Annotated in this window: 54 protein-coding genes and 3 tRNA genes (2 of these 57 cut by a window edge); 11 read left to right on the top strand and 46 right to left on the bottom strand. The window is 70.8% G+C overall.

Going from position 1 to position 56,357, the window contains the following annotated elements; translation table 11 throughout:
• Nucleotides 1-592, bottom strand: partial view of a sensor histidine kinase gene (locus DJ010_RS16065; RefSeq protein WP_158283031.1) — the 5' portion only. 476 nt of this gene lie to the left of the window's left edge; 592 of the gene's 1,068 nt are visible here — the first part of the coding sequence; it begins with the start codon at nucleotides 590-592; its stop codon lies beyond the left edge, outside the window.
• A 130-nt stretch (nucleotides 593-722) separates the two neighbouring features.
• On the opposite strand from DJ010_RS16065, the gene DJ010_RS16060 reads away from it, so the two are divergent.
• A complete protein-coding gene (locus DJ010_RS16060) occupies nucleotides 723-1,628 on the top strand; it encodes an ABC transporter ATP-binding protein (protein WP_109695699.1) in 906 nt (301 codons plus the stop codon).
• Nucleotides 1,625-2,488 (top strand): ABC transporter permease, encoded by an 864-nt coding sequence (locus DJ010_RS16055; protein WP_109695555.1) that lies wholly within the window; start codon nucleotides 1,625-1,627, stop codon nucleotides 2,486-2,488. The genes DJ010_RS16060 and DJ010_RS16055 overlap by 4 nt, the downstream gene beginning before the upstream one ends.
• A 34-nt stretch (nucleotides 2,489-2,522) precedes the next feature.
• Here DJ010_RS16055 and DJ010_RS16050 read toward each other — a convergent pair whose 3' ends face one another.
• Both DJ010_RS16050 and DJ010_RS16045 read right to left on the bottom strand, forming a co-directional pair.
• Nucleotides 2,523-2,960 (bottom strand): hypothetical protein, encoded by a 438-nt coding sequence (locus DJ010_RS16050; RefSeq protein WP_109695553.1) that lies wholly within the window; start codon nucleotides 2,958-2,960, stop codon nucleotides 2,523-2,525.
• A gap of 65 nt (nucleotides 2,961-3,025) precedes the next feature.
• A complete protein-coding gene (locus DJ010_RS16045; protein WP_109695551.1) occupies nucleotides 3,026-3,508 on the bottom strand; it encodes a GNAT family N-acetyltransferase in 483 nt (160 codons plus the stop codon).
• Nucleotides 3,509-3,614: 106 nt separating this feature from the next.
• Here DJ010_RS16045 and serC point away from each other — a divergent pair, with 106 nt between their 5' ends.
• Complete coding sequence (serC, locus tag DJ010_RS16040) at nucleotides 3,615-4,748, top strand: phosphoserine transaminase (protein ID WP_211318828.1); 1,134 nt, start codon at nucleotides 3,615-3,617, stop codon at nucleotides 4,746-4,748.
• Here serC and DJ010_RS16035 read toward each other — a convergent pair.
• The 26 genes from DJ010_RS16035 to rplJ all read right to left on the bottom strand — a co-directional run bounded on the left by DJ010_RS16035 (nucleotide 4,727) and on the right by rplJ (nucleotide 38,019).
• Nucleotides 4,727-5,737: a phosphatase PAP2 family protein gene (locus DJ010_RS16035; RefSeq protein ID WP_109695549.1), complete on the bottom strand. Its 1,011-nt coding sequence runs from the start codon at nucleotides 5,735-5,737 to the stop codon at nucleotides 4,727-4,729. The genes serC and DJ010_RS16035 overlap by 22 nt on opposite strands.
• Before the next feature lie 45 nt (nucleotides 5,738-5,782).
• Entirely contained in the window at nucleotides 5,783-6,274 is a 492-nt protein-coding gene (locus DJ010_RS16030; protein WP_109695547.1) for an O-acetyl-ADP-ribose deacetylase, read from the bottom strand.
• Nucleotides 6,275-6,291: 17 nt separating this feature from the next.
• On the bottom strand, nucleotides 6,292-7,293 hold the full coding sequence (locus DJ010_RS16025) for a DNA topoisomerase IB (protein WP_109695545.1): 1,002 nt from the start codon (nucleotides 7,291-7,293) through the stop codon (nucleotides 6,292-6,294).
• Between the two features lie 28 nt (nucleotides 7,294-7,321).
• The gene (locus tag DJ010_RS16020; RefSeq protein ID WP_245927617.1) at nucleotides 7,322-7,639 is read right to left on the bottom strand and encodes a DUF1905 domain-containing protein; all 318 of its coding nucleotides are present in this window, start codon (nucleotides 7,637-7,639) and stop codon (nucleotides 7,322-7,324) included.
• A gap of 37 nt (nucleotides 7,640-7,676) precedes the next feature.
• A complete protein-coding gene (locus DJ010_RS16015) occupies nucleotides 7,677-8,702 on the bottom strand; it encodes a hypothetical protein (protein ID WP_109695541.1) in 1,026 nt (341 codons plus the stop codon).
• Nucleotides 8,699-9,937, bottom strand: a complete 1,239-nt coding sequence (locus DJ010_RS16010; RefSeq protein ID WP_109695539.1) for an SAM-dependent methyltransferase — start codon at nucleotides 9,935-9,937, stop codon at nucleotides 8,699-8,701. Before DJ010_RS16010 ends, DJ010_RS16015 begins: the two co-directional genes overlap by 4 nt.
• Nucleotides 9,938-10,029: 92 nt before the next feature.
• Nucleotides 10,030-12,807, bottom strand: coding sequence for an FAD-binding and (Fe-S)-binding domain-containing protein (locus tag DJ010_RS16005; protein ID WP_109695537.1), 2,778 nt, complete (start codon nucleotides 12,805-12,807; stop codon nucleotides 10,030-10,032).
• A gap of 54 nt (nucleotides 12,808-12,861) precedes the next feature.
• The gene (locus tag DJ010_RS16000) at nucleotides 12,862-14,148 is read right to left on the bottom strand and encodes a hydroxyacid-oxoacid transhydrogenase (protein ID WP_109695534.1); all 1,287 of its coding nucleotides are present in this window, start codon (nucleotides 14,146-14,148) and stop codon (nucleotides 12,862-12,864) included.
• A 205-nt stretch (nucleotides 14,149-14,353) separates the two neighbouring features.
• Entirely contained in the window at nucleotides 14,354-15,229 is an 876-nt protein-coding gene (locus DJ010_RS15995) for an NUDIX hydrolase (RefSeq protein ID WP_109695532.1), read from the bottom strand.
• Nucleotides 15,230-15,270: 41 nt separating this feature from the next.
• Nucleotides 15,271-16,539 (bottom strand): geranylgeranyl reductase family protein, encoded by a 1,269-nt coding sequence (locus DJ010_RS15990; RefSeq protein WP_109695530.1) that lies wholly within the window; start codon nucleotides 16,537-16,539, stop codon nucleotides 15,271-15,273.
• 56 nt (nucleotides 16,540-16,595) lie between these two features.
• Entirely contained in the window at nucleotides 16,596-16,901 is a 306-nt protein-coding gene (locus DJ010_RS15985) for a hypothetical protein (RefSeq protein WP_146207371.1), read from the bottom strand.
• Nucleotides 16,902-17,304: 403 nt separating this feature from the next.
• Nucleotides 17,305-21,162 (bottom strand): DNA-directed RNA polymerase subunit beta', encoded by a 3,858-nt coding sequence (locus DJ010_RS15980; RefSeq protein ID WP_109695526.1) that lies wholly within the window; start codon nucleotides 21,160-21,162, stop codon nucleotides 17,305-17,307.
• Between the two features lie 79 nt (nucleotides 21,163-21,241).
• The gene (gene rpoB / locus DJ010_RS15975; protein WP_109695524.1) at nucleotides 21,242-24,724 is read right to left on the bottom strand and encodes a DNA-directed RNA polymerase subunit beta; all 3,483 of its coding nucleotides are present in this window, start codon (nucleotides 24,722-24,724) and stop codon (nucleotides 21,242-21,244) included.
• 381 nt (nucleotides 24,725-25,105) lie between these two features.
• Nucleotides 25,106-26,041, bottom strand: a complete 936-nt coding sequence (locus DJ010_RS15970) for a DnaJ domain-containing protein (protein ID WP_109695522.1) — start codon at nucleotides 26,039-26,041, stop codon at nucleotides 25,106-25,108.
• A complete protein-coding gene (locus DJ010_RS15965; protein ID WP_109695520.1) occupies nucleotides 26,038-26,814 on the bottom strand; it encodes a hypothetical protein in 777 nt (258 codons plus the stop codon). Before DJ010_RS15965 ends, DJ010_RS15970 begins: the two co-directional genes overlap by 4 nt.
• The gene (locus DJ010_RS15960; protein ID WP_109695518.1) at nucleotides 26,811-28,124 is read right to left on the bottom strand and encodes an MCE family protein; all 1,314 of its coding nucleotides are present in this window, start codon (nucleotides 28,122-28,124) and stop codon (nucleotides 26,811-26,813) included. The genes DJ010_RS15965 and DJ010_RS15960 overlap by 4 nt, the downstream gene beginning before the upstream one ends.
• Nucleotides 28,121-29,566, bottom strand: a complete 1,446-nt coding sequence (locus DJ010_RS15955; RefSeq protein WP_109695516.1) for an MCE family protein — start codon at nucleotides 29,564-29,566, stop codon at nucleotides 28,121-28,123. The genes DJ010_RS15960 and DJ010_RS15955 overlap by 4 nt, the downstream gene beginning before the upstream one ends.
• Nucleotides 29,563-30,726, bottom strand: a complete 1,164-nt coding sequence (locus DJ010_RS15950) for an MCE family protein (protein ID WP_109695514.1) — start codon at nucleotides 30,724-30,726, stop codon at nucleotides 29,563-29,565. Before DJ010_RS15950 ends, DJ010_RS15955 begins: the two co-directional genes overlap by 4 nt.
• Nucleotides 30,723-31,700, bottom strand: a complete 978-nt coding sequence (locus tag DJ010_RS15945; RefSeq protein ID WP_109695512.1) for an MCE family protein — start codon at nucleotides 31,698-31,700, stop codon at nucleotides 30,723-30,725. Before DJ010_RS15945 ends, DJ010_RS15950 begins: the two co-directional genes overlap by 4 nt.
• Complete coding sequence (locus DJ010_RS15940; RefSeq protein WP_109695510.1) at nucleotides 31,697-32,734, bottom strand: MCE family protein; 1,038 nt, start codon at nucleotides 32,732-32,734, stop codon at nucleotides 31,697-31,699. Before DJ010_RS15940 ends, DJ010_RS15945 begins: the two co-directional genes overlap by 4 nt.
• A complete protein-coding gene (locus DJ010_RS15935; protein WP_245927616.1) occupies nucleotides 32,734-34,011 on the bottom strand; it encodes an MCE family protein in 1,278 nt (425 codons plus the stop codon). Before DJ010_RS15935 ends, DJ010_RS15940 begins: the two co-directional genes overlap by 1 nt.
• 7 nt (nucleotides 34,012-34,018) lie before the next feature.
• Nucleotides 34,019-34,846 (bottom strand): MlaE family ABC transporter permease, encoded by an 828-nt coding sequence (locus tag DJ010_RS15930; protein WP_109695508.1) that lies wholly within the window; start codon nucleotides 34,844-34,846, stop codon nucleotides 34,019-34,021.
• A 4-nt stretch (nucleotides 34,847-34,850) separates the two neighbouring features.
• Nucleotides 34,851-35,633, bottom strand: coding sequence for an MlaE family ABC transporter permease (locus tag DJ010_RS15925; protein ID WP_109695506.1), 783 nt, complete (start codon nucleotides 35,631-35,633; stop codon nucleotides 34,851-34,853).
• Nucleotides 35,634-35,642: 9 nt separating this feature from the next.
• Nucleotides 35,643-36,611: an ABC transporter ATP-binding protein gene (locus DJ010_RS15920; protein WP_109695503.1), complete on the bottom strand. Its 969-nt coding sequence runs from the start codon at nucleotides 36,609-36,611 to the stop codon at nucleotides 35,643-35,645.
• A gap of 211 nt (nucleotides 36,612-36,822) precedes the next feature.
• The gene (gene rplL, locus DJ010_RS15915) at nucleotides 36,823-37,221 is read right to left on the bottom strand and encodes a 50S ribosomal protein L7/L12 (protein ID WP_109695501.1); all 399 of its coding nucleotides are present in this window, start codon (nucleotides 37,219-37,221) and stop codon (nucleotides 36,823-36,825) included.
• A 90-nt stretch (nucleotides 37,222-37,311) separates the two neighbouring features.
• Nucleotides 37,312-38,019 carry a 50S ribosomal protein L10 gene (gene rplJ, locus DJ010_RS15910; protein ID WP_109695499.1) on the bottom strand — a complete coding sequence of 236 codons (708 nt, stop codon included), beginning with the start codon at nucleotides 38,017-38,019 and terminating at the stop codon, nucleotides 37,312-37,314.
• 404 nt (nucleotides 38,020-38,423) lie between these two features.
• Between rplJ and DJ010_RS15905 the strand changes: the two genes are divergently transcribed.
• Complete coding sequence (locus DJ010_RS15905; RefSeq protein ID WP_109695497.1) at nucleotides 38,424-39,707, top strand: aspartate aminotransferase type Ic; 1,284 nt, start codon at nucleotides 38,424-38,426, stop codon at nucleotides 39,705-39,707.
• Nucleotides 39,708-39,787: 80 nt separating this feature from the next.
• Here the strand turns inward: DJ010_RS15905 and rplA are convergent, their stop codons facing one another.
• From rplA to DJ010_RS15880, 5 genes are all read right to left on the bottom strand, one after another.
• On the bottom strand, nucleotides 39,788-40,507 hold the full coding sequence (gene rplA, locus DJ010_RS15900; RefSeq protein WP_109695693.1) for a 50S ribosomal protein L1: 720 nt from the start codon (nucleotides 40,505-40,507) through the stop codon (nucleotides 39,788-39,790).
• Nucleotides 40,508-40,594: 87 nt separating this feature from the next.
• A complete protein-coding gene (gene rplK, locus DJ010_RS15895) occupies nucleotides 40,595-41,026 on the bottom strand; it encodes a 50S ribosomal protein L11 (protein ID WP_109695495.1) in 432 nt (143 codons plus the stop codon).
• A 235-nt stretch (nucleotides 41,027-41,261) separates the two neighbouring features.
• On the bottom strand, nucleotides 41,262-42,131 hold the full coding sequence (gene nusG, locus DJ010_RS15890; protein ID WP_439331696.1) for a transcription termination/antitermination protein NusG: 870 nt from the start codon (nucleotides 42,129-42,131) through the stop codon (nucleotides 41,262-41,264).
• A 58-nt stretch (nucleotides 42,132-42,189) separates the two neighbouring features.
• A complete protein-coding gene (gene secE / locus DJ010_RS15885) occupies nucleotides 42,190-42,459 on the bottom strand; it encodes a preprotein translocase subunit SecE (protein WP_109695491.1) in 270 nt (89 codons plus the stop codon).
• 35 nt (nucleotides 42,460-42,494) lie between these two features.
• Nucleotides 42,495-42,567 (bottom strand) — tRNA-Trp (locus DJ010_RS15880).
• A gap of 149 nt (nucleotides 42,568-42,716) precedes the next feature.
• Here DJ010_RS15880 and DJ010_RS15875 point away from each other — a divergent pair.
• Entirely contained in the window at nucleotides 42,717-43,745 is a 1,029-nt protein-coding gene (locus DJ010_RS15875; protein ID WP_109695489.1) for an adenosine deaminase, read from the top strand.
• A gap of 263 nt (nucleotides 43,746-44,008) precedes the next feature.
• Here DJ010_RS15875 and DJ010_RS15870 read toward each other — a convergent pair whose 3' ends face one another.
• Entirely contained in the window at nucleotides 44,009-44,389 is a 381-nt protein-coding gene (locus DJ010_RS15870) for a DUF4873 domain-containing protein (protein WP_146207370.1), read from the bottom strand.
• Nucleotides 44,386-45,303, bottom strand: a complete 918-nt coding sequence (locus tag DJ010_RS15865; RefSeq protein WP_109695485.1) for an AurF N-oxygenase family protein — start codon at nucleotides 45,301-45,303, stop codon at nucleotides 44,386-44,388. The genes DJ010_RS15870 and DJ010_RS15865 overlap by 4 nt, the downstream gene beginning before the upstream one ends.
• 87 nt (nucleotides 45,304-45,390) lie before the next feature.
• Between DJ010_RS15865 and DJ010_RS15860 the strand changes: the two genes are divergently transcribed.
• Both DJ010_RS15860 and DJ010_RS15855 read left to right on the top strand, forming a co-directional pair.
• Entirely contained in the window at nucleotides 45,391-46,029 is a 639-nt protein-coding gene (locus tag DJ010_RS15860) for a TetR/AcrR family transcriptional regulator (protein ID WP_109695483.1), read from the top strand.
• Complete coding sequence (locus DJ010_RS15855) at nucleotides 46,026-46,436, top strand: hypothetical protein (protein WP_109695482.1); 411 nt, start codon at nucleotides 46,026-46,028, stop codon at nucleotides 46,434-46,436. The genes DJ010_RS15860 and DJ010_RS15855 overlap by 4 nt, the downstream gene beginning before the upstream one ends.
• Before the next feature lie 6 nt (nucleotides 46,437-46,442).
• Here DJ010_RS15855 and DJ010_RS15850 read toward each other — a convergent pair whose 3' ends face one another.
• From DJ010_RS15850 to DJ010_RS15840, 3 genes are read right to left on the bottom strand one after another with little or no spacing between them, the layout of a single operon-like run.
• Entirely contained in the window at nucleotides 46,443-47,516 is a 1,074-nt protein-coding gene (locus DJ010_RS15850; RefSeq protein WP_109695480.1) for a UDP-N-acetylmuramate dehydrogenase, read from the bottom strand.
• Entirely contained in the window at nucleotides 47,509-47,910 is a 402-nt protein-coding gene (locus DJ010_RS15845; RefSeq protein ID WP_170124657.1) for a MaoC/PaaZ C-terminal domain-containing protein, read from the bottom strand. The genes DJ010_RS15850 and DJ010_RS15845 overlap by 8 nt, the downstream gene beginning before the upstream one ends.
• Nucleotides 47,910-48,299, bottom strand: coding sequence for an FAS1-like dehydratase domain-containing protein (locus DJ010_RS15840; protein ID WP_109695477.1), 390 nt, complete (start codon nucleotides 48,297-48,299; stop codon nucleotides 47,910-47,912). Before DJ010_RS15840 ends, DJ010_RS15845 begins: the two co-directional genes overlap by 1 nt.
• Nucleotides 48,300-48,339: 40 nt before the next feature.
• Between DJ010_RS15840 and DJ010_RS15835 the strand changes: the two genes are divergently transcribed.
• Nucleotides 48,340-49,335 (top strand): hypothetical protein, encoded by a 996-nt coding sequence (locus tag DJ010_RS15835; protein ID WP_109695475.1) that lies wholly within the window; start codon nucleotides 48,340-48,342, stop codon nucleotides 49,333-49,335.
• A gap of 67 nt (nucleotides 49,336-49,402) precedes the next feature.
• Here DJ010_RS15835 and rpmG read toward each other — a convergent pair whose 3' ends face one another.
• The 7 genes from rpmG to DJ010_RS15800 all read right to left on the bottom strand — a co-directional run bounded on the left by rpmG (nucleotide 49,403) and on the right by DJ010_RS15800 (nucleotide 53,680).
• On the bottom strand, nucleotides 49,403-49,573 hold the full coding sequence (gene rpmG, locus DJ010_RS15830) for a 50S ribosomal protein L33 (protein WP_109695473.1): 171 nt from the start codon (nucleotides 49,571-49,573) through the stop codon (nucleotides 49,403-49,405).
• A gap of 60 nt (nucleotides 49,574-49,633) precedes the next feature.
• Nucleotides 49,634-49,707, bottom strand: a tRNA-Met gene (locus tag DJ010_RS15825).
• A gap of 18 nt (nucleotides 49,708-49,725) precedes the next feature.
• Nucleotides 49,726-49,798, bottom strand: a tRNA-Thr gene (locus DJ010_RS15820).
• 73 nt (nucleotides 49,799-49,871) lie between these two features.
• Nucleotides 49,872-51,272, bottom strand: a complete 1,401-nt coding sequence (locus DJ010_RS15815; protein WP_109695471.1) for an amidase — start codon at nucleotides 51,270-51,272, stop codon at nucleotides 49,872-49,874.
• Nucleotides 51,273-51,316: 44 nt separating this feature from the next.
• On the bottom strand, nucleotides 51,317-51,880 hold the full coding sequence (locus DJ010_RS15810) for a DNA-3-methyladenine glycosylase I (RefSeq protein WP_109695469.1): 564 nt from the start codon (nucleotides 51,878-51,880) through the stop codon (nucleotides 51,317-51,319).
• Between the two features lie 215 nt (nucleotides 51,881-52,095).
• On the bottom strand, nucleotides 52,096-53,091 hold the full coding sequence (locus tag DJ010_RS15805) for a pirin family protein (protein WP_211318827.1): 996 nt from the start codon (nucleotides 53,089-53,091) through the stop codon (nucleotides 52,096-52,098).
• A 19-nt stretch (nucleotides 53,092-53,110) separates the two neighbouring features.
• The gene (locus DJ010_RS15800) at nucleotides 53,111-53,680 is read right to left on the bottom strand and encodes a hypothetical protein (RefSeq protein ID WP_109695467.1); all 570 of its coding nucleotides are present in this window, start codon (nucleotides 53,678-53,680) and stop codon (nucleotides 53,111-53,113) included.
• A gap of 171 nt (nucleotides 53,681-53,851) precedes the next feature.
• Between DJ010_RS15800 and DJ010_RS15795 the strand changes: the two genes are divergently transcribed.
• From DJ010_RS15795 to DJ010_RS15785, 3 genes are all read left to right on the top strand, one after another.
• Nucleotides 53,852-54,454, top strand: a complete 603-nt coding sequence (locus tag DJ010_RS15795; RefSeq protein WP_211318826.1) for an RDD family protein — start codon at nucleotides 53,852-53,854, stop codon at nucleotides 54,452-54,454.
• Between the two features lie 71 nt (nucleotides 54,455-54,525).
• Nucleotides 54,526-54,993 (top strand): nitroreductase family deazaflavin-dependent oxidoreductase, encoded by a 468-nt coding sequence (locus DJ010_RS15790; protein WP_109695463.1) that lies wholly within the window; start codon nucleotides 54,526-54,528, stop codon nucleotides 54,991-54,993.
• Between the two features lie 63 nt (nucleotides 54,994-55,056).
• On the top strand, nucleotides 55,057-56,357 hold the 5' portion of the coding sequence (locus DJ010_RS15785; RefSeq protein WP_109695461.1) for an AMP-binding protein. Its footprint extends 1,297 nt past the window's final position; only the first 1,301 of its 2,598 coding nucleotides appear in the window; the start codon lies at nucleotides 55,057-55,059; the stop codon falls past the right edge of the window.

Raw genomic sequence — 56,357 nt, 5'->3', positions numbered from 1 at the left:
CCCTGGCCGGGTCGCGGTCGAGGACGTGCAGGGCCGCTCCGGCCTGCATCGCGATCACCGCGAGACCGTGGCCGACGCCGTCGTGGAGGTCCTGGGCCATCCGCAGCCGTTCCTCGCTCACGGCGCGCTGCTGACGATCCGCCTGCGCCGCCCTGCGGGTTCGCGCACTGATCCCGACGGCGACCGCTGCGGCGATGAGGGCGCCCACGCCGAAGGACTGCCAGAAGCTGATGTCGACCTCGGACTCCCGGAGCCCTCGCAGGAGCAGCCCGGCCCACACCAGGACGCCGGAGGCCGCGACGGACAGCACGACCCGCCGCACGTCGTACGCCAGGGAGGCGAGGAGCGCGGCGACCGGGATCGTGAAGAAGACCGGTCCGTTGTCACCGCCCGCGGCGAAGTAGGAGCCCGCGACCAGCCCGTTGACGACCACCGCTCCCGGTGCCCGCTCGACGACGAACAGCGTCAGCGCGCTGAGGATGCCGAGGGCGATCGGCAACGGCTGGCCGAGGTTGGTCCCGATCGAGCCAGCGGTCACGACGAGGACCAGGGGCAGCAGCCACCAACGGCGCAGGAGCAAGGAGAGATCCATGACTCGAACGTAGGCGGACCCGTCGCCCGTGACGTACACCTGCAGGCGGCACTGTCGTACGCAGACCTGCGTAGCCCGGAGCCGCGCGACGGCGGACGCGTCCGGACCCCGCCGGCGGCACGGTGGACCCATGAACACGACCCACTCACCGGTGGTCGCCACCGAAGCGCTGACGAAGACGTACGGCGACCGCGTCGCCGTCGACCGCGTCAGCATGACCGTGCAGCGCGGCGAGGTGTACGGCTTCCTCGGCCCCAACGGGGCAGGGAAGACCACCACGCTGCGGATGTTGCTCGGCCTGGTCCGGCCCACCGCCGGCACGGCCAGCATCGACGTCGACCGCGTCGGCGCCCTCATCGAGGGCCCCGGCTTCCACCCCTACCTCTCCGGGCGCGACAACCTGCGCACGATGGCCCGCTACCGCGGCTTCCCCGACAGCGAGGTCGACCGCGTCCTCGAGCGGGTCGACCTCGCCGGCCGCGGGGCCGACAAGTACAAGGGCTACTCCCTCGGCATGAAGCAGCGCCTCGGGGTCGGGGCCGCGCTGATGGGCGACCCCGCGCTGATCGTGCTCGACGAGCCGACCAACGGGCTCGACCCGGCGGGCATGGCCGACATGCGCGCCCTGGTCGTCGACCTGGCCCGCGGCGGCCAGACCGTGCTGCTCTCCAGCCACCTGCTGGCCGAGGTGCAGGAGATCTGCGACCGGGTCGGCGTCATCGACCACGGCACCCTGCTGCTGGAGTCGACGGTCGCCGAGATGCGGGGCGGGTCGTCGCTGCACGTGCGGGCCACCCCGGAGCCAGCGGCCCTCACGGTGGCGATGCGGCTCGCCGGCGACGACGGCGTACGGCGTACGCACGACGGACTCTCGCTCGACCTGCCGGCCGACGCCGCTCCCCACGTCACCCGCGAGCTCGTGGCCGCCGGCATCGACGTCCACGAGATCACCCACACCGAGCGGAGCCTGGAGGAGGTCTTCTTCGAGATGACCGCCGGCGCCGCGACCCTCCCCGAGAAGGAGCCCCTGTCATGAGCACGCCCACTGCGACCATCGCCACGACCCGGGCCGAGCTGCTCCGGCTGCGCAAGTGGCCCGCCGTCTGGATCACTCTCGGCTCGTGGCTCGCGCTGAGCCTGATGTTCGGCTACCTCTTCACCTACCTGTCCTACGCGAGCGGCGACAACACGTTCGCCAGCGAGGGCGCGACCAAGGAGTCACTGCTCGCCGAGATGATGCCCGTCAACGTGCCCGACGTGTTCCTGCAGGGCATGCCGATGTTCGGCGGCGCGCTGATGATGGTGCTCGGCGCGATCGTGGCCGGCAACGGCTACGGGTGGGGCACCTGGAAGACGATCTTCTCGCTCGGCGCGCAGCGCACCGGGGCGGTGCTCGGCTCGATCGCCGCCCTGACCTGCTTCGTCGTGGCGACCCTGGCCGTCTCGCTCGGCTTCGACCTCGGGCTGTCGCTGCTCGTGGCGACGACCGAGTCGCAGGACGTCGTGCTGCCCGCGCTCGGCTCCACCCTGGAGTCCCTCGGCGTCGGCTTCCTGGTGCTGGAGATGTGGGCGCTGGTGGGCTACCTGCTCGGCACCGTGGCCCGCGGCCCGGCCCTCTCGGTCGGCCTCGGACTGGTCTGGTCGCTCGTCGTCGAGAACCTGCTGCGCGGCGTCGGCCAGCTCCTCGACTGGGTCGACGCCCTGACGATGGTGCTCCCCGGCACTGCCGCCGGCTCCCTCGTCGGCTCGCTGGTCGGCGTCCAGGAGGGCGGCGACGGCACGCCCGGCGTCCTCGACACCGTCGACGGCCCCCAGGCGGCCATCACCGTCGCGTGCTACATCGTGCTCGCGATCGTCGTCAGCGTGGTCGTCGTACGGCGGCGGGACGTGGCCTGAGCCGAGTCCGCGGTCCCGGTGGTTGTAGTAGCCCTCAGGCGCGGTGGGTCGGTCCGGTTCGCGTGGGGTCGGGCGACTGCTGGGCACCCGTCGGCCCCGTCGTGCCCGTGCTGTCGTGAGTGCCGTGGGTGCCGTGGGTGCCGTGTGCGTCCGGGTCGAGCCGGTCAGCCTCACGCAGCCGCTCGTCCATCGTCGCGCGCTCGGCCTGCACGTGCTGGCGCTGCTCCTCGGCGACCATGTCGAGCTGGTCGGCCTCGGCACGCAGCCGCTGGGCCTCTGCCTCGACGGTCTGGGCCTCGGCCTCGGCCTTCTTGACCTCGGGGGCGCGCTGCGCCGCCTCGGTGCGGAGCTCCGCGGCCCGCTTGCGGTGCACGTGCTGCTTGCGCTGCTTCGCCCTCATCGCGGCCATCACCACGAGGGCCAGCACGACCAGCACGGCGACGGCGATGACGATCCAGATCCAGGTGTCCATGTGATTCTCCCTTTCCCTCCGGGGAGGCCGGTGCCCAATCGCGCCGCGGACAAACCGGACACAGGTCAGAGCCGCTTGCCGTAGCAGCGGTTGAGCTCGCTCGCGGCGTAGTGGCCGAAGCCGGGGATCCGCGCGTAGCCGGACGACTCGTAGAGGGCGATCGCCTCGGGCTGGGCTAGCCCGGTCTCGAGCACGATCAGGTCGTAACCGCTGGCGGCGGCGGTCGCCTCGAGCTCGGCGAGGACCCGGCGGGCGAGGCCGTGCCCGCGCTGCTCCGGTACGACGTACATCCGCTTGATCTCGGCGGCCGACGACCCGCCGAGCTCGCGGACCGGAGAACGGCGCCAGGCTCCGGTGCCGACCGGCATCCCGTCGAGGTAGGCCACGAGGAACAGCCCGTGGGGTGGGTCGAACATGGCCGGGTCGAGCGGGGTCTCGTCGGGTCCGCCGTACCGCTGGACGTACTCCTCCTGGACCCGGGCGACGAGCGCGGTCGCGTCCGGGTCGCCGTACCCGACGACCCGCAGCTCGACCACCCCGTCGGTCATCTGTCCACCATGGACATCGATTTATCACCGCCGTGACGCGGCTGTCACACTGGTTGTCTCCTGACAGCGCCGTCAGCACCCGTCCCCTCGATGAGAAGGTTGACCAGTGACTGACGCCCAGACCACGGCCCTGCAGATCCCCGCAGACCTGAAGCCCGCCGACGGCCGGTTCGGAGCCGGGCCCTCGAAGATCCAGACCGGGCACCTCGACGCGCTCGCAGCGACCGGGGCCGAGCTGATGGGGACCTCGCACCGACAGGCGCCGGTGAGGAACGTCGTCGGCCGGGTGCGCGAGGGCCTCGCCGCGCTCTTCGACCTGCCCGACGGCTACGAGGTCGTGCTGGGCAACGGGGGCGCGACGGCGTTCTGGGACATCGCGACGTTCGGGCTCATCGAGGCCAAGAGTCAGCACCTGTCCTTCGGCGAGTTCTCCTCGAAGTTCGCCAAGGCCGCCGAGCAGGCGCCGTGGCTGGACGCCCCGTCGGTCATCAAGAGCGACCCGGGCAGCCGGCCCGAGGCGGTCGCCGAGGCCGGCGTTGACGTCTACGCGTGGGCGCACAACGAGACCTCGACGGCCGTGATGGCGCCGGTCGCGCGGCCCGAGGGTGCCGACACCGGCTCGTTGGTGCTGATCGACGCCACCTCGGGCGCCGGCGGGCTGCCCGTCGACCTAACCCAGGTCGACACCTACTACTTCGCGCCGCAGAAGTGCTTCGCCTCGGACGGCGGCCTCTGGATCGCGCTGATGTCGCCGGCCGCGCTCGAGCGGGCCGCGCGGATCGCAGCGAGCGACCGGCACGTCCCGGCGTTCTTCGACCTGCCGACCGCGATCGACAACTCGGCGAAGAACCAGACCTACAACACCCCGTCGGTCGCCACGCTGTTCCTGATGGCCGAGCAGCTGGACTGGATGAACAGCCAGGGCGGCCTCAAGGGCATGGTCGAGCGCACCACCGAGTCGAGCGGCCACCTCTACGGCTGGGCCGAGCGCACGTCGTACACCACGCCGTACGTCGCCGACCCGAGCCACCGTTCGCTGGTGATCGGCACCATCGACTTCGACGAGGCGATCGACGCCGCCGAGGTCGCGAAGGTGCTGCGCGCCAACGGGATCGTCGACACCGAGCCCTACCGCAAGCTGGGCCGCAACCAGCTGCGGATCGCGATGTACCCGGCGGTCGACCCGGCCGACGTCGAGGCGCTCACGCGGTGCATCGACTACGTCGTCGAGAACCTCTGACGGCGGCGGCGCTCCCACCACGCCCAGCACGGCAGCACGAGCGCGACGAGCAGCCCGCCGGCGATCTCGTCGACCACGTAGTGCTCGGCGTAGTAGACGAGTGAGAAGAGCATGCTCGCCGGGTAGAGCAGCACGGTCCACCGCCACGGGTTCGTGAACCGCGCGATCACCCACCAGGCGATGAAGATCGCCAGGGCGGAGTGGAGCGACGGCATCGCGGCGACCTGGTTGCCGATCGCCGAGACGTTCTGGTGGGCGGTGTCGGTGCTGCTCGCCGACGCCGTGAGGTCGAACCAGCCGCGACCGGTGATGCGGGCGACGTCGTCGGTGAGGTAGCCGTCGCGGGCCGCCATCCACGGCGGCGCCATCGGGTAGACCATGTAGCAGACGACCGACAGCGAGATGATCGTCAGGTAGCGCCGCATGTAGTAGACCCACTCGTCGCGGTTGCGCTTCCAGAGGAACGCGCCGATCGCCAGTGCCGCGAAGAAGTGGGAGTAGTAGACCGTGGTGAGCACGACGTCGTACCACGCCGGCGTCAGCGACTGCCGGCACGGCACCCCGCACAGGTGCTGCTGCAGGAACTCGGTCGGCAGCGTGCCGCCGAACAGCCAGCGGTCGGCCTCGATGGGCTCGGTGAAGTGGACGCTGAAGATGCCGAGGTCGTCGGAGATGCCGCGGCTGTAGAGGTAGACGAGCAGCACCAGGAACGGCGGCCACCAGTCACGGATGAACGCGAGGTGCTCCTGCACCGGCCGGCGGACGTCCCAGGCGACCGTGGCGAGCCAGAGGATGATGACGACCTGGTAGCCCTGCCGGGGCAGTCCGCCGAAGTACATGTACGCCGCCAGGCCGACCGCGTAGGTGAGGATGCCGAGGACGCGGACCGCGTCGAACCGCGCGGGCGTGACCGTGGCACCCGACTTCGCCGGTTGCGCCGACAGCGCCGACTGCGCGGCCTGTGCCTCCGGATCGGCTTCCAGGGTCATGCGTCACCTCCGGAGAGGAGGGTACTGACCCGGCCGGTGCTGCGCTCAGAGATACCCGCGGACCAGCTCGTACGTCGACCCGCCGAACGCCACGATCCGCGCCAGCTCGACCTCGGTCGGGGTCGCACGGAGGGTGTCGACGGCCGCTGCGACGGCATCCTCCTTCGGCCAGCCGTAGACGCCGGCGCTGATCAACGGGAACGCGACCGAGCGCGCGCCCACCTCGTCGGCGACCTCGAGCGCCCGCTTGTAGCAGGAGGTCAGCAACGAGCGGTCCCGCTCGCCGGCGTTGTGGTTGGGGCCGACCACGTGGATCACCCACTGCGCGGGCATCGCGCCCGCGGTCGTCCAACCGGCATCGCCGGTCGCGAGTCCGTTCGGGAACCGCCGGATGCAGTCCTCGAGGACGGCCGGACCGCCCGCGCGGTGGATCGCCCCGTCGACACCTCCCCCGCCCCGCATGCCGCGGTTGGCGGCGTTCACGACCGCGTCGACCTGCTGCTGGGTGATGTCTCCCTCGACGACCTCGAGCTCCATGGCGTCAGGTTGCCACGTCAGCCGATGAGCCGCAGGACCGCGCGCTCGAGCGCCGCCTGCCGCTCGTCCGGGCCGTCGTACTTCTTCCGCACGGCGTTGCGGATGGTGTCGCCCTCCTCGTAGGCGTCGATGACCCGAGGGTCGACGTAGGACGACCGCGCGAGCGTCGGCGTGTTGCCGAGGTACTCCGCGACCTCGCGCATCGCCGCCGTCACCGCCCGTTTCCTCGCGGTCTTGCTCGCCTCCGGACCCGGCGCCTCGGCCAGCGCCGCCGCGGCGAGGACGGTCGCGTGCCACGTGCGGAAGTCCTTGGCCGAGGCGTCCATCCCGGTGGCCTCGCGCAGGTAGTCGTTGACCAGGTCCGGCGTCAGCGAGCGCCACTTCCGGCCGACCTGGAAGCACAGCAGCGTCTGGTCGGTCGTCGACCGGCGGCGCCGCATCCTGTCCAGCAGGTCGATCACCAGCGGGTCGTCGACCTCGATCCGGTGCTCGACGCCGGACTTCCCGGTGAACTCGAAGACGAGCAGGTCCCGCTGTCGCCGTACGTGCCGGCGCTCGAGGGTCGTCAGCCCGAACGATCCGTTCTCCTCGGCGTAGACGTCGTTGCCGATGCGGAAGTAGCCGAGGTCGAGTAGGCGTACGGCGAGCGCGCACCCCACCCGGTCGCAGACGTTGCCGATCGCGAGGTCGGTGAGCACCTGCTCCCGGACCTTCGGCAGCCGCCGCCCGAACCGCAGCACCCGGTCGTACTTCTCCGCCGACCGCTGCTCGACCCACGCCGGGTGGTAGATGTACTGCCGCCGCCCGGCCTCGTCGGTACCCACCGCCTGCAGGTGGCCGCGCGGGTAGGGACTGATCCAGACGTCTCGCCACGCCGGCGGGATCACCAGCGCCTTGCAGCGTTCGGCGTCCTCCCCCGTCAGCCGGTTGCCGTCCTGGTCGAGGAAGACCCACCCCTTGCCGGCACGCCGACGGGACCAACCGGGCTGGTCAGGAGAGGTACGGCGCAGCACGGGCACGGCCCGAAGGTAACCGTTCGCGAGCGCCTCAGACGAGCGACAACGTCACACGCGCCGCGCTGCCCTCGTCGAGCCCCTCCGCCGCCCGTACCGCCTTCTTGACCGGCAGCACGTAGGTCTTCTGCTCGGTGCTCGGGAACACCGACGTCCGCCACGTCGTCGCACCGATCGTCACCTCGACCCGCACGCTCCCGAAGCCCGTCCCCGGCGCCGCCACCACCTCGATCTCGTCCGAGACCTCGAACGGCAGGCTGACGAAGAACCACGCACCCGACGTCGCCTCGTCCTTGGCCTCCCAGCGCCACAACGGCGCCGTGAAGTCGTAGGTCGGGCTCGGCGTGCTCACGCCCTGCATCGTGGCACCTGTCGCCGACACCGCGGGGCTAGCGCGGCCGGAGCGACCGGATCAGCACGACGAGCACCACGACCCCGACGATCCCGCCGACGGCCCAGGGCCAGAGGGGGCGGGCGACGTCGGAGGAGTCGTGGCCGGGGTCGCCGTCGAGGGTCTCGTCGGAGACGGGTCCGCCCTCGTCGGCAGGGTCATCACGGTCGGGACGGTCCCGGTCGGGCTTCTCCTCGGGCTCGGGGCCGGCCATCGCGTCCCGCACCTCGGCCGGCAGCCTGATGCGCAGCACCTCGCTGTTCGTGCCCTCGGAGCTGAGGTAGACGCTGCCGTCGTCGCCGACGGCGATGCCCTCGCCCTGCTCCTGGTCCGGCAGGTAGAACTCCTCGCCGACCTGGTCGAGGGACGGCCAGGTGTAGACAGCGGCCTTCACGTAGCCGCGGAGGACGAGGTGGTTGCCATCGGGGAAGAACGCGCCGTCGGTGGTGATCGGCAGCACCTCGTCGTCCAGCTCCTTCAGCCGGTTCGGACGGTCGGGGTCGAGGTCGAGCGGGGCGGCGTAGAGGCGGCCGATGAACTCCTTCGCCACGACCAGCACCTGCCCGGTCCCCGGGTGGATGAGCAGGGCCTCGCTGTCGTGGGTGCCGTCGGGGTAGGTCAGCTCGTACGTCGTCGGGTCGACCGCGCCGTCCTGGCCGAACGGCACCCGGTAGACCTCGACGGAGTCGCGGGGCGAGATGTTGCCGCCGGTGTCACCGACCAGGACGTCACCCTCCGGCGTCAGCGCCATCGACTCCACATCGGCCGGCGCGCCGTCCCAGGTCGTCTCGGCCACCGTCGCGCCGTCGGCGGGGTCGACGGTGAAGACGCGCCCCCCGTCGCCGGAGTCGTTGACGGTCGCGAAGAGCCCGTCGTGCGCGATCAGCCCGCTGGACTCGACGATGTCCGGGTCGGCGAACGCGAAGACGACCTCGCCCTCGACGGGGGCCGGACCGCTGGCGGAGAGCCCGAGGCCGAACGGCAGGACGGCCAGGGCTGCGAGCAGCTTCTCCAACCGGCTCACCCGGCTCCGAGCAGCACGTCGAGGCGCGGTGTGACCTGCCAGGCGGCGACGAGGTCGTCGTACTCCTGCCGCAGCGCGGGCTCCGGCGCCGCCCCCGTCCGCACCGCCCGCAGCAGCGTGTTGCGCGGGGTGTGCTTGCTCTCGACGAACTGCATGACGTCGACGCGGTAGCCGTGCAGCCGCAGCAACATCTCCCGCACGGCATCGGTCATCGTGTCGGCGAACCGCTCGCGGAGGATGCCGTGCCGGGTCAGGGAGGCGTACGGCGAGGGGGTCGGCGCCGTGCGCAGCTGGGCCGCGAGGTCGTGGTGGCAGCAGGGCGCGGCCAGCACCACCGGCGCCCGCCAGCCCACCGCCCGGGCGAGCGCCTCGTCGGTGGCCGTGTCGCACGCGTGCAGCGCGAGCACGACGTCCGGGCGCCGGTCCCGCTCGGGCAGCTCGGCGCCGTGGATGGTGCCGACGACGAAGTCGGCCTCGATCGAGAGGTCGGCCGCGAGCCGGCTGTTGTGCTCGGCGGACTGCTCCTTCACGTCGACGCCGACCAGTCGCACCGGTAGCCCGCGGTGCTCGGTGAGGTACCGGTGCGCGGCGAACGTCAGGTAGCCGTTGCCGCAGCCGAGGTCGACGATGCGCAGCGGGTCGTCGGCGGTCGGCCGCCGCAGCTGCTTGCCGATCGCGTCGGAGATCGTCGTGTCGAGGATCCGCACGAACTCCTCCACCTGGCGGTACTTCGCCTGCCGGCTCGGCTTGACCCGCCCCTCCGCGTCGGCGATCCCGAGCGCGGTCAGCACCGGGTCGTCGCTCGGCAACAGCCGCGCCTTCTCCCGGTCGTGGCTGCGGTCCACCCGGGCCGCACCTCCGCTGGTCGTCGAGCCTGCCGAGACCTTCGTGTGGGTGATCGCCTCGAGCTTCTTCGTGACCCGCAGCTGCAGCACCTCGCTCGTCGTCTCGACGTGCCAGTTGCCGAACGGCTCGGCCAGCAGCGCGTCGACGGCGGCCCCGGCCGCCTCGCCGGCGAGGTGGTTGGAGGTGTGAGCCTGGGTGGCGTCGTACCGCACGACCTGGAGGTGGGGTCCCGCCTTGAGGTCCACCCATCGCAGCTCGACCCGGCGCCACGGCGGCTGCGCGCCCTTCTGCCGGCCCGTCGCGAGCCCGCGCAGCAGCCCCTCGGCGTCGAGGAGGCGCTCCCGGACCCGGGCGAGGCCCTCGCCGAGCGACTCGGTCACCGACGCCATCTCAGCCCGTCATCCGAGGATCGCCGCGACGACGACGATGATGAGCAGCGCCGCCAACGCGACCGGGATCACGAGTCGGCGGTGGCGCGGGTTCACCCCTCCAGCCTAGAGGCGAGCAGCTCGGCGAGGTGGAGCGCCTGCACGCCGGCGAGGTCGTCGAGCTGGAGCGCGCAGGACATGCCGTCGGCGAGCACCACCGTCTGCGGGTCGACCTCCCGCGCGGTGCGGACGGCGGGCAGCAGGTGCGACTCGGCGATCGCCACCGAGGTCTCGTAGTGCCCCTTCTCGACGCCCCAGTTGCCGGCCAGCCCGCAGCACCCGGGCACCGCGGTCACCGTCGCCCCGGCTCGCTCGAGCAGGGTGCGGTCGGCGGCCCAGCCGAGCACCGAGGAGTGGTGGCAGTGCGGCTGCGCGACGACCGCGACGCCGCTCAGGTCGGGAAGCGGCAGGCCGAGCCGGGTCACCAGCTCGGCGAAGGTCAGCACGCCCGCGCCGACCCGCGCAGCCGTCGGGTCGTCGACCAGCTCGGCCGCGTCGGAGCGCAGCGCCGCTACGCACGAGGGCTCGAGGCCGAGGACGGGCACGCCCGAGTCGACGTACGGCGCCAGCGCGGTCACCGCCTTCCCGACGATCCGCTGTGCGGCATCGAGCTGGCCGGTCGTGATCCACGGCAGAGCGCAGCAGGCGCGGTCGCCGATCACCCGCACCCGCAGGCCGGACGCCTCGAGGAACTCGATCGCGGCCAGTCCTGGCGCGGTGCGGAAGTGGTCGGTGAACGAGTCGGCCCACACCCACACGTCGACGCCGCCGGCGCGGCCGCGCACCTGCTCGATCGTCGAGGTGGCCGCAAGCCTGCGCAGCCGCTTCGTGGCGAACGTCGGCAGCGACCGCCGCTGGTCGACCCCGGCCGCGGCCTTGGCCAGCGACGCGAGCGGGCCGACCCGCAGCGCCGCGTTGTTCACGCGGGCCACCGGTGCGCCGAGCCGCGCCCAGCGCGGGAGCCGCCCGAGCAGGTAGTGCGACCGCGGCCGTCGCTTCCCGGCGTAGGTCTGCTGCAGCACCTCGGACTTGTAGGTCGCCATGTCGACGCCGGTCGGGCAGTCCGAGGAGCAGCCCTTGCAGGACAGGCACAGGTCGAGCGCCTCGTGCACGGCAGGGTCTTCGACCCCGCCGGGCAGCGCTCCGGTCAGCGCCTCCTGCAGCACCCGGGCACGGCCGCGGGTGGAGTCCTTCTCGTCGCCGGTGGCGACGTACGACGGGCACATCACGCCCGCTGGCGACGGCGCTACGCACTTCCCGACCCCCGTGCACCGGTGCACCGCTGCGCCCAGCGAGCCGCCGTCGTGGGCGAGTGCCAGCACCGAGCCGACCGGCGTCACCGGGCGGGCCGGCCGCAGGTCGGCGTCGAGCGGCCGCGGCTCGACGAGCACGCCGGGGTTGAGCAGCCCCGCCGGATCGGCCGCGTGCTTGACCGCGGCGAACAGTCGGAGCGACGTCTCGTCGTACATCAGCGGCAGCAGCTCCGACCGGGCCCTGCCGTCGCCGTGCTCGCCCGACAGGGAGCCGCCGTGCTCGCGCAGACGCTCGGCGCACGCGACGAGGAACTCGCGGAACGCCGCCGGACCACCGGAGAAGTCGAAGTCGATGCGCACGTGCACGCAGCCGTCGCCGAAGTGGCCGTAGGGCACGCCGTCGAGCCGGTGCTCGCGGAGGAGCTCGTCGAAGTCGCGCAGCCAGGCGCCGAGCCGGGCGGGCGGCACGGCGGCGTCCTCCCAGCCGGAGTACGCCGGGCGCGACAGGCTGCGTGCGGCCAGGCCGGCGCCGTCCTCGCGGATCCGCCACAGCGCCGCCGCCTGGGTGGGCGAGCCGACGACGAACGAGTCGAGCGCGCCGGCCGACGTCTCGAGCGCGGCGAGCGCCGGCAGCCGCTCGGGTCCGGCCATCTCGACGAAGAGCCAGCCGCTCCCCTGCGGCAGGTCGGGCACCGAGCCCCCCCGGGCGCGCACCAGGTCGACGATCCGCGCGTCGAGGCCCTCGCACGCGACCATCCGGGCCTCGCCGGCGACCGCGCCGAGCAGGAACGGCACCGCGTCGGCCGCCTCGACCATCGACGGGTAGCCGAGCACGAGGAGGCTTCGCTCCTCCTCCGGCACCAGTGACACGGTGACCTCGCGCAGCAGCCCGAGGGTGCCCTCGGAGCCGGCGAAGAACTTCGGCACCGACAGCCGCTCGGGCAGCAGGTGCTCCAGGGAGTAGCCCGACACCTGCCGGGTGAACTGCCCGAACGACGTCCGCACGTGCCCGAGCTCCTCCGCGACGACCGAAGCCAGCCGGGCCTCGACCTCCGCCGCGCTCGCCGTCCGGTCGCCCCAGACCACGTCGGCGGCCACGACCGTGTCGGCCGACCGCCCGTAGCCCAACGCCCGCGAGCCGCAGGCGTTGTTGCCGACCATGCCGCCGATCGTGCAGCGGGTGTGCGTGGAGGGGTCTGGCCCGTAGCGCAGGCCGTACGGTGCTGCGGCCCGCTGCAGCACGGCGTGCACGATGCCCGGCTCGACCCGCGCGGTGCGGGCGTCCGGGTCGATCTCGAGCACCCGGTCCAGGCGACGGGTGTCGACGACGATTCCCTCGCCCACGGCGTTGCCCGCGATCGACGTACCGGACCCGCGCATGGTCACCGACGTCCCCGCCGCCGCGGCGACCTCGAGCACCGCCTCCAGCTGGTCGCGGTGACGTGGCCGGGCGACGGCGGCGGGCAGCACCCGGTAGATCGACGCGTCGGAGGAGTAGAGGGCGCGGGTCAGGGCGGAGTCGTCGGCCTCGACGCCCCGGCGGGCCAGCTCGGCCACCAGGCTCCGGGGGTCGCTCACCCGGTCAAATCTAGTCGGCCGGGAGCGCGCGCTCGCACCCGACCGCAGGCGTGGTCACCAGTGCTGCATCGACGACCCGATGATCCCCGCCAGGTCGTCGTCGGTGACCGGCTTCGGGGCGGTCGCGAGAAGTCGCTGCTGCTGGACGGCGCCCGCGACCAGGTCGTCGACGTCGGCCTCGCCGTAGCCGACCTCGCCCAGACCGTTGGGCAGCCCGATGTCGCGCATGAGGGTCGCCAGGGTGCGCGGCAGCACGTCGGGCCCGTCGCCCTCGGCGGCCGGGTCCAGCAGCCGGGCCGCCCGTAGGTGCCGCTCGGGTGCGGCGTCGAACGTGAACCGGAACGCCTCCGGCGCCGTCAGCGCGACCGCCATCCCGTGCGGCACGATCGGCTCGTCGCTGGGGTAGCCCGCAGGGCGGTAGTCCCGCACCCGCCCGGCGATCGGGTAGGCGTTGGCGTGCGGGATGTGCACGCCGGCGTTGCCGAACCCCAGCCCCGCGAACGTCGCCGCCATCGCCATCTGCTCGGCCACCTCCGGCGCCATCCCACCCTCGCGCACGGCGTCGCGGAAGGCACCGGCGAGCAGGCCGAGCGCCCGCTCCGACCACAGGTCGGCGATCGGGTTGGAGCCGCAGTAGGGCACCCGCTGCTCGGGCGTCTTCGCGTCGAAGTCGGCGTACCACCGGGCGGTGTAGCTCTCGAGCGCGTGGCACAGGATGTCCATCCCCGCCGCCGCGGTCACCCCCGCCGGCTGGGTGGCGCTGAGGTCCGGGTCGACGACGGCCAGCCGCGGCCGGAGCGCCGGGTGGCTGATGCCGGTCTTCACCTTGAGCGCCAGCACGTCCATCACGCAGATCGTGGTGCTCTCGCTGCCGGTGCCGGTCGTCGTCGGCACCGCGACCAGCGGCAGCAGTGGCTGCTCCGGCGCGCGCGCCTTCCCGACGGGCGCGTTGACGTAGTCCATCAGCTCGCCGGGGTTCGTCACCAGCAGCGCCACCGCCTTGGCGGTGTCGATCGACGACCCGCCCCCGACCGCCACCACCGCGTCGAACGGCCCCTCCGCCCGCGCGAACTCCGCCGCGTGCCTCAGCGACTCGTCGGTCGGCTCGACACGGGCGCCGTCGTACGTCGTGACGGACAGGCCGCGCTCGACCAGCGCCTCGGCCACCGCGGCCGGGTGCCCCGCCGCGGCGACGCCGGGATCGGTCACCAGCAGCACCCGTCGCACGCCCCACGTCGTCAGGTCGTACCCGAGCTCGCGCGACGCCCCCCGCCCGAACTTCAGCGCCGGTGCTGCATAGGTGAAGACACTTTCCCGATGATCGAGCCTGTCGAGATCCACGTCGCCCAACTTAGTGCGCGCCCGATCAATCAACGCGATCTCGCGGTCGAACCACCGACCCGTTGCTCGACCAGCTGGGGCAGCCGCGCCCGGTCGAGGAGCAGGGGACGACCCACCCCGCGAACGGGTCCGGGGCGGCCCGCTTCCGGCCGGAGCGGGAGGGCCGCCCCACACACGAATGCGAAGCCCCGCGCAGCGGACTCCTTCAATCCCCCGCAGCCGCAATCGCAGCGCGAACAAGACTGCTGTAGGACTCCTCGTCCGCGGAGACCTCCGCGATCGGCACCCACGCCACCGCGTCGGTCGTCCCGTCGACCTCGACGACCCGCGGCTCGGCGCCGTCCGGCACCGTGGCGCGGTAGACGATCCGGATGGCGTGGAAGTCCTCGCGGCGGCCGGTAGGGGCGGTGCCGGTGAAGTGGTGGTCGTCGACCGTCAGCAGCGCACCCAGCTCGCCGTCGAGCCCGCACTCCTCCTGCAGCTCGCGCAGCACGGTGGCGCCCGGGGACTCGCCGTGGTCGATGCCGCCGCCGGGCAGGGTCCAGACGCCGGGGTGCGGCCCGAGGGCGGAGTTGCGGGTCAGCAGCAGGGCGCCGTCCCGCTCGACGTAGGCGTAGGCGGCCACCCGCTGGCGCCGGTACGGCAGCAGCACGGCCAGCGCCTCGGTGACCAGGCCGACGGTCGGCAGGGTGCCGTCGAGCACGTCCGCGATCGGCTGCCAGGCAGCGTCGGCGGTCGAGCCGTCGATCTCCACGACCCGGGGGTCGGGGGCGTCGGAGGCCACCCAGCCGTCGTACACCATCCGCACGGAGTGCGCGTCCACGCGGCGGCCGCGGCGCCAGGTGTCGGAGAGGTGCATCGAGAAGACGTGGGCGGTCTCGCCGACCTCGGCGTGCAGCCCGGTCTCCTCGTAGATCTCACGGATGACGGCCGCTCGCGGGTCCTCGCCGTGGTCGACGCCGCCGCCCGGCAGCGTCCACAGCTCGTGCTTCGTGACCCGCTCGGCGAGCCGGCTGAGGAGGATGCGGTCGCCGCGGACGATGACGGCGTACGCCGCCAGCCGTTGCACCTGCTGCCCCATGGGTCCTCCCCGCCCCAGACTAGAGGCTGGCACCTTCGTGCCTAGGCGAAAGGAGGACGGGCGTCCCGGGCGATCGAGCGACGCCCGGCCCAGCGCCACACCCGCGCGGCCCGGTCGCGGTCCTCGTCGGTCACGAAGTTGCCCATCCAGCGCAGTGCCAGTGTCATCAGCAGGTCCGAGCGCATGCCGACCGGGCCGAGCGCCGGGAGCAGCCGCGGCACGGTCACCAGCCCGGCGAGCCGCCGGGCGATGGAGAAGGCCTCGCCGTAGTGCTCCCGCAGCACCGCCGGCCAGATGACGCCGAGGTCGGCCCCACCGGTGGTCGAGCCCGTCGAGACCATCAGCTCGGCGATGAGCCGACCGGTCTCGAGGCCGTAGTCGATGCCCTCGCCGTTGAGCGGGTTGACGCAGGCGGCGGCGTCGCCGATCAGCGCCCAGTTCGGACCCGCGACGTTGGAGACCGCGCCGCCCATCGGCAGCAGCGCGGACGTCGGCATCCGCAGCTCGTCGCCGAGCTCGAACTCCTCGCGCCGCTCGTCGGCGTAGAAGCCCATCAGCGGCTTGATCGCCACGTCGGCCGGCCGCTTCGCCGTCGCCAGCGTGCCGACGCCGAGGTTGACCCCGCCGGCGTCGGTGCCGAGCGGGAAGATCCAGCCGTAGCCGGAGAGCACCTCGCCATCCTGACCGCGCAGCTCCAGGTGCGAGCTGATCCACGGATCGTCCGGCTTCGTCGACGACACGTAGCAACGGCCGGCGACGCCGTACACCGTGTCGCGGTGCCACTCGCGGCCGAGCACCTTCCCGAGCGGGGACCGGACGCCGTCGGCGACCACCAGCCGCTCGCACTCGATCTCGAACCGCTCGCCGCCGCGGGACCCGCGTGCGAACACGACGGCCGCCACCTTGCCACCGTCCCAGCGCACGTCGACCGCCCGCGCGCCGTCGATCCCGGTCGCGCCCGCCTTGATCGCGGTCGTGCGGAGGTAGTCGTCGAGCTCGGTGCGCGCGATCGCACTGCCCCAGTCGGGCAGGTTGCCGCCCGGCCACGGCAGGTGCAGCGTCTGCCCGAACCCGTGGGCCCGCAGGCCCTGGTTGACGGTGTGCGCCCGCACCCAGTCGGTCAGGCCGAGCCGGTCGAGCTCACCGATGGCGCGGGGCGTCAGCCCGTCGCCGCACGTCTTGTCGCGGGGGAACACCGCGGCGTCCGCGAGCACGACGTCCGCACCCAGGCGCGCAGCCCATGCCGCGGCCGCGGAGCCCGCCGGGCCCGCGCCCACGACGAGCACGTCGGTGCGCTGCGGAGTGGTCACCCGGCCATCTTCTCAGCCCGGCCCGAGGACCGACGAATCAGTCCGGGCCGGGGGGCTCAGGTCTCGTCGTCGTCGTAGATCTTCGGAGCGTCCTCGTAGCCGGGCTGGTCGGTGAACATGCCCTTCTCGCTGTCGAACTCCCGGCCGGCGTTGGACACCTCGGAGTTCTCGGGCCGGTTGTCCGGGTCGAGCCGCTCCTTGCGGTCGGCGAGGATCTCCTCGACCGGCGACCCGTCGAACCCGACGGCGTCCGGCGGGTAGTCCTCGGCGGGGTCGTCCTCCGGCTCCGCGTCCTGCGCCTGCTCCAGCGCGTCCTCGACCGGAACCTCGTCGTTCTCCGGGAACGCAGCCTCGCTCGCCATGCCGCTCTCCTCTCGTCGGGCCTCGTCCATCGTCGTGCCGGTACCCCGTCGGTCGTCGAGTAGCCCGCGCCGCCCCGGCCGTCGGCCGTCCCCTCGGTCGTCCCCCGGTCGTCGAGTAGGAGCGAGCGCAGCGAGCGACGTATCGAGACGCCCCTTCGGTCGTCGAGTAGGAGCGAGCGCAGCGAGCGACGTATCGAGACGCCCCTTCGGTCGTCGAGTAGGAGCGAGCGCAGCGAGCGACGTATCGAGACGCCGCTTCGTACCCACCGCCGTCCCCACCGTCGGCGGGCACGTCACCGGGTCTCGATACACAGAAGGCACCCCCGAGCAAGCTCGGGGGTGCCTTCTGCTACTCGACCTGCGCGCCTGGTCCGCGGCTTCGCAAGCTCAGCCGCGGGGAGCTTCAGTTCTGATAGGAACCAAAGTCGAAGTCGTCCAGCGCGACGGCCTGGCCGCCGGTGCTGCCGAACTCGTAGTCGTAGGACTCGTAGCCGGTCACGGCGTAGGCCGCCTGGCGCGCCTCCTCGGTCGGCTCCACCCGGATGGCGCGGTAGCGCTCCAGGCCGGTGCCGGCGGGGATCAGCTTGCCGATGATCACGTTCTCCTTCAGACCGCGCAGCGAGTCCGAGCGGGCGTTGATCGCGGCGTCGGTGAGCACCCGGGTGGTCTCCTGGAAGGAGGCCGCCGAGAGCCACGACTCCGTGGCCAGCGAGGCCTTGGTGATGCCCATGAGCTCCGGACGACCAGAGGCCGGCTTGCCGCTCTCGGAGACGACCCGACGGTTCTCCTCCTCGAACTTCACCCGGTCCACCAGGTCGGACGGCAGCAGGTTGGTGTCGCCCGACTCCAGCACCGTGATCCGGCGCAGCATCTGCCGCACGATGATCTCGATGTGCTTGTCGTGGATCGACACGCCCTGGCTGCGGTACACCTCCTGGACCTCGTCGACGAGGTGCTGCTGGGTACGGCGCACGCCGAGGATCCGCAGCACCTCCTTCGGGTCCGGGGTGCCCTGCGTGAGCATCTGGCCGACCTCGATGTGGTCGCCGTCCGCCACGAGCAGCCGCGACCGGCGGGAGACGACGTACTCCTTCACGTCGCTGCCGTCGTCCGGGGTGACCAGGACCTTGCGGGCCTTGTCGGTCTCCTCGATCTGCACCCGGCCGGCGGCCTCGGAGATCGGGGAGACACCCTTCGGGGTGCGGGCCTCGAAGAGCTCGACGACGCGGGGCAGACCCTGCGTGATGTCGTCGGCCGACGCCACACCACCGGTGTGGAAGGTCCGCATCGTCAGCTGCGTGCCGGGCTCACCGATCGACTGGGCGGCGATGATGCCGACCGCCTCGCCGATGTCGACGAGCTTGCCGGTGGCCAGCGAGCGGCCGTAGCACTTCGCGCAGGTGCCGGTGCGGGCGTCGCAGGTCAGGACCGAGCGGACCACGACCTCCTCGATGCCGGCCTCGATGAGCTCGGCGATCTTGACGTCGCCGAGGTCGTCGCCGGCGGAGGCGAGCACCTCACCGGTCCCCGGGTGGGTGATGTCGACGGCCGCGGTGCGGGCGTACGCCGCGGTCTCGGCGTTCTCGTGCTTGACGACCGTGCCGTCCGCGTCGCGCTCGCCGATCCGCTTCGGCAGACCACGCTCGGTGCCGCAGTCGTCCTCGCGGATGATGACGTCCTGCGACACGTCGACCAGACGACGCGTGAGGTAGCCCGAGTCGGCCGTCCGCAGCGCGGTGTCGGCCAGACCCTTGCGGGCACCGTGGGTGGAGATGAAGTACTCCAGCACCGAGAGGCCCTCGCGGAAGTTCGCCTTGATCGGCCGCGGGATGATCTCGCCCTTCGGGTTGGCCACCAGACCGCGCATGGCACCGACCTGACGGATCTGGTTGAAGTTTCCGGAGGCGCCGGAGGTGACCTGCATGAAGATCGGGTTCGTCTTGTCGAACGCCTTCTCCATCGCGTCACCGACCTGCTTGCCGGCCTCGGTCCAGATCTCGATGAGCTCCTGACGACGCTCGTCGTCGGTGATCAGACCCCGCTCGAACTGCTGCTGGATCTTCGCGGCCTTGTCCTCGAAGCCCGAGAGCAGCTCGGCCTTGTTCGGCGGCGTGGTGACGTCGGCGATCGACACCGTCACACCGGACCGGGTGGCCCAGTAGAAGCCGGTGTCCTTCAGCGCGTCCAGCGATGCCGCGACCTCGACCTTGCCGTAGCGCTCGGCCAGGTCGTTGACGATCGCACCGAGCTGCTTCTTGCCGACCTCGTAGTTCACGAACGGGTAGTCCGCGGGCAGGGTGTCGTTGAACAGCGCCCGGCCGAGGGTCGTCTCGAGCAGCACCGGCTCGCCGACCACGGCGTCCTCGAGGACGGCGTCGTCGAAGCGGATCTTGACCCGGCTCTGCAGCGTGATCTCGTTGCGGTCGAAGGCCATGATGGCCTCGGCCGGCGAGGAGAACACCCGACCCTCGCCCACGGCGCCCTCGCGCTCGGAGGTGAGGAAGTACAGGCCGATGATCATGTCCTGGGTCGGCATGGTGACCGGCCGGCCGTCGGACGGCTTCAGGATGTTGTTGGTCGACAGCATCAGGATCCGCGCCTCGGCCTGGGCCTCGGCGGACAGCGGCAGGTGCACCGCCATCTGGTCACCGTCGAAGTCCGCGTTGAACGCGGTGCAGACGAGCGGGTGGATCTGGATCGCCTTGCCCTCGATCAGCTGCGGCTCGAAGGCCTGGATGCCGAGGCGGTGCAGCGTGGGCGCACGGTTGAGCAGCACGGGGTGCTCGGTGATGACCTCTTCGAGGACGTCCCACACGACCGGGCGGGCGCGCTCCACCATCCGCTTGGCGGACTTGATGTTCTGCGCGTGCGACAGGTCGACGAGGCGCTTCATCACGAACGGCTTGAACAGCTCGAGCGCCATCTGCTTCGGCAGACCGCACTGGTGCAGCTTCAGCTGGGGACCCGACACGATGACCGAACGGCCCGAGTAGTCCACGCGCTTGCCGAGCAGGTTCTGGCGGAACCGGCCCTGCTTGCCCTTGAGCATGTCCGACAGCGACTTCAGCGGGCGGTTGCCCGGGCCGGTGACCGGACGGCCACGGCGACCGTTGTCGAACAGCGAGTCGACGGCCTCCTGGAGCATCCGCTTCTCGTTGTTGACGATGATCTCCGGCGCACCGAGGTCGAGCAGTCGCTTGAGCCGGTTGTTCCGGTTGATCACGCGGCGGTAGAGGTCGTTGAGGTCCGAGGTGGCGAACCGGCCACCGTCGAGCTGCACCATCGGGCGCAGGTCCGGCGGGATGACCGGGACGGCGTCGAGCACCATGCCCTGCGGCTTGTTGCCGGTCTTGCGGAACGCGTCGACGACCTTGAGCCGCTTGAGGGCGCGGACCTTGCGCTGGCCCTTGCCCGTGGCGATCGTCTCGCGGAGCGCGTCGACCTCGGCCTCGATGTCGAAGCTCTCGAGCCGCTTCTGGATCGCCGTGGCGCCCATGTGGCCCTCGAAGTACTTGCCGAACCAGTTCTTCATCTCGCGGTAGAGGACCTCGTCACCCATGAGGTCCTGCACCTTGAGGCTCTTGAAGGTCTCCCAGACCTCCTCGAGGCGGGCGATCTCGGCCTCGGACCGCTTGCGGATCTGCGCCATCTCGCGCTCCGCGCCATCCTTGACCTTGCGCTTCTGGTCGGCCTTGGCGCCCTCGGCCTCCAGCGCGGCGAGGTCCTCCTCGAGCTTCTTGGCGCGGTCGTTGATCGCACCGTCGAGGCGGTCCTGCAGCATCTTGCGCTGCTGGCCGACCTTGGCCTCGAGCGAGGACAGGTCGCGGTGGCGGGCGTCCTCGTCGACGCTGGTGATCATGTAGGCGGCGAAGTAGATGACCTTCTCCAGGTCCTTCGGCGCCAGGTCGAGGAGGTAGCCGAGCCGGCTCGGGACACCCTTGAAGTACCAGATGTGGGTCACCGGAGCGGCGAGCTCGATGTGGCCCATCCGCTCGCGGCGGACCTTGGACCGGGTCACCTCGACGCCGCAGCGCTCGCAGATGATGCCCTTGAACCGAACCCGCTTGTACTTGCCGCAGTAGCACTCCCAGTCCCGGGTGGGACCGAAGATCTTCTCGCAGAAGAGGCCGTCACGCTCGGGCTTGAGCGTGCGGTAGTTGATGGTCTCCGGCTTCTTGACCTCGCCGTGGCTCCACGTGCGGATGTCGTCCGCGGTGGCCAGGCCGATCTGAAGCTGGTCGAAGAAGTTCACGTCGAGCACGATGGCTGCAACCCTTCGTTGGTTCTAAGAAGTAAAGATGAGTAGGGGGCGGAGGCGAGGCCCGCGAGGGCCCCGCACCTCACACCTCTTCGACCGAGCTGGGCTCGCGGCGGGACAGGTCGATGCCGAGCTCCTCGGCGGCGCGGAAGACGTCCTCCTCCGCGTCGCGCATCTCGATGGCCGTGCCGTCCTGCGACAGCACCTCCACGTTGAGGCAGAGCGACTGCATCTCCTTGACGAGGACCTTGAACGACTCGGGGATGCCGGAGTCGGGGATGTTCTCGCCCTTGACGATTGCCTCGTAGACCTTGACCCGGCCCGGGACGTCGTCGGACTTGATCGTCAACAGCTCCTGGAGGGCGTAGGCAGCGCCGTACGCCTCCATCGCCCAGACCTCCATCTCACCGAAGCGCTGGCCACCGAACTGGGCCTTACCGCCGAGCGGCTGCTGGGTGATCATCGAGTACGGGCCGGTCGAGCGCGCGTGGATCTTGTCGTCGACCAGGTGGTGGAGCTTGAGGATGTACATGTAGCCCACCGACACCGGGTCCTTGAACGGCTCGCCGGAGCGACCGTCGAACAGGCTCGCCTTGCCGTCCTCGCCGATCAGTCGCTCGCCGTCACGGTTGGGGAGCGTCACGCCGAGCAGGCCGGTGATCTCGTCCTCGCGGGCGCCGTCGAAGACCGGCGTCGCCAGCTTGGTGTCCGGCTCCGCCTTGTCCGCGCCGATCGCGGTGAGCCGCTTGGCCCACTCCTCGTCCTTGACGTCCGCGCCGATGTGCCAGCCCTGCTTGCCGAGCCAGCCGAGGTGCAGCTCGAGGATCTGGCCGATGTTCATGCGTCGCGGCACACCCAGCGGGTTGAGCACGACGTCGACGGGCGTGCCGTCCTCCATGAACGGCATGTCCTCGATCGGCAGGATCTTCGCGATGACGCCCTTGTTGCCGTGGCGGCCGGCGAGCTTGTCGCCCACCGAGATCTTCCGCTTCTGGGCCACGTAGACGCGCACCAGCTGGTTGACGCCCGGCGGGAGCTCGTCGCCCTCCTCGCGGTCGAAGACCCGGACGCCGATGACGGTGCCGGACTCGCCGTGCGGGACCTTCATCGAGGTGTCGCGGACCTCGCGCGCCTTCTCGCCGAAGATCGCGCGGAGCAGCCGCTCCTCCGGGGTCAGCTCGGTCTCGCCCTTCGGGGTGACCTTGCCGACCAGGATGTCGCCCGTCGTGACCTCGGCGCCGATCCGGATGATGCCGCGCTCGTCGAGGTCGGCGAGCATCTCCTCGCTGACGTTCGGGATGTCGCGGGTGATCTCCTCCGGACCCAGCTTGGTGTCGCGGGCGTCGACCTCGTGCTCCTCGATGTGGATCGAGGTGAGGACGTCCTCCTGGACCAGCCGCTGGCTGAGGATGATCGCGTCCTCATAGTTGTGGCCCTCCCACGGCATGAACGCCACGAGCAGGTTGGTGCCCAGCGCCATCTCGGCCTGGTCGGTGCACGGACCGTCGGCGATCGGCGAGCCGACCTCGAGGCGGTCACCGGCGGCCACGAGCGGCCGCTGGTTGATGCACGTGCCCTGGTTCGAGCGACGGAACTTGGCCAGCTTGTAGGTCTGGTAGGTGCCGTCGTCGTTCATGACGTCGACCAGCTCGGCCGACACGCCCTGCACCACACCGGCCTTCTCGGCCACGAGCACGTCGCCGGCGTCGACGGCGGCGCGGAACTCGATGCCGGTGCCGACGATCGGGCTGTCGCTCTTGATCAGCGGGACGGCCTGACGCTGCATGTTGGCGCCCATGAGCGCGCGGTTGGCGTCGTCGTGCTCGAGGAACGGGATCAGGGCCGTCGCGACCGACACCATCTGGCGCGGCGAGACGTCCATGTAGTCGACCTCGTCGGCCGGGACCTCGGCGACCTCGCCGTGGCGCTGGCGGACCAGCACCCGCTCGTCGACGAACTTGCCCTTGGCGTCGATGACGGCGTTGGCCTGCGCGATGACGTAGCGGTCCTCGTCGTCAGCGGTCAGGTAGTCGATCTTCTCGGTGACGCGGCCCTTCTCGACCTTGCGGTACGGCGTCTCGACGAAGCCGAACGGGTTGATCCGTCCGTACGACGCGAGCGAGCCGATCAGACCGATGTTCGGGCCTTCCGGCGTCTCGATCGGGCACATCCGGCCGTAGTGCGAGGAGTGGACGTCACGGACCTCCATGCCGGCGCGGTCGCGGGACAGACCACCCGGCCCGAGGGCCGAGAGCCGGCGCTTGTGGGTCAGACCGGCGATCGGGTTGGTCTGGTCCATGAACTGCGACAGCTGCGAGGTGCCGAAGAACTCCTTCAGCGCCGCCACGACCGGACGGATGTTGATCAGCGACTGCGGCGTGATGGCCTCGACGTCCTGGGTCGTCATCCGCTCGCGGACGACGCGCTCCATGCGGGCGAGACCGGTACGGAGCTGGTTCTGGATCAGCTCGCCGACCGTCCGCATCCGGCGGTTGCCGAAGTGGTCGATGTCGTCGGAGGAGATCTCGATGACGCCCTGCGGGGTCTCGAGCTCGGTGCGGCCGTCGTGCAGCGCCACGATGTAGCGGATCGTCGCGACCATGTCGGCGATCGTCATCGTCTGCTGGTCGAACGCCTGGTTCTCGCCGAGCTTCTTGTTGATCTTGTAGCGACCGACCTTGGCGAGGTCGTAGCGCTTCGGGTTGAAGTAGTAGTTGCGCAGCAGCGTCAGCGCAGCCTCGCGCGTCGGCGGCTCGCCGGGACGCAGCTTGCGGTAGATGTCGAGCAGCGCGTCGTCAGGACCCTGGGTGTTGTCCTTCTCCTCGGTCAGCTGGATCGACTCGAACTGACGGAGGTCGGCCATGACGGCCTCGTAGTCGTAGGCCTCGCCGGTGTCCTCGGCGATCGCCTGCAGGGCCTTGAGCAGAACCGTGACGTTCTGCTTGCGCTTGCGGTCGAGGCGGACGCCGACCAGGTCGCGCTTGTCGATCTCGAACTCGAGCCAGGCGCCGCGGCTCGGGATCAGCTTCGCGGTGTAGATGTCCTTGTCGGACGTCTTGTCGGCGGAACGCTCGAAGTAGACGCCGGGCGACCGGACGAGCTGGGAGACGACGACCCGCTCGGTGCCGTTGATGACGAAGGTGCCCTTGGGCGTCATGAGCGGGAAGTCGCCCATGAAGACCGTCTGGCCCTTGATCTCACCGGTCTCGTTGTTGGTGAACTCAGCGGAGACGTAGAGGGGTGCGGAGTAGGTGAGGTCCTTCTCCTTGCACTCGTCGACCGTGTACTTCGGGTCGTAGAAGACCGGGTTCTCGAACGAGAGAGACATGGTCTCGGAGAAGTCCTCGATCGGGGAGATCTCCTCGAAGATCTCGGTCAGCCCCGACTTCTCGGAGACGTCCTCGCCGGCGGCCTGACGGGCCTGGACCCGGGTCTGGTGCGCCTCGTTGCCGACCAGCCAGTCGAAGCTGTCGGTCTGGAGCGAGAGAAGCTTGGGGAGCTCGAGCGGTTCGGAGATCTTTGCGAAAGAGATGCGGGACTTACCGGGGGTGGTGCGCGCGGCCAAGAGGTGTCCTTCGACGGGTTCGCTCTTTGAGAAATCGCCTTTCCCACCACGTCATCAGCCACCGGGCAGGCCGAAGCGCATCTGAGGGCAGGCGCAAGGCGCCACGATACACGAAATCAGGGCGCAAACCAATACTGGCAACCACCCGGCTGACCGTCGTGTTCCGGTCAGGGACGAGCCCTCACGGGATCATGCTGTCTGGACCGCGCACAGGTCAAGCGTCTGGACCGACGCGGCGGCCACGGCGTACGGCGTCGTCCAGGCCGGCAGCGTGCGGGAACCCCGCCCCCGGCCGCTCCCGCAGCGATAGGGAGCGAGGAACGAGCGACCGGAGCGGCTGGAGCGGTCGTACTGCCGGCGCGGAGACACGCTCGGCCGAATTCAGCTGCAGTCGGTCTCGGTGCAGATGTCGTCGAGGAGCCAGTCGTCGCCGTCGGCGACCATGCTCAGCGTCGCCCACATCTTCAGCGAGCGCGGGGTCTGCTTGCCCTTCTGGCTGTCCTGGTTGACGTAGACGACGACGGTCGCCTGCTCACCGTCGCTGGACACCCGGGTCAGGCCGGTGGCCGCGACCGCCGCCTGGACGACGACCTTGTCCTTCACGACCTGTTCGCGCAGGGTCAGGCCGGACTCCGCCTGCTGGTCGAACAGCGCGGTGCGCTTCTCGGCGAACTCGTCGGTGAGGAGCTCCTCCGCCTCCGCGAAGTCCTGGTCGAGGGTGCGGTAGTCGTAGCCGAGGACCACCGGGATCGCCGAGTCGGCGGCGGCCCGGGCGGAGACGCCGGCCTCCTCGGCCGCCGCTGCTTGGTCCTCCTTCGCGGCGGGCGAGTCGCCGCCGAGGCTTCCGGGCCAGGACAGCACGACCACCAGCAGCGCGACCGACAGGACGGCCAGCGCGGTCGCCGCGGCGAGCGCCCAGGTCGGCGGGCCCTGCCGGTCGGGGGTCGGGGCGGCCGCGGCGGGCTTGCTCGTGGGAGCGGGCTCCTCGACCGGGTCGACCTCCGACGCCCGCCGTTCCTTCTTCGCCGGTTCGACGGTCGGCACCGGTGCCGGGCCGGCGTCGACAGGAGCGCCGGCGTCGACGGGAGCGTCAGCGGGAGCGTCGTCCGAGGGCTGCTCGTCCCGCTCGGCCGCCAGCTCGAGGTCGTAGGCCGCCCGCTTCTCCGGGTCGAGCAGCACGCCGGCGGCGTCGTTGTAGGCCCGGAACCGGCGGTCGGTCGGGTCGAGGTCCGCGATCGCTGCCTTCCAGGCCGCCCGGATCTCGGTGGCGGTCGCGTTCTCGGGGACGTCGAGGAGGTCGTAGAGGCTGACGCTCACTGGTCGCCCTCCTCGGTCTCCGGTTGCGAGGGCTCGGTCGACCCGGTGGTGGGCGCGCCGGAGGGCGACTCGGCCGGATCGGTCGACGGCGGTTGTCCCTGGGAGTCCTCGGGGATCGACGGCTGCGAGAACGGGGGGAGGCCGTCGTCGATGTCGTCGAGGTCGTCGACGAGCCAGTTGCCGTCGATCTTCACCAGCGAGACCTGGTAGCGGAAGCGCTGGGCTCCGCTGGAGATGCGGTCCTCGTCGGTCGCGGGGTCACCAGCGTCGTCACCGGCGTCGTCCCCCTCGCCCTGCTGGCCCTCCGGGAAGGGGTAAGACAGCTCGATGGTGCCCGCGACCAGCACCTCGGCGGAGTCGCCGTCGACCGAGTCGACGCCGACGGCGTAGACCGTGCCCTCGCTCGCGGCACCGGTCTGGGCCACGGTCGCCTCGGCGTAGCCGATGTTGTCGGAGAACACCTCGGCGAACTTCGGCGTCATCAGGTCGGCCACGTCGGCGTACTCGGGGAGCTTGCCGGCGTCGTCGAGCATCGAGGGGTCGTAGGTGTTGAAGCGGGTGGCGAACTGCCGCGAGAGCGTGAGCAGCTGCTCGCGGTCCTTGGCGTCGGTGGCGCCGGGGACGTCGTCGTCCTGGAGGGAGCTCAGCCGGTCACCGAGGCCGTCCCCGGCGCTGCGGGTCGTGACGACCAGCGCGATCGTGCCGAGGCAGGCGGCGATCACCAGGACCAGCACCGCGAGGATCGCGCGCCGGCGGGCAGGCGACCCGATCACTCCTGGGAGTCCAGCAGCGGTTCGAGGTAGAGCCACTTCCACGAGTCCTCTCCGAGCGGCGGCGGCGCCACGTTACCGCTCGGTGCCAAGGACTCCTGCCGGGAGGTCCCGTCGCCCGGCTCGAACTCGCCGGTCTCGGCGTCGAAGGTGCCGATGATCGGCTCGCCGGCGTCCGGGACGCCGTCGAGGTCAGGCTGGACGCGCGGGAGGTTCTGCGTGCCACGCGGGTTGCTCTTGGTCGGGGGCTCGGTGCACTTGGCGTCGAGGTTGAAGTCCCAGTCCTCGAGGTTGGACGGGCTGCGCGTCTGCGTGCCCTCGTAGCCGGCGTAGCAGGGGGTCGTGGTGTTGAGGATCAGCCCGACGTGGGTCTCGTAGTGACCGGTGGTGGCGTTCTTGGCGACGACGCCGAAGGAGCCCTCGAGCAGGATCGGGTAGGCGATGAACAGCGTGCGCAGGCCGTCGATGTTCTCGACCACCACCTGGCCGGTCTGGATGACGTTGTTGAGCAGGTCGGCGACCTCGGCCTCGTTCTGCTCCAGGAAGGTGCGCAGCTGGTTGGCCGTGAACGAGCCGCTGTCGATCACCTTGCGCAGGTCCTGGTCGGCGCCGCGCACGGCACTCGAGAACGTGCTGAGCTGGGACGCGAAGGTCCGCAACGAGCCGGCGGAGTCGAACTGGGTCTGCAGCACCACGTTGGAGTCGCGGATGAGGGCGGTGGTGACCTCGAAGTTCTCGTTGGCGGTCTCGATGAACGAGTTGCCGGTGTCGATGATGCGCTGGAGGTCCTCGCCGGTGCCGGCGAAGGCGGTGCCCAGCTCGGAGACGGTGGTCTGCAGCGCGCCGCGGTCGACGCTGGACACGGTCGTCGCGATGTCACCGAGCAGCTTCTCGGTCGAGATCGGCGTCGCGACGTCGTCGATCTCGGAGCCCTCGTCGAGGTACTCCTCGGTGTCGTCGACGTCGACGTTGGGCTGGAGCTCGACGTACTGCTCGCCGACGGCGGAGCGGTTGCCGACCAGCGCGCGGGTGTCGGCGGGGATCTTGTCCCACTCGTTGTCGATCTCGAGGTGGACGTCGACGCCGTCGCGGGTGAGCTCGAGCTTGCTGACCTTGCCGATGCCCACGCCGCGGTAGGTGACCTCGCCGCCGGCGAAGATGCCGCCGGACTCGGGGTAGTGCGCGACGACCGTGTAGCTCTGGTCCCACACCAGTCGGTCGAGCTGGGCGTACCGCGCCCCGACGAACGACACACCCAGCAGCGTGATGACGGCGAAGACCAGCAGCTGGACCTTGGTGCGGCGGGTGATCACTGCGCCACCTCCTGGCCGACCACCGGGGCAGCGAGGAACAGCGCCAGGTCGCTGCCGTAGTCACCGAACCGCCGGTCCCAGTTCTCCCGCTGCACCGGCGTCAGGTCCGGCGCGGCGCGGGGCAGTCCGAGGTTGCCGAGGATGCCGTCGAGCAGGTCGCCGATGACGGTGCCCTGGTCGCTGGCGTTGCCCTGGCCGTTGCCGCCGAGCAGGTTGTTGACCAGGTTGCGCGGCAGCAGGTTGCACACGGCCGGGACCGCGTTGCACACCTCGTCGAGCAGGTAGTCGGGCAGCTTGAGGCAGTTCTGCAGGTTCGGCGGGACCCGCACGCAGCTCTGGAGCGCGTTGACCACGCCGGCGCAGAGGCCGGGCAGGTCGATGAGCTGGTCGAGCGGCGTGCCGTCGGGCAGCAGGCTGAACGGCACGCAGGCGATCTGCGCGATGTTGTTGAGGTCGAGGTCGAGCTCGACCGACAAGTTCACGTAGTCACCGAAGTGCAGGTTGCGCGCCACCGCGGGGTCGCGGCCGATGATGTCGTCGGAGAAGGGGAACGTCGAGAAGATGTGCAGCGCGTCGACGAAGTCCTGACCCGTCTTGTTCAGGTTGCCCAGGAGCGGCTGGAGCTGCTCGAGGATGTCGATCGTCGAGGCCTTGGTCTGCCGGATCACCCGGACGCCGACCGTGCTGAGCCGGTTGAGGCCCTGGAGCATCTTGACCAGGTCCTCGCGCTGGCGGTCGATCGAGTCGAGCGCGCTCGGCAGCTCTTCCAACGCGTTGTCGATGCTGCCCTGGTGCTCACGGGCGCTGATCGCGAGCCGGTTGAGCGCCTCGATCGCGGCGACGATGTCGGACTTGTTGTCGTCGAGCTGCGAGACCAGCGACTCGACCTGGCGCAGGACCGACTTCGCGGAGTCCTCCCGGCCCTCGAGGGCGAGGTTGAGCTCGGAGCTGATCGTCTTCAGCTGCGCCACGCCACCGCCGTTGAGCAGCAGGCTGAGCGCGCCGAGCACCTCCTCGATCTCCGGGTTCCGGCCGGTGCGGTCGAGCGGGATCGTGTCGCCCTCGTCGAGCGGGTCGTCGGACGCCCCGGTGTCGGGCGGTGCCAGCGACACGAACTTCTCACCGAGCAGGCTGGTCTGGCGGATGGTGGCGACCGCGTTGTCCGGCAGGCCGGTGTCGTTGCGCATCTCGAGGGTGACCACGGCGTTGTAGCCGTCGAGGTCGACGTCGGTGACCTGCCCGACGGTGACGTCGCTGACCTTGACCGAGGACTTCGGGACCAGGTCGAGCACGTCCTGGAACTCGACGGTCACCTCGATCGGGTCGTCGCCCACGTCGGCTCCGCCCGGGAGCGGCAGCTGGTAGACGTCGAACTCGCAGCCGCTGAGCAACAGGGCGCCGGTCGCCAGCGCTGCCGCGGCGCGCAGTCGGCGGTTCCTCATCGTGCGACCTCCACGAGTCCGTTGAGCGTCGGGTCGTAGGCCGCGTCCTCGCCGGTGCGGGAACCGGTGCCGAGGCCGAACGGGACGCCGCGGTTGTTGCCCGGCAGCGGCAGGCCCTCGAGGATCTTGCAGAGGTTGCCCTGGGGGTCGTTGGCCGCGATCAGCTCGCACAGCACCTGGGTCGGATCGCTGGTCAGGCCCTTCACGAGGTTCCCGATGTTGGCGTTGGCGTCGAGCGTGCCGGCCTGCGGGTTGTAGCCGAGGCCGAGGTTGTTGAGCGCCAGCGGACCGGCCTCCAGGATCACGTCGAGGTCCTGGCGGTGCCGGACCAAGAGCTTGGCGACCCGGTTGACGCCGCGGATGTTGCGGCCGAGCGAGGCGCGGTTCTCGCTGACGAAGTCACCGACGACGTCGAGGGCGACCCCGAGGTTCTCCAGCGCCGAGGTCAGCTCGTCGCTCTCCCCCGCGAGCAGCTCCGACACGTTGCCCAGCGACCGGTTGAAGTCGCGGACCGTGGTGTCGTTCTCCGCCAGCGTCTCGATGAACGCCTGGAGCCGGCGCGCGGAGTTGAAGAGCTCGTCCTTGTTGTTGTCGAGCGTGGCGCTCAGGTCGCCGAAGTCCTCGATCGTCTGCTTGAACCGGGCGCCCTGGCCGCCGAAGTTCTTGGCGGTCTGCTCGAGCAGGTCGGTCAGCGCGCCCTCGGAGTTCGCGCCGTTCGGGCCGAGCGCGACGGTCAGCTCGTCGAGGCTGCCGTAGATCTCGTCGAGCTCGAGCGGGACCGCGGTGAGCTTGGTGCTGAGGACCGTGTTGTCCGCCATCACCTCGTCGCCGTCCTCGAAGGCGGGCGTCAGCTGGATGTAGCGGTCGCCGACGACCGAGGGCGACACGATCACGGCCTGCGCGTCGGCCGGGATCTGGATCTCCTCGTCGTACGTCATGACGACCTTGACCTGCGTGCCCTGCGGCGTCACCTCGTCGACCTTGCCGACGGGGACGCCGAGCACGCGGACGTCGCTGCCTTCGTAGACCGACACGGTGCGGGGGAAGTAGGCGGTCACCGTGTTGGCACTGCTCCCCGAGCCGAAGAACCAGATGGCTCCGGCTGCGACCAGCAGGCCGATCACGACGAGCGGCAGGACCCGCTGCAGCGTGCTGTTCATCCGAGACCACCCCCCGGGCCGGGGACCGGCGGCAGGTTCGCGATGTAGGTGTCCCACCAGGGGCCGTTGGCGAACACGTTGGCGAAGACCGTGTAGAACGGCGCCATCAGCTGCAGAGACCGGTCGAGGTTGTCCTCGTTCTTGTTGACCACCGCCAGCACCGACTCGAGGTGCCGCAGGGCCGGCTTGAGGTCGGCGCGCGACTGACGCACCAGCGCCGTCAGCTCCTCGCTCAGCGTCACGGTCGAGACCAGGATGTTGTGGACCGCCTCGCGCCGCTGCAGCAGGGCGCGGAACAGGACGTCGGCGTCGTCCATCAGCTTGATGATGTCCTCGTCGCGGGCGTCGAGCACGGTGGAGACCCGGGTCAGGCTCTGGAGGAGCGAGTTGATCTCGTCGTCGCGGGAAGCGATGACTTCCGAGAGCGACGAGACGCCCTCCAGCGCGGCGCGGAACTCCTCCGGCGTGTTGCGGGTCAGGTCGGCCAGCGTCGTCAGCGAGGCGGCGAGCTGGTCGGTGTCGATGTCCGCGGAGGTCTCGGCGAGCCCTTCGAAGGCGTCGACGACGTCGAACGGCGAGGTCGTGCGGTCCTCCGGGATGACGGCCTCCTCGTCCATCTCCCCGCTTCCGGCCGGCTCGATCGCGAGGAACATCGAGCCGAGGATGGTCTTGACCTTGATCGCGGCCGCGGTCTCGGTGCCGAGCGTGGCGTCGGTCTTGATCTTGAAGCCGACCCGGACCTTGCCGTCCTTCAGCTCGATCGAGTCGACCTTGCCGACGCGGACGCCGGAGAGCCGGACCTCGTCGTTGACCTTCAGCCCGCCGGACTCGGCGAACTCGGCGTAGTAGGTGTCGCCGCCGCCGATGAGGGGCAGGTCCTGGGCGCGGAACGCGGCCAGGAAGCCCAGGATCAGGACGGCGAACCCGACGAAGCCGATGACGACGGGGTTGCGCTCGCGGAACGGTTTGCTCATGGCAGCGTGCACCTGTCCGCGCCGACGGAGTAGAGCGGCTGGACGAGGACGTCCTTGCCGATCCGCACCTTCGCCTTGAAGTGGCACAGGTAGAAGTTGAACCAGGACCCGTAGGAACCGGTGCGGCCGAACTTGTTGACCTTGATCGGCATCACCTGCAGCACGCGGTCGATCTCCCCCTTGTTGCGGTCGAGCACGGAGAGGAACTTCCGCGCCTGCCGGATGTCCTGCACGAACGGCTCGCGGATGTCGTCGACCAGGCCGGCGGTCTCGACCGCGAGCTCGGAGATGCCGTCGAGGGAGTCGAGGATCGCCTCCCGGTCCTGCTTCAGGCCCGTCACCAGGTTCTGGAAGCTCACGATCAGCTGGCCGAGCTGCTGGTCGCGGTCGGCGATGTGGTCGAGGACGTAGGTGAGGTTCTCGAGCAGGTCACCGATGACCTGGTCGCGATCGGCGAGGGTCTTCGTCAGCGAAGCGGTGCTGGCGAGCAGGCTTTCCACGGTGCCGCCCTCGCCCTGGAAGACCTGGACGATCTCGTAGGACAGCTTGTTGATGTCGTCGGGCGACAGCGCCTCGAACAGCGGCTTGAAGCCGTTGAACAGCACGGTCAGGTCGAGGGCCGGCTGGGTCCGGTCGACCGGGATCGTGTCGCCCTCGTCGAGCTCCTCGTCGCCCTTGCCCTCGCGGGTCAAGGAGATGTAGCGCTGGCCCAGCAGGTTCCGGAACCGGATGGTGGCGTGGGTGGAGGTGTCGAGCCGGGTGTCGGCGTCGACGGAGAACGTCACCAGCGCTCGGTTGTCCTCGACAATCTCGATGTCCTGGACGGTGCCGACCTTGACCCCGGCGACGCGGACGTCGTCGCCGTTGACCACACCGGTCACGTCGGCGAACTCGGCCTTGTACTCCTTGGTGGCACCGAAGGAGAGGTTGCCGATCGTGATCACCAGCAGGCCGGTGGCGAGCCCCGTGGTCAGCATGAAGACGAGCAGCCGGACGAGGTCGCCGGTGGTCTTCTTGTCGAGCGTGAGCGCCATCAGCGGTCACCCGCCTCGGCGACGACCGGGCCGTAGAGCAGCACGCCGAGGTCGGCGTCGGCGTCCTCGCCGTACTCACCGACGACCAGGTCCCGCAGCAGGGCCATGTCCTCCGGGGTGCCGCGGTAGCCGACGGGGTCCTCGAAGCCCGGGGCGACACGCATGGTGCCCTTGCCGGTGGGCTCGTCGACGCCGTCGTTGAAGTTCGGCACGTCGGTCAGCGGGTTCTCCTGGGTCCACGGCGGGAGGGGCAGGTTGTAGCAGCGCGGGCCGGTGTAGTCGGCGAACCGCGGCTGGTCGGCGACGGTGTACTTGCGCGGCTGGTTCGGCAGCGTCTCGAGCACGATGTGGAGCTCGTAGCCACGGAACATGGAGGCGATCCGGGGCGCGATGTTGTTGAGCGCCCCGAACACGCAGGGGAACTCGCTGGAGTAGCGGGCGATCAGGTCCACCTGGGTGGTGGTGAGCTCGTTGGCCGTGCGGATCAGCGCGCCGTTGCGGTCGAGGAAGCCGCGCGCGGTGTCGGCGAAGGCGCGGATGTCCTTCAGCGCGCCGTTCAGCGTCGCCTCCTTCTCCTCCAGGGTGCCGGTGGTCACGACGGTGTCGTCGAGGATCTGGGCCACCTCGGGGAGGATGTCGGCGTACACGTCGGAGACCTGCGCGGTGAGCGCCAGGTCGTCGAGCAGCGCCGGGATCTGCGGGTTGATGCGCTTGAGGTAGGAGTCGACGACCTCGAGGTTCTCGCCGAGCTGGGCGCCGCGGCCCTCGAGGGCGGTCGCGAGTGCCGACAGCGTGGCGTTGAGGTCGGCCGGCTGCACGGCCTCGAGGAGCGGGTAGAGGTCGGAGAGGACCTCCTCGACCTCGGTACCGAGCTCGGTCTTCGTGATGGTGTCCCCGGCGCTGAGCGTGCCTTCGGCGCCGGACTCGGGGATCACCAGCGAGACGTACTTCTCGCCGAAGAGGGTCTTCGGGACGATCGACGCGGTCACGTTGCCCGGGATCGTGTCGAGCTCGTCGGGGTAGATGCCGAGCGTCAGCTCGGCCCCGCCCTCCTCGACCGCGTCCATCTCGAGCACCTCGCCGACGATGACGCCGCGGATCTTCACGTCCGCGCGGCTGGGCAGCTGGAGACCGACCGAGCTGGTCTCGAGCTTCACCTCGTCGTAGTCGGAGAACTTCTTGGTGAAGATCGCGTAGGTCAGCCAGACGCCGACGAGCAGGAGGCAGACGAAGACCACGCCGAGGGTCTTGGTGAAGGTCAGAGCCTTGTCGAGCACGGCTGCCTCACCCGGCCAATCTGACGGTCGTCGTGGTGCCCCAGATCGCCATCGACAAGAAGAGGTCGATGACGTTGATGGCCACGATGCTGGTGCGGACAGCGCGTCCCACGGCGACGCCCACCCCTGCGGGGCCGCCGGACGCCGTGTAGCCGTGGTAGCAGTGGATCAGGATGACCACCACGGAGAAGACGAGCACCTTCCCGAACGACCACAAGACGTCGCCCGGTGGCAGGAACTGGTTGAAGTAGTGGTCGTAGGTCCCGGACGACTGGCCGTAGTAGGCGGTGACGACGAGCCGGCTGGCGACGTACGACGACAGCAGACCGACCACGTAGAGCGGCACGATCGCGATCAGGCCGGCAACGACCCGGGTGGCGACCAGGAAGCGCATCGAGGGAATCGCCATCACCTCGAGCGCGTCGACCTCCTCCGAGATCCGCATCGCACCGAGCTGGGCGGTGAACCCGCAGCCGACCGTGGCCGCGAGCGCGATGCCGGCGACCAGCGGTGCGATCTCGCGGGTGTTGAAGTAGGCGGACACGAACCCGGAGAACGCAGCCGTGCCGAGCTGGTTGAGCGCGGCGTACCCGGACAGCCCGACCTGGGCGCCGGTGAAGAACGTCATGCCGAGGATGACGCCGATGGTGCCGCCGATGACCGCGAGCGCGCCGGAGCCGAGGGTCACCTCGGCCAGCAGGCGCACGATCTCGCGCGGGTAGTGCGCGACGGTGCGCGGCACCGCGAGAATGACGCGGATGTAGAACGACAGCTCGTGCCCGAGGGTGTCGAGGCCCTTGAGCGGCCGCTCGTAGATCGCCTTCACGTTCGCCATGTCGTCAACCCGTCTTCGGTGGCACGACTTGGAGGTAGATCGTGCTCAGGATGAAGTTGACGACGAAGAGGAGCAGGAAGGTGATGACGACGGACTCGTTCACGGCGTCGCCGACACCCTTCGGCCCGCCGGCGGCGTTCATGCCCTTGTAGGCGGCGACGATGGCGGCGATGAGGCCGAACACCAGCGCCTTGATCATGCCGATCCACACGTCGGGGAGCTGGGCCAGCGCGGTGAAGCTCGCGAGGTAGGCGCCGGGGGTCCCGTCCTGGAGGATCACGTTGAAGACGTAGCCGCCGGCGACACCGACGACGCTGACCATGCCGTTGAGGAAGACCGCGACGAGCATGCAGGCGAGCACCCGGGGAGCGACCAGGCGCTGGATCGGGTCGATGCCGAGCACCATCATCGCGTCGAGCTCTTCGCGGATCTTCCGGGCGCCCAGGTCGGCGGCGATGGCCGAGCCGCCGGCGCCCGCAATCAGCAGCGCGGTCGCGATCGGGCCCGCCTGCTGGATCACCGCGAGGACGGAGGCGGTGCCCGTGAAGGACTGCGCACCGAACTGCTTGATCAGACCACCGACCTGGAGCGCGATGACGGCTCCGAACGGGATCGCGACCAACGCGGTCGGGATGATGGTGACCGACGCGATGAACCAGGCCTGCTGCAGGAACTCACGCAGCTGGAAGGGGCGTCGGAAGAGTCCGCGTCCGACATCGAGACCGAAGGCGAAAAGCTTGCCTGCGGTGCCGACCGGCGCGAGAACTCGAGCGGCCGTAGAGGACATCGATATCCGTCAGTGAGCCTGCTGGGAGGCGCCGCTGGCGTGCTCGGCCTCTTTGGTGAACGAACCCGGGGGCGGGGTGATGCCGTTGAGGCGGCACCACTCACCCGGCGGCCGCTGGCTGCGCCGCGGGATGCCGTTGGACGGCTCGAGCTGCAGCGGGATCGGCGGCAGCGGTGGGAGGTCGATGCCCTGCTCGGCGGCCAGCTGGTCGGCGTCCTTCTCCTCGGACATGCCGATCGGTCCGACGGTCTGCGCGTTGAGGAACTGGCGCACCACCGGCTCGTCCGAGGACAGCAGCATCTCGCGCGGGCCGTACATGGCCAGGTGCTTGTGGTAGAGCAGGCCGATCTGGTCGGGCACGATCCGCACCGAGTGCACGTCGTGGGTCACGATCAGGAACGTCGCGTCGATCTGCGCGTTCAGGTCGACGAACAGCTGGTTGATGAACGACGTGCGGACCGGGTCGAGGCCGGAGTCCGGCTCGTCGATCAGCAGGATCTCCGGGTCGAGGACCAGCGCCCGGGCGAGCCCGGCCCGCTTGCGCATACCGCCCGAGATCTCACCGGGGAGCTTGAACTCCGCTCCGAGGAGACCGACGAGGTCCATCTTCTCCATGACGATGTCACGGATCTCGGACTCGCTCTTGCGGGTGTGCTCGCGCAGCGGGAAGGCGACGTTGTCGTAGAGGTTCATCGAGCCGAACATCGCGCCGTCCTGGAACAGCACGCCGAACAGCTTCCGGACCTCGTAGAGCTCCTTCTCGGAGCAGGAGGCGATGTCGGTGCCCTCGATGAGGATCGAGCCCTCGTCCGGCTTGATCAGGCCGATCAGCGCCTTGAGGAACACGGACTTGCCCGTACCGGACGGGCCCAGCATCACCGAGATCTCGCCGGCGGGGAGCGTGAGGGAGACGTCTGCCCAGATGAGCTGCTTGCCAAATCGTTTCGTCAGGTTGCTGACTGCCACGTCGACGCCCATGCTGACCTCTTCCTCGCTCCCAGGGACTGCGTTGGAACAACGCAGCCGCGGAGCGCACGTTACGCGGAAACCGTGTCGCGCGTCACCTCGGCCCCCAATCCGAGACAGCTGTCCCACTAACGTGCGGCCCAGGCCCCGTGACGTGCCCAAATGTGACAAGAGGCGGGACCCCCGGTGGGGGGACCCGCCTCTCGTCGGAGACGTCAGACCGTCACTTGAGGGTGACGGTGGCGCCGGCGGCCTCGAGGGCCTCCTTGGCCTTCTCCGCAGCGTCCTTCGCGACCTTCTCCAGGACCGGCTTCGGGGCGCCCTCGACGAGGTCCTTGGCCTCCTTGAGACCGAGCGAGGTCAGGCCGCGCACCTCCTTGATGACGTTGATCTTCTTGTCACCGGCGGACTCGAGGATGACGTCGAACTCGTCCTGGCCGGCGTCGCCGCCAGCCTCGCCGCCCGCAGCGGCACCGCCGGCGGCGGGCGCGGCGGCAACGGCGACCGGAGCAGCGGCGGTGACGCCGAAGGTCTCCTCGAACTGCTTCACGAACTCGGAGAGCTCGATGAGGGTCATCTCCTTGAACGCGTCGAGGAGCTCGTCAGTGGTGAGCTTCGCCATGATGGCGTTTCCTTCCGTTGGTGGTCGGCCGCGGGTGCGGCCGGACCTGGCCGATAAATGGGTACTGCAGGTGGTGGTTGCCGGGGCCGGTCAGGCCTCGGCGGTGTCGCCCTCGTCGGAGGCAGCCTCGGCGGCGGGCTCCTCAGGAGCCGCCTCCTCGGCGGGGGCCTCGTCGGCGGGGGCCTCGGCGGTCTCGGCCGGAGCCTCGTCCGCGGGGGCCTCCTCGGCGGCGACGGGACTGTCCACATCGGACGGGGCCGCACCACCTGCGAGGATCGAGGGGTCCTCAGCGGCCTTGGCCTGCAGCGCACCCGCGAGGCGGGCGGCCTGGGCCAGCGGCGCGTTGAGGAGGTAGACGGCCTGGCTCAGCGAGGCGAGCATCGCGCCCGCCAGCTTGCCCAGCAGGACCTCGCGCGACTCGAGATCGGCCAGCTTGGCGATCTCGGCCGGCTCGAGCTGCTTGCCGTCCAGGACACCACCCTTGATGACAAGGGTGGGGTTGGCCTTGGCAAAGTCACGCAGACCCTTCGCGGCCTCGACGACGTCGCCCTTGATGAAGGCGATCGCGGTCGGGCCGGTGAGGAGCTCGTCGAAGCCCTCGATCCCCGCCTCCTTGGCGGCGATCTTGGTCAGCGTGTTCTTGACCACGGCGTAGCTGGCGTTCTCGCCGAGTGAGCGCCGCAGTTCCTGCAGCTGCTTCACGGTGAGACCGCGGTACTCGGTCAGCACAGCACCGGCGGCGTCACTGAACTGCTCAGTGATCTCCGCGACGGCGGCCTGCTTGTCTGCCCGCGCCATGGGTCTCCTTCCGGGTCTGACCACCGGGTGGAGGCTCCGAATGACGAACGCCCTGAGCGCAGGCGCTCAGGGCGTGGACACCGGCCGCGCTCCGCTCGAGACGGAGCCGCAACTGCTGGTCATGCTCTGATCCCCTGCGCAGGCCATCCGCTTCCGCGGAACCTTCGGTCTGGACTGAGGCAGCCCGGACGACCGGCGGTCTTAAGGTTTCAGCGAGCAGCGTACGACGCCGCGCAGCGCCGGTCCAAATCTCCGAGCGCGTGATCGTCCGAGGCACGAGGACGATCACCGATCAGCGAGGAGGTTGAGGAGGCTCCGGCTCGGACCGGCGCGCAGCGACGGGCCGGGCGAGCCGTCTCGAAACCGGGTGCGGGTTCGCCGCGGACCACTGGCACGATGGACCCGTGACCACCTCGACGCCCCTGTCCGACCTCTCGCCCGACCAGCTCGCCGAGCGTCTCACGACGCTCCGGGCCGACTACGCGGACCTGCAGGGGAAGGGGCTGAAGCTCGACCTGACCCGGGGCAAGCCGGGCTCGGACCAGCTCGACCTGTCCGAGGGGCTGCTCCGGCTGCCGACGACGCACCTCGACCGGTCCGGCACCGACGTCCGCAACTACGGCGGCCTCGAGGGACTGGCTGAGATGCGGGAGATCTTCGCCGACCTGCTGGGCGTCGACGTGGACCGGGTGATCGCCGGCGGCAACTCGAGCCTGTCGATGATGTACCAGGTCGTCACCTGGCTGCTCTCGCACGGCGGCCCCGACTCCCCCCGCCCGTGGTCGAAGGAGGAGACGGTCACGTTCGTCTGCCCGGTGCCCGGCTACGACCGCCACTTCACGATGCTGGCCGACCTCGGCATCGAGATGGTGACCGTGCCGATGCACGACGACGGCCCCGACGTGCCGTCGGTGCGCGCGCTGGTGGCCGACGACCCGTCGGTCAAGGGCATGTGGCTGGTGCCGACGTACGCCAACCCGACCGGGGCCGTGACGTCGGCCGAGGTCGCCGCCGAGCTGATGGCGATGCCCACCGCCGCCCCGGACTTCCGGATCCTGTGGGACAACGCCTACGCCGTCCACCACCTGACCGAGGTCGAGACCAAGAGCGCCGACGCGCTGGCCCTCGCGTCGGCCTCCGGCCACCCGAACCGCCCGGTCGTCTTCGCCTCGACCTCCAAGATCACCTTCGCCGGCGCCGGCGTCGCCGCGATGGCGTGCTCGCCGGAGAACAAGGAGTGGTTCCTCAAGCGGCTGTCCTTCGCCGCGATCGGCCCGGACAAGGTCAACCAGCTCCGCCACGTCGAGTTCTTCGGCGACGCCGACGGCGTCCGTGCCCACATGCGCAGGCACCGCGACCTGATCGCGCCGAAGTTCGCCGCGGTGCAGGACGCGCTCCGGAGCCGCCTCGACGGTCTCGGCGTCGCGACCTGGAGCGAGCCGGTCGGCGGCTACTTCGTCGACCTCAACGTCCTCGACGGCACCGCCGCCCGCGTGGTCCGGCTGGCCAAGGAGGCCGGCATCGCCCTCACCCCCGCCGGCTCGGCCTTCCCCCACGGCAACGACCCTGACGACCGCAACATCCGCCTCGCCCCGACCTTCCCCTCGCTCGCCGACGTCGAGGCCGCGATGGCCGGCGTCGCGGTCTGCGTGGAGCTGGCGGCCGTGGAGAAGCTCAGCGCCACCTGAGCGACCCGGCGCGAACTCGCACGAAAAACGCATCGACCCGGCGCGAGCTCGCGCCGGGTCGATCCGATTTCAGACCGGGATCAGGCGGTCGCCTCGTCCTCGACCGCGACGTTCTTGACGCGGTTGGGGTCGACCTGGACGCCGGGGCCCATGGTCGTGGAGACGGTGACCTTCTTCAGGTAGCGGCCCTTGGAGCTGGCCGGCTTCAGCCGCAGCACCTCCTCGAGGGCGGCCGCGTAGTTCTCCGCGAGCTGGGTCTCGGAGAAGGACGCCTTGCCGATGATGAAGTGCAGGTTGGCGTGGCGGTCGACGCGGAACTCGATCTTGCCGCCCTTGATGTCGGAGACGGCCTTGGCCGGGTCCGGGGTGACGGTGCCGGTCTTCGGGTTCGGCATGAGGCCACGGGGGCCGAGCACGCGGCCGAGGCGGCCGACCTTGCCCATCATGTCCGGGGTCGCGACGACGGCGTCGAAGTCGAGCCAGCCGCCGGCCACCTTCTCGATGAGCTCGTCGCCACCGACGACGTCGGCGCCGGCCTCACGGGCGGCCTCGGCCTTGTCGGCGTTCGCGAACACGAGCACGCGAGCGGTCTTGCCGGTGCCGTGGGGCAGGTTGACGGTGCCGCGCACCATCTGGTCCGCCTTGCGCGGGTCGACGCCGAGGCGCATCACCACGTCGACGGTCTCGTCGAACTTCTTCTTGCTGGCGGTCTTCGCGATCTTGATCGCGGCGAGCGGCGCGTAGAGCTCGTTCTTGTCGAACGTCTCCGCAGCCGCGCGGTAGGTCTTGCTGCGCTGCATGGTCATCTCTTTCGCTTGCGGGCGTCTCGACAGGCTCGACGTCCGGGAATGATGTGGTCAGCGGGCCAGCGCGGCCCTCCCACGGGATCAGTAGTCGGTCGTGACACCCATCGACCGGGCGGTGCCCTCCACGATCTTCATCGCGGCGTCGATGTCGTTGGCGTTGAGGTCGGGCAGCTTGGTCTGGGCGATCTCGCGCACCTGGTCCTTGGTCAGCTTGCCGACCTTCTCCTTGTGCGGGACGCCCGAGCCCTTCTGCAGGCCGGCGGCCTTCTTGATCAGCTCAGCGGCCGGCGGCGTCTTCGTGATGAAGTCGAACGTCCGGTCCTCGTAGATCGTGATCTCGACCGGGATGACGTTGCCGCGCATGGACTCGGTCTGCGCGTTGTACGCCTTGCAGAAGTCCATGATGTTGACGCCGTGCGGACCGAGGGCGGTACCGACCGGCGGCGCGGGGGTCGCGGCACCAGCCTGCAGCTGCACCTTGACCAGCGCGGCGATCTTCTTCTTGGGAGGCATTCCTCTATCTCTTTCTTCTCGTGGTCATGACGAGGAGTACGACGTACGCCTCTGCCACCTGTTGCTCGAGCAACCTGCCTATTGTCCGGCTGGTCGCCCCGACTGTGAAATTGCGGCGGTCTCCCGGCTCACCGGGTCTCGATACGCCCGGTCGCGGCCTCGTCCCTCGGCCGCGTGGGCTACTCGACCTCTTCGGCCGACGCGAGTGCCCTCGTTCCTCGGGCACTCGCTGGCCTCAGACCTTCTGGACCTGCGAAAAGCTCAGCTCGACCGGGGTCTCGCGGCCGAAGATCTCGACCAGCGCCTTGAGCCGCTGGGCCTCGGCGTTGATCTCGGTGATCGTCGCGTGGAGCGTCGCGAACGGGCCGTCGACGACCATCACCGAGTCGCCCACACCGAAGTCGGCGACCTCGATCGGCTTCTTCGCGGCCGGGGCGCCCGGCGTGCCGGCGGCGGCACCGGTCTCGGCCTCCGCCGCGGCAGGCACGACGACGGACGGCGCGAGCATCTTCTCGACCTCGTCCATGCTCAGCGGCACCGGCTGGTGGCTGTGACCGACGAAGCCGGTGACCGACGGGGTGTGCCGCACGGCGGCCCACGACTCGTCGGTGAGGTCCATCCGGACCAGGACGTAGCCCGGCAGGACGGTGCGGCGCACCATCTTGCGCTGGCCGTTCTTGATCTCGGCGACCTCCTCGGTGGGGACCACGATCTCGTGGATGTAGTCCTCCATGTTGAGGGAGTGGATCCGGTTCTCCAGGTTGTGCTTCACCCGGTTCTCCATGCCGGAGTAGGTGTGCACGACGAACCAGTCGCCCGGCTTCATCATCAGCTCGCGGCGGAACGCCTCGAGCGGGTCGAGCTCCTCGTCGGCCCCGCCCTCCTCGTCGGTCCCGCCCTCGTCGTCGGCGGCAACCGTGTCGTCGGCCTCCACGGGGACCGCCTCGGTGTCGTCGAGGCCCATCTCCGCGTCGGTGGTCTCGTCGGTCACCTCGGTGTCGAGGTGGGCCTCCTCGAGGACGTCCGGTCCGTCGTCGGGCTGGCCGTAGGTGTCCTCGAGGGACTCCTCGGCCGGGGCGTTCGACTCCGGGTACTGCTCCGACACGTGCTGCTCCATCAGTTGCTGTGGCTGGGGTGTGGTGGTCCGACGCTGTGGGCGTCGGTCACACGTCGTCAGCGCCGGTGAAGATCGCGAAGACCGCCTTGCCGAGACCGAGGTCCAGCAGCGACACGATCGTGATCATCACCAGCACGAAGGCCATGACGACGAAGAAGTAGGTGGTCAGCTGCTCCCGGGTCGGGTAGACGACCTTGCGCAGCTCGGCGACGACCTGGCGGTAGAACGTCACCGGCCCGGTGCGGCGCTCGCCGGACTTGCCGGCGTCGGACGTACGGCCCTTGGGGGCCGCAGAGGAGTCCGACACGGTGCTCACCTCTTCAACTTGTGTCTGCTGTTCGTCTGGTCCTGCAGGGCACGAGGGACTTGAACCCCCAACCTTCGGTTTTGGAGACCGATGCTCTGCCAGTTGAGCTAGTGCCCTCCGACGGCCGGCCCCCGATCGATCCGAGCCTCGCTCCCCGACCGTGATCATCACCGTCCTGAGGGCGCGACTCACCATGGGGGAAAGCCACCAAGGATGGAGTCTACGCACGCAGGAGCAACCGGGCCAAAAGGGACCAGCCACCTACGATGGCGGGCGTGCGCGACCTCCACTCCCTCCCGAAGGCGCACCTCCACCTCCACTTCACCGGCTCGATGCGGCACCAGACGCTGCTGGAGCTCGCCGAACGGGACGGCATCCACCTCCCCGACGCCCTGGTCTCGGAGTGGCCGCCGCAGCTGACGGCCGCGGACGAGAAGGGCTGGTTTCGGTTCCAGAGGTTGTACGACGTCGCCCGGTCGGTGCTGCGCACCGAGGACGACGTACGACGGCTGGTCCGCGAGGCCGCCGAGGACGACGCCGCCGACGGCGGTCGCTGGCTGGAGATCCAGGTCGACCCGAGCGGGTACGCCGCCCGGTTCGGCGGGATCACCGCCTTCACCGACCTGGTCCTCGACGCGGTGCGCGACGCCGGGGAACGCACCGGCGTTGGGATCGCGGTCGTCATCGCCGCCAACCGCACCCGCCACCCCCTCGACGCCCGCACCCTGGCCCGTCTGGCGACCCAGTACGTCGACCGCGGCGTGGTCGGCTTCGGGCTCTCCAACGACGAGCGGCGGGGGTCGACCCAGGACTTCGGCCCGGCGTTCGAGATCGCTGCGCGGGCCGGCCTGCTGCTCGCGCCGCACGGTGGTGAGCTGCGGGGTCCCGAGCACATCCGCACCTGCCTGGACGCCCTCCACGCCCAGCGGCTCGGCCACGGCGTCCGCGCCGCGGAGGACCCCGACCTGCTGGCCCGGATCGTCGACGCCGGCGTCGCCCTCGAGGTGTGCCCGGTCTCCAACGTCGCCCTCGGGGTCTACTCCGACCTCACCTCGGTGCCGCTCCCGACCCTGTTGGCCGCCGGCGCCACGGTCGCGCTCGGGGCCGACGACCCGCTGCTGTTCGGGTCGCGGCTGGCCGGCCAGTACGCCACGATGCGCGCCGCGCACGACCTGTCCGACGAGACCCTCGCCGAGCTGGCCCGGATGTCGTTCCGCGCCAGCCGGGCGCCCGACGACGTCCGCAAGCGCGCCGAGGCCGACATCGACGCCTGGCTCGCCGCTGCGCGGGCTTGATCGGTCGGTCCTCGAACACGACCACGACTCACCACATGGGCCAGTCACCCGGCAGCTGGGTCCGGGGCGGCCCGCCGCGGCCGGAGCGGGAGGGCACGCCACCTACGGGCCGCCCCTGCACGAATGCGAAGCCGCGCAGCGAAAGGGGTCTCGATACGCCCTCGCGCAGAGCGCTCGGCCTACTCGACCAACGAGAAGACGACGGGTCTCGACAAGCTCGACCAACGATGGGGCTCGGCTACTCGACCACCGATGGGGCTCGGCTACTCGACCACCGAAGCCGGCAGCTCGACCTCGACCGCCTCGAGCGGGTACGGCGGGGCGCCGGTGCCGTTGACCTGCACGTGGCCCCAGGGGTCGAGCTCGGCCAGCCGGACGGAAGCCGGGTCCCGGTCGCCGATGACCAGCTGGCCGGTCGTCGCACCGGAGTCCTTGGCCGCGACCAGCTCCTCCGAACGCTCGATCCGGCCGTACCAGTGGAACAGCCCGTCGAGGGGCTCGAGGTGGCCGTCGAGGTGGACGACCACGTCGAGGACCCGTTCGTCGAGGTGCAGCACCGCGCCGCCGTCGTACCCGGTCTCCTCCCCGGGCGGCAGCCACGCCATCCCACGGGGGTGGCGCGACCGGTGCGTCCGACGGCTCACGGGAGGAACCCCGCGCGCTGCCACATCCGGCGCGCGACCCGGCCCATCAGCCCGTTCTCCTCGAGAAAGGCGGCGAGCGGCGCGAAGCCGACGACGGCCATCTCGCGGTGGTGGGGGTTGGCGCGGGCCTCGCGCAGCGCCCGGTCGGCGTCGAGCCCGGCGCGGTGGTAGATGCCCTTGTGCACGAGGGCACGCTGCATCACGGGCCCACCGATGCCCTGGAGGTTGGCGACGAGGAACCGCTCGAAGCGCGAGGCGTCCTGCATCCGATGGACGACGCCCTCGCGGGCGAACCGAATGTGGCGGGCCTCCTCGGTGACATGGATCCGCATCAGCTGTGCCACGACCGGCTGCAGCTCGGGGTCGCCCATGATCCGGCGCTGCTGGGCGTCGAAGATCTCCTCGCCGATCAGCGCACCGACCCAGAGCAGCGACCCACGCAGGAAGTGCGGGAGCGCCGAGGCCATCACCCGGTCGGCGAATCGCATCCGGAACGGCCGGGCGCCGACCCGGTCGATGACCTTGCCGAACATCGTCATGTGGCGGCACTCGTCGCCCATCTCGGTGAGGACGTAGTGGGCGAACGGGGACGCCGGGTCCTCCCGCAGCAGCTGGAGCAGCAGCCCGCGGTTGAGGATGTTCTCGAACCAGAGGCCGACCGAGAGCACGTTGGCCAGCTCCTGGCGCGAGAGCTCGATCCGCTGCTCCTCGGTGAGCTCCTCCCAGTAGGCGGTGCCGTAGAGGGAGATGACCTCCTTGGGCAGGAAGTACTTCCCCTCGACGAGGGGCGCGTCCCAGTCGATCGCGACAGCCGGCTCGTAGGAGCGGCGGACCGACCCGTTGATCAGGCGGCCGGCCACCTGCGTCATCGGCGGACGGGACGTCCGGTGGGTGCGCTCGGGGGCGGTGGTCATCCGGTTTCCTCTCGGCGGCACTGCGGGAGTTGTTTACGTACTGTTTCAGTTCGTCAACGACCCGTCAAGAGGTCGTACGATGCCGCCATGTCGAGCGTCGCTCCCCTCCGCCCGGGGCCCGCGAACCCGGACGCCGCCGCGCAGATCCGGGAGCGGATCCTCGACGCGGCGACCGAGTGCCTGCTCGCGCAGGGTCTCGACGCCCGGCTGCACGCAGCGATCGCGGAGCGCGCCGGCATCTCCCGTCCGACGGTCTACAAGTACGTCGGCGACCAGGCTGCGATCGTCGCCGCGATACTGGACCGCGAGCTCGACCGCTTCTTCGGCCTCGCCGTCCCCATCCTGCGCACGAGCGACGACCTCGAGGCGCACCTGGTGAACGCGATCGTCTTCGTCGTCGAGTACGCCCGGGACCATGCGCTGCTGCAGAAGGCGCTGGTCGACCACCCCGAGGTCATCCTGCCCGCCCTCACCACCATGTCGGGCGCGCTGGTCGACCGGGTGGTCGCGCTCTTCGAGGAGCAGCTCGACCGGGCGCTGCGCCAGCAGGGCGGCCGCGGCTCGGACACGCTCTCGCCCCGCGCCGCGGCGGAATGGGCCTTCCGCATCGTCGTCTCGCTCATCACCACCCCGACCCGGGCGCTCGAGGAGGAGGGCACGCAGGTGTACGTCGAGAGCCTCGTCCGGCTGATGGGGATCGCCGGCGCCGAGGGGTCGGCCTCGTGACCGAGCAGGAGCCGGAGGCCCCGGCGTGGGGCTCGGCGGCCCCGCCTCCGCCACCGCCGCCGGCCGCGCTCCCACCGATGTACCAGCAGGTGACCGGCGACCAGACCCACCAGGGCGCGCTGTGGTCGATGATCCTCGGAATCGTGGGCCTGGTGGCCGCGGTGCTGTCGTTGCCGACCTCGGGGATCACCGCTCCCGGGATCGTGTGCTCGCCGATCGCCTTCGGCCTGGGCCTCTGGGCCAGCCGGGCGACCGCGGCCCGGCCCGACCTCTACAAGAACCGCGGGATGGCGCTGGCCGGCTGGATCATGGGCCTGATCGGCATGCTGCTCGTGGTGATCAGCCTGGTCGTGATCGCACTCTTCATCGGCCTGCTCATCTGGCTCTTCTCCAGCGTCGAGGCGTGAGAGGCGCTAGAGCTCGCAGCCGACCAGCACCGGCTCGTTCACCAGCGTGATGCCGTACGACGCCGCGACCCCGTCGCGGACCTCGCGCGCCAGCGCGAGCAGATCCTCCGTGGCGGCCCCGCCCCGGTTGGTCACCGCGAGGGTGTGCTTGCTCGACAGCGCGACCCGTCCCGCGCCCCGGTCCAGCCCGTAGCCCTTGCCGAAGCCGGCGTGCTCGATGAGCCAGGCGGCACTGGTCTTCACCAGGCCGTCCTCGCCCGCCACCGGCCAGGTCGGCGCGCCGTCCGGCACGTCGGTCGCCGGCACGATCGGGTTGGTGAAGAACGAGCCCGCGCTCCAGGTGTCGTGGTCGGCGGGGTCGAGCACCATGCCCTTGCCGCTCCGCAGGCCGAGCACCGCGGCCCGGACGTCCGCGAGCGGCGCGCGTCCGCCCGGCTCGATCCCGAGGGTGCGCGCGAGCTCGGCGTACGCCACCGGGGCACCGAGGTCGCCCTGGCGGAGCTGGAAGGTCACCGAGAGCACGAGGTGGCGGCCGCCGTAGGCGTCGTAGCGGTCGACCTTGAAGCGCGAGGTGCGGTAGCCGAACCCGCAGTCGGCGGCGGCGAACGTGCGCACGCCGCGCAGCTTGCGGTCCCAGACCCGCACCGAGGCGAGGGTCTGGGAGACCTCCTGGCCGTAGGCGCCGACGTTCTGGATCGGGGTGGCGCCGACCGAGCCGGGGATGCCGGAGAGCGCCTCGACGCCGACCCAGCCGCTGGCGACGGCCCGGGCGACGAGGTCGTCCCAGCCCTCCCCCGCCGCGACGGTCACGACCGCGCCGCCGCAGGTCGGGTCGTCGGTCGCGTCGACGTCGGCCGTCACCCCGGTGGTCGCGACCTCCACGACGGTGCCGGCGAAGCCCTCGTCGGCGACGACGAGGTTGCTGCCTCCGCCGAGGACGAGCACCGGCTCCCCGGCGGCGTCGGCCTCGGAGACCGCCGCGACCAGCTCCTCGTCGGTCGTCGCGCGGACCCACGTCCGTGCGGGCCCGCCGAGCCGGAGCGTGGTGTGGTCGGCCAGCCGCCCGGTCGTCTCAGCCAACCCGAACGACCGCCTTCGGGGCGCCGAGCACCTTCTCGCCACCGCAGGTGACCTCGAGCGCGATCGTCGCGCAGCCGTCGGCGACGGACTTCACGACACCGGCGACGACGACGGTGGCGCCGCCCTCGGCCGCTACGACGACCGGCGCGGTGAACTTGCAGCCGAGCTCGACGACCTCGGCGTCGTCGGTCCAGGTCGCGACCGCCCGGGCCGCCAGCGCCATCGTGTACATGCCGTGCGCGATCACGCCGGGCAGGCCGACCATCCGGGCGACGTCCTCGTCCTGGTGGATCGGGTTGTGGTCGCCGGACGCCTGCGCGTAGGCGACCAGGTCCTCACGACGGACGACGTACTCCTGGGTGGGGAGCGGGGCCCCGGCCTCCAGCGTGGCCATCACGCGCCCCGGTGGATGATCGTGGCACCGGCCGTGCAGACCAGCGCGCCGTCGGCGTCGGTGATGGCGCTGGAGGTGCGGACGATGTCGGTGCCCTCGATCTGCCGGACGCCGGTGACGGCGAGGGTCGCGGTGAGCTCGTCGCCGACCACGACCGGTCGCTCGTAGGCGAACTTCTGCTCGCCGTGGACGATCCGCGCCAGGTCGACCCGCTCGGCCTCGAGGAAGTCGAGCAGCGCCCGGAAGGTCACGACGACCGGGAACGTGGCGGGCACTCGCTCGGTGCCGGCACCGGTCGCCGCAGCGAAGGTCGCGACCTCCTCGTCGGTCACCACGAACGGCCGGGTGGGCGGGAACTCCCGCCCGACGAGGTCAGCGTCGATCGGCATGCGACCCACCCTATTGGGGCGCTACTGCACACTGACGAGCATGGCGGCGAGGGCGGCGGCCGCGGCGCTCGCCGCGGTGCTGGTGACAGGACTCGCGGCGTGCGCGGGCCAGGCCGAGAGCAAGGAGCCCGGGTCGGGGCCCCGGTTCGAGGGCTGCGGCCCGATCCGGTACGACGACGTCCGGGGCCGGGCGCCGTCGTACGTCGACGGCCCGCTGGCCGCCCTCCCGAACGACGAGGGGATGTGCCGCGGCCTCTGGCTGCCCCGGACCGGGACGCCGTTCGTGCCGCAGGGACTCGTCGTGCGTGGCGACGACGCCTGGGTGAGCGGCTACGACGAGGGCGACGGACCGGTGGGCAACGACACCTGCCGCATCATCCGGCTCGACCTGCGCACCGGCAGGGAGGTCGCCCAGCACGCACCGGTCCAGGCCGATCGCGCACCCCGCGGGGCGGCGAACTGCCGCCACGCCGGCGGGCTGACCCTCGACCGGCACGGGCTGTGGGTCTCCCAGTTCACCAAGGTGTGGCTGCTCGACCCGGAGACGCTCGAGGTGGATCGGGTCTGGCACCTGCTCGACCGGGTGCGGGGCTCCTACCTCGTCCACGACGACGAGGGCCGGCTCGGGGTCGGCGGCTTCCACGGCGACCGCCGCTGGCCGCTCCACTGGTTCTCGGCCGCGACGCTCTTCGAGCCCGGGCGGCTGGACCTCGGTCCCGACGACGCGGTCGACGTCCAGCTCGGCCCGCCCGCCACCCAGGGCGCCCTGTACGCCGACCTCGGCCCTGGACCCGCGCGGGTGTGGTTCGCGCGGTCCAACACCTACTGCGGCGAGCTGTGGGCGGGCCCGCGCCGCCGCTACGCGTTCCTCCCCGGCGCCGAGGGGGTGGCCTACGCCGACGGCGCGGTCTGGGTCGTGAGCGAGACCACCGCGGCGCCGTACTTCCGGCAGGGCGGGCGGCCCGTCGTACCGGCGCTCGCGCAGTACGACGTCAGCGAGCTCGCCCGCTGGGAACGGTCGACCTGCGGCGCCTGAAAATGAGGACGACCCGGCCTCCCACGGGGGGAGCCGGGTCGGTCGGACCGGAGCGGTCAGCGAGCCGTCAGCGGGTCTCGCGGTGCTCGGTGTGCTTGCGGCAGCGCGGGCAGAACTTCGACAGCTCCATGCGGTCGGGGTCGTTGCGCCGGTTCTTCTTCGTGATGTAGTTGCGCTCCTTGCAGACCACGCATGCGAGCGTGATCTTGGGGCGAACGTCGGAGCTCTTGCTGGCCACGGGAAGTCCTTCTTCATCTGCCGGGCTGCTAGCCCGTCTGTTGGTGCCGGTCGTCTGGCGTAGCGGGGGCGGGACTCGAACCCGCGACACCACGATTATGAGCCGTGTGCTCTAACCACCTGAGCTACCCCGCCAGGGGATTCTGATCCCAGAGCCCCTTTACGGAATCGAACCGTAGACCTTCTCCTTACCATGGAGACGCTCTGCCGACTGAGCTAAAGGGGCAACGCCGCAGAACGATACAGCCCGGTGGGTTGGAACATGAAATCGCCCGACCCCCCTCGTCCGGGGCGGTGGTTCAGTCGTTGATCCGGGCCCACGGCCGGGCCTGCTCGAGCTCGTAGGCGAGCTCCAGCAGCACGGCTTCCTGGCCGGATCCGGAGCCGAACATCATGCCCTGCGGGAGGCCGCCCGAGGTGGTCGCGAGGGGCAGCGAGATGGCAGGGGTGCCGGTCGCGTTCTGCAGCGGCGTGAACGCCACCCAGTCGAGCAACCGGTCCATGATCGTCTCGTAGTCCTGGGTCGGGTCGAGGTGCCCGATCCTCGGGGTGGGGGTCGCGAGCGTGGGCGTCAGGCTGACGTCGTACTTCTCGAAGAAGAGCTCGGCGTCCCGGGCGCTGCGGCGCAGGCGGTTCGTCGCGCCGGGCAGCCGGTGGAGGTTGCGGCGGGCGTGCCGGGCCAGACCCAGCGTCAGCTGGTCGTGGTTCGCGCGCACCCACGACCGGCCGTGCGCGCGGCGGCCGCTGCCGAGCAGGAAGAGCGCGAGGAACGCCCAGTAGAGGAGGAAGTCCTCGCTGAAGGACTCCGGTGCCGGCGGGTCGACCTCGACCACGGTGTGGCCGAGCTCCTCGAGCAGGCGTGCGACGTCCTCGGTGAGCGCGGTGACCTCGGCGTCGGCTCCTCGCTGCAGTCCGCTGGTGTTGAGAGCGATCCGCAGTCGCTTGCGGCCGGGACGGGTGAGGTCGCCGATCGGCGGCATGTGCAGCGGTCGGTAGACCCGCTCGGCCTCCCGGAAGAAGGCGGCGGTGTCCCGCACGCTGCGGGTCACGACGCCGTCGGCGACGATCCGCACCGGCATCTGCCTCATGTGGGCGTCTTGGGCGAGCCGTCCGCGGGTGGGCTTGAGCCCGACCAGGCCGTTGACGGACGCCGGGATCCGGATCGAGCCGCCGCCGTCGTTGGCATGCGCCAGGGGTACGGCGCCCGCGGCCACCAGCGCCGCCGAGCCCGCGCTGGACGCGCCCGCGGTGTGGTCGGTGTGCCAGGGATTGCGCACCGGTCCCAGTCGCGGGTGCTCGCAGCTCGCGCTGAAGCCGTACTCCGACAGCCGGGTCTTGCCGAGCGGCAGCAGCCCGGTGGCGAGGTACATCCGGGAGAAGTCGCCGTCCTTCTTGGCGGGGCGGGGCTCCCACGCGTCCGTGCCGTCCATCGTCGGCATGCCGGCGACGAACACGTTGTCCTTGATGAACGTCGGCACGCCGGCGAAGTAGCCGCCTCGTGGGTCGCGCGCCTCGCGGCGAGCGCGGTCGAAGTCGCGGTAGGCGACCGCGCCGAGCGCGTCGGCCACCTGTTCGGTCCGCGCGATCGCGGCCTCCACGACCTCGGGGACCGAGACCTTCCCGGCCTGGAGGTGCTCGACCAGGCCGACCGCGTCGAGGTCGGCGAGGGCGTCGTCGGAGAAGGCGTGCACACGCGTCATGGACAGGCACGGTAGCGCCGAGCACCCTGCACGCGCCTCCGACCTCAGTCGGACATCTGCCTCCGGTGGCAACCGGGCACGTGCGGGTCGAACAGTCCGAGCGCCTGCATCAGCGCGAACGCCGTCGTCGGGCCGACGAACGCGAACCCGCGCCGCTTCAGCTCTTTCGCGAGCGCCACCGACTCCGGTGAGGTCGTCGCCTCCACCGGAGGCGGCTCGGCCGGCGCGAACCCGAGGATCAGCTGCTCGAGCCCGCCGCTGTCGCGCTCGGCGATCGTCACCCGCGCGTTCTGGATGGTCGCCAGGATCTTGCTGCGGTTGCGCACGATCCGGGGCTCGGCCATCAGCCGCTCGACATCGGCGTCGTCGTACGTCGCGACGACGTCGGCGTCGAACCCGGCGAACACCTCGCGGAACGCCTCCCGCTTGGCGAGGATCGTCGCCCACGACAGCCCGGACTGGAACGCCTCCAGCGTCATCCGCTCGAAGTACGCCGACTCCCCCTCGACCCGGCAGCCCCACTCCTCGTCGTGGTAGTCGCGCATCGGCCCCGGGCCACCCGCCCACGCGCAGCGCCCCACCCCGTCCTCACCGATCACCGCCTGCATGCCGCCCCATCCTGCCCGCCCCCGCGGACACCCCCCTCGTCGAATCGTCAGTCGTGGTCAGTTGATTCGTCAGTTGTGGTCAGTCGAATCGTCAGTCGTGGACGAATCGGCCCGCCACGAGGGACCAATCAACCGACCACGAGGGACGAATCAACCCGCCAGGAGGAAGGAATCAACCGACCACGAGGGACGAATCAACCCGCCAGGAGGGGGAGTCACCGGCGCTGCTTGAGGCGGGCGTTGGGGAGGTCGGGGGCGGGAATGGGGCGGAGGTGGTCGCCGGTGACGACGCCGAAGCGGCCGTCGGCGACGTCGGAGGAGTCGGGGACGAGGGCGCCGTCGCGGGTGATCTGGGCCTGCCACTCCTCGCGGTAGCCGACGACCTCCTCGTGGGTGCGGCCGACGAAGTTCCACCACATGACGATCGACTCGCCGAAGGGCGGGCCACCGAGCACGAGCACCCGGGCGCCCCCGTCGCCGGCGCTGACGACCAGCGTGCCGTCGCCGGGCGGGACGTAGGCGAGCTCCGACGGCTTGGCGGTGGCGCCGTCGACGTGCACCGAGCCGAGGTCGACGAGGATGCCGTGCTCGAAGGAGGGGTCCACCTCGAGCGGCACCACGACGTCGGGCTCGATGACCAGCTCGGCACCGAGCAGCGGTGAGTACGTCGACACCGGGGAGGTGTCGCCGAGCAGGGTCCCGAGGAACACCCGCCCGCGCCAGCCGTCCCCGGAGACCTCGGGCGGCGCGTAGTGCTCGAACCCGGGGTCGGTGCCCCGCGCCTCGTCGGGGAGCGCCACCCACAGCTGGGCGCCGTGGAGCGTGGTCGTCGCGGCGGTCGAGACCTCCGAGTGGCTGATCCCGCGGCCCGCGGTCATCAGGTTCACCTCGCCGGGCAGCACCATCGCGTGGTGGCCGGCGCTGTCCCGGTGCTCGATCTCGCCCTCGAACAGCCAGCTCACGGTCTGCAGCCCGGTGTGCGGGTGCGGGGCGACCGTCATCCCGCCGGTCTCCGCGACGGAGTCCGGGCCGTAGTGGTCGAGGAAGCACCACGCGCCGATCAGGCTGCGCTCACGCTGCGGCAGCGTGCGGCGCACGGGCATCGCCCGCAGGCCGCCGAGCGGCACCTCCCGCGGCGTCATGATCTCGACGCCCGCGGCCTCGGCCCCGGTGCAGACCAGCTCGTCGGGCCGGGCCTCCTCGTTGCTCACGCGGCCATCCTGCCCCGCCTCAGCAAGACCCGTCGACCGGCTCGGCGCGGGTCACCCGCCACAGGCCCTCGATGTTGCTCACGTCGACCTGCTGCGGCGCCCGGGTCGCCTCGCCGAGCACCGCCGGCGCACCGTCGGGCACGTCGAGCCCGGTGGCGTCGACGCACAGGTCGAGCCGCAGCTTCCGGCCGCGCGGCTGGACGTCGACGAACTCGACCACCACGAGGCCGTCGTACGACGCCGCGGCCGGTGCGGTCCGCAGCGCCCGCCGGTAGGGGTCGACCACGTCGGCGGTCGCGTTGAACGAGAGCAACCGCCCCGCCTTGCCGGTGCGCGCGGCCAGCCGCCGCCCGCGCTCGAAGTCGACGTAGGTCTGCAGCGCGCGCTGGTAGACACCCTCCAGCGTGGGCGGGTCGACCAGGTCCACGCCCTCCGCGGGGTGGTCGACGTCGGTCGCGTCGGCGGTCGGCGAGGTCAGCGGTGAGAGGTCGGTGGTGGTGCCTCCGGGTTCGTCGGAACCGTCGTCGGTGCAGGCGGTCACGACGAGGAGCGAGGCAGCGAGCAGGGCGGCGAGTCGAGGTGTCGGCACGATCCGTCCACGCTACAGGCGGGTGCAGGTCATCCTTCCGGACGAAACGCGCCGGACCCGCCGCGGGCGCGGTTCCGTTTCCTACCCGCCTGCGTAGGTCATCCTCTAGATTGACGCCACTTCGCCGCGACTCGGGCGTCCGCGTCAACCGCCTGAAACAAGGAGCTCCACATGACGATGCCCCCAGAACAGCCTCCGCCGCCGCCGGGTCCTCCGGGCGGCACCCCGCCCCCGCCGCCGGCCGGTGGCCCGAGCCCCTATCCCGGCGCCGCGCCCGCGGGCGTCCCGCGCCCGGCCGAGCTGATGCCGCGGTTCCTCGCGCGGCTCATCGACCACATCCTCGTCGGCGTCGTCTTCGTGCCGATCTACGTGGTTCTCAACATCATCATCTACTCCGGGTTCCGGAACTCGTTCGGCGAGCACTTCATCTTCTACACGCTCTCGGCGATCCTCCAGGCGGCCATCTTCGTCGCGTACTTCGCGCTGCTGGAGTCCAACCGCGGGCAGACCGTCGGCAAGATGGCGATGAAGCTGCGGACCTACGGTCCCGACGGCGTCAGCAACCCGACGATGGAGCAGGCGGTCAAGCGCAACATCTACGCCGGCCTCGGCGTCCTCAGCATCATCCCGATCATCGGGTGGTTCTTCCTCGGCTGGGCCGCACCGCTGGCCGCGATGGTCTTCATCGCGATCACCCTCAACAACGACCAGCCCAACCACCAGGGCTGGCACGACAAGTTCGCCGGCGGCACCAAGGTCATGCAGGTCGGCTGACCCCGCCCAGAACGTCCACGAGAGGGCGTCATCCCGAGAGGGGTGGCGCCCTTTCGTCTACCTTGTGCGGCATGGGTCTGCTCACGCCGCTCGCCGTCAAGATCGGCGCCATCTCCTGGATGCCGAAGCTGCTCCCGCAGATCGTGTGGGCCGACAACGCGGTGCACAAGCTGACGCGCAACCGCTACGGCATCCTCGACGTCGCCGGCCTGCCCAACCTGGTGCTCACCGTGCCGGGCCGGAAGAGCGGGATCCCGCGCTCCACGAACCTGCTCACCGTCCCGGACGGCGAGGAGTGGCTGATCGCCGGCTCCTACTTCGGCGCCCCGAAGCCCCCGCTGTGGGTCAACAACCTGCGAGCGACCGAGACCGCCCAGATCCGGTTCAAGAACCAGGACCACACCGTGACCTGGCGCGAGATGGAGGGCTCGGACCGTGACGCCGCGTGGCAGACGATGCGCGCGACCTGGCCGAACTTCGACAAGTACGAGGAGCGCACCGACCGGCTGATCCCGGTCTTCCGGTTGACCGCCGTCTGACCGACGAGCGTCCGCGCAGTGAGCGGTGCCTAACCTAGGTTAGGCACCCCTTATATTGAGCGCGTGACGCCGCCGCAGCCACTGGGCGCCCTCGACCGCGCCACCCGGCTCCGAGCAGGCGTCGGGTTTGCGAGCGACCTCGGCCGGCACAGTGGCAACGCCGCGCTGGTGGTCGGGACCGCCGGCGTCACCCAGGTCCTGACGTACGACGACCTCGCCGCCCTCGTCGCACAGGCCCGGGCCCGGCTCGCACCCACCCAGCAGCTGGTCGGCCTGGTCCCGGAGCCGACGATCGAGTTCGTGGTGGCCTACCTGGCCGCGCTCGCGGACGGCCACACCGTGCTGCTCGGCCGCGACCCGGTGCTGGCCCGTGCCTACGGCGCGAGCACGACCTGGGAGGACGGCGGCTTCGTCCCGACCGGACGGCCGGAGCCGGAGCTGCACCCCGAGCTGCGCCTCCTGCTCAGCACGTCGGGATCGACCGGCTCCCCCAAGCTGGTCCGGCTGTCCCGCACCAACCTCGAGAGCAACGCCGAGGCGATCGCGTCGTACCTCGGGCTCGCCGCGGACGACCGCGCGATCACGACGCTGCCGCTCGACTACTGCTTCGGCCTCTCGGTCCTGCACAGCCACCTGGCCGTCGGCGCCTCGGTCGTGCTGACCGACAGGAGCGTCGCCGAGCGCGAGCTGTGGGACCTCGCCGCCGTGACCGGGGCCACCACCTTCGCCGGCGTGCCCTACACCTTCGACCTGCTCGAGGTCGCCGGCTGGCCGGACCTGCCGACCCTTCGCCGGGTGACCCAGGCCGGCGGCCGGCTCGCCCCCGACCGGGTCCGCGCCCTGGCCGAGCGCGGTCAGCGCGAGGGCTGGGACCTGTTCGTGATGTACGGCCAGACCGAGGCCACCGCGCGAATGGCCTACCTGCCGCCGGAGCTGGCCGCCACCCACCCGGGCGCGATCGGCCGCCCGATCCCCGGCGGGTCGTTCCGGATCGACCCGGTCGACGGCCTCCCCGACGGCGCCGGCGAGCTCGTCTACCGCGGGCCCAACGTGATGATGGGCTACGCCCACGGCACCGCCGACCTGGCGCTCGGCCCCGAGCTCGACGAGCTGCGCACCGGCGACCTGGCCCGCCAGGGCACCGACGGGTTGTTCGAGGTGATCGGCCGCCGCTCCCGCTTCGCCAAGCTGTTCGGGCAGCGGATCGACCTCGACCGCGTCGAGACCCTGCTGACGCTCGGCGACCACGAGGTGGCCTGCGCCGAGTCGGCCGAGGCCGCCCGCCTCGTGGTGGCGCTCGCCGGCGAGCCGGATGCCGTCGCGCTCGAGGAGGTCGCCACGATGGCCGCCGCGGCGACCGGCCT

The organism is Nocardioides silvaticus (genome assembly GCF_003160695.1).
Taxonomy (GTDB): Bacteria; Actinomycetota; Actinomycetes; order Propionibacteriales; family Nocardioidaceae; genus Nocardioides; species Nocardioides silvaticus.
The sequence above is the reverse complement of the archived record's forward strand: the minus strand, read 5'-3'. Positions and strand labels throughout refer to the sequence as shown.

Excerpts from the sequence above, each read along its gene's own strand:
- DJ010_RS16060 (WP_109695699.1), top strand. The coding sequence starts at position 723 with ATGAACACGACCCACTCACCGGTGGTCGCCACCGAAGCGCTGACGAAG.
- DJ010_RS16055 (WP_109695555.1), top strand. The coding sequence starts at position 1,625 with ATGAGCACGCCCACTGCGACCATCGCCACGACCCGGGCCGAGCTGCTC.
- DJ010_RS16050 (WP_109695553.1), bottom strand. The coding sequence starts at position 2,960 with ATGGACACCTGGATCTGGATCGTCATCGCCGTCGCCGTGCTGGTCGTG.
- DJ010_RS16045 (WP_109695551.1), bottom strand. The coding sequence starts at position 3,508 with ATGACCGACGGGGTGGTCGAGCTGCGGGTCGTCGGGTACGGCGACCCG.
- DJ010_RS16035 (WP_109695549.1), bottom strand. The coding sequence starts at position 5,737 with ATGACCCTGGAAGCCGATCCGGAGGCACAGGCCGCGCAGTCGGCGCTG.
- DJ010_RS16030 (WP_109695547.1), bottom strand. The coding sequence starts at position 6,274 with ATGGAGCTCGAGGTCGTCGAGGGAGACATCACCCAGCAGCAGGTCGAC.
- DJ010_RS16010 (WP_109695539.1), bottom strand. The coding sequence starts at position 9,937 with ATGGCGTCGGTGACCGAGTCGCTCGGCGAGGGCCTCGCCCGGGTCCGG.
- DJ010_RS15995 (WP_109695532.1), bottom strand. The coding sequence starts at position 15,229 with ATGGGGCAGCAGGTGCAACGGCTGGCGGCGTACGCCGTCATCGTCCGC.
- DJ010_RS15985 (WP_146207371.1), bottom strand. The coding sequence starts at position 16,901 with ATGGCGAGCGAGGCTGCGTTCCCGGAGAACGACGAGGTTCCGGTCGAG.
- DJ010_RS15955 (WP_109695516.1), bottom strand. The coding sequence starts at position 29,566 with ATGAGGAACCGCCGACTGCGCGCCGCGGCAGCGCTGGCGACCGGCGCC.
- DJ010_RS15950 (WP_109695514.1), bottom strand. The coding sequence starts at position 30,726 with ATGAACAGCACGCTGCAGCGGGTCCTGCCGCTCGTCGTGATCGGCCTG.
- DJ010_RS15945 (WP_109695512.1), bottom strand. The coding sequence starts at position 31,700 with ATGAGCAAACCGTTCCGCGAGCGCAACCCCGTCGTCATCGGCTTCGTC.
- DJ010_RS15940 (WP_109695510.1), bottom strand. The coding sequence starts at position 32,734 with ATGGCGCTCACGCTCGACAAGAAGACCACCGGCGACCTCGTCCGGCTG.
- DJ010_RS15930 (WP_109695508.1), bottom strand. The coding sequence starts at position 34,846 with ATGGCGAACGTGAAGGCGATCTACGAGCGGCCGCTCAAGGGCCTCGAC.
- DJ010_RS15925 (WP_109695506.1), bottom strand. The coding sequence starts at position 35,633 with ATGTCCTCTACGGCCGCTCGAGTTCTCGCGCCGGTCGGCACCGCAGGC.
- DJ010_RS15920 (WP_109695503.1), bottom strand. The coding sequence starts at position 36,611 with ATGGGCGTCGACGTGGCAGTCAGCAACCTGACGAAACGATTTGGCAAG.
- rplL (WP_109695501.1), bottom strand. The coding sequence starts at position 37,221 with ATGGCGAAGCTCACCACTGACGAGCTCCTCGACGCGTTCAAGGAGATG.
- rplJ (WP_109695499.1), bottom strand. The coding sequence starts at position 38,019 with ATGGCGCGGGCAGACAAGCAGGCCGCCGTCGCGGAGATCACTGAGCAG.
- rplA (WP_109695693.1), bottom strand. The coding sequence starts at position 40,507 with ATGCAGCGCAGCAAGACCTACCGCGCGGCTGCGGAGACGTTCGACAAG.
- rplK (WP_109695495.1), bottom strand. The coding sequence starts at position 41,026 with ATGCCTCCCAAGAAGAAGATCGCCGCGCTGGTCAAGGTGCAGCTGCAG.
- DJ010_RS15875 (WP_109695489.1), top strand. The coding sequence starts at position 42,717 with ATGGCGGGCGTGCGCGACCTCCACTCCCTCCCGAAGGCGCACCTCCAC.
- DJ010_RS15865 (WP_109695485.1), bottom strand. The coding sequence starts at position 45,303 with ATGACCACCGCCCCCGAGCGCACCCACCGGACGTCCCGTCCGCCGATG.
- DJ010_RS15860 (WP_109695483.1), top strand. The coding sequence starts at position 45,391 with ATGTCGAGCGTCGCTCCCCTCCGCCCGGGGCCCGCGAACCCGGACGCC.
- DJ010_RS15845 (WP_170124657.1), bottom strand. The coding sequence starts at position 47,910 with ATGGCCACGCTGGAGGCCGGGGCCCCGCTCCCCACCCAGGAGTACGTC.
- DJ010_RS15840 (WP_109695477.1), bottom strand. The coding sequence starts at position 48,299 with ATGCCGATCGACGCTGACCTCGTCGGGCGGGAGTTCCCGCCCACCCGG.
- DJ010_RS15835 (WP_109695475.1), top strand. The coding sequence starts at position 48,340 with ATGGCGGCGAGGGCGGCGGCCGCGGCGCTCGCCGCGGTGCTGGTGACA.
- DJ010_RS15815 (WP_109695471.1), bottom strand. The coding sequence starts at position 51,272 with ATGACGCGTGTGCACGCCTTCTCCGACGACGCCCTCGCCGACCTCGAC.
- DJ010_RS15810 (WP_109695469.1), bottom strand. The coding sequence starts at position 51,880 with ATGCAGGCGGTGATCGGTGAGGACGGGGTGGGGCGCTGCGCGTGGGCG.
- DJ010_RS15795 (WP_211318826.1), top strand. The coding sequence starts at position 53,852 with ATGACGATGCCCCCAGAACAGCCTCCGCCGCCGCCGGGTCCTCCGGGC.
- DJ010_RS15790 (WP_109695463.1), top strand. The coding sequence starts at position 54,526 with ATGGGTCTGCTCACGCCGCTCGCCGTCAAGATCGGCGCCATCTCCTGG.